68 protein-coding genes (1 of these 68 only partly in view) are annotated in these 54,363 nt (G+C 54.3%); 59 read left to right on the forward strand and 9 right to left on the reverse strand.

Annotated features, from left to right (window positions below):
* Window positions 1-128: 128 nt before the first annotated feature.
* The 35 genes from B3C1_RS19610 to B3C1_RS00140 all read left to right on the forward strand — a co-directional run bounded on the left by B3C1_RS19610 (window position 129) and on the right by B3C1_RS00140 (window position 26,603).
* Window positions 129-815: a S1 family peptidase gene (locus B3C1_RS19610; RefSeq protein WP_083858214.1), complete on the forward strand. Its 687-nt coding sequence runs from the start codon at window positions 129-131 to the stop codon at window positions 813-815.
* Window positions 816-1,318: 503 nt separating this feature from the next.
* The gene (locus tag B3C1_RS20025) at window positions 1,319-1,741 is read left to right on the forward strand and encodes a hypothetical protein (RefSeq protein WP_156804400.1); all 423 of its coding nucleotides are present in this window, start codon (window positions 1,319-1,321) and stop codon (window positions 1,739-1,741) included.
* A 101-nt stretch (window positions 1,742-1,842) separates the two neighbouring features.
* Entirely contained in the window at window positions 1,843-2,262 is a 420-nt protein-coding gene (locus B3C1_RS20030) for a hypothetical protein (RefSeq protein ID WP_156804401.1), read from the forward strand.
* The gene (locus tag B3C1_RS00005; protein ID WP_156804402.1) at window positions 2,243-2,659 is read left to right on the forward strand and encodes a hypothetical protein; all 417 of its coding nucleotides are present in this window, start codon (window positions 2,243-2,245) and stop codon (window positions 2,657-2,659) included. Before B3C1_RS20030 ends, B3C1_RS00005 begins: the two co-directional genes overlap by 20 nt.
* Window positions 2,660-2,729: 70 nt before the next feature.
* Window positions 2,730-3,155 (forward strand): DUF4274 domain-containing protein, encoded by a 426-nt coding sequence (locus tag B3C1_RS00010; protein WP_008482050.1) that lies wholly within the window; start codon window positions 2,730-2,732, stop codon window positions 3,153-3,155.
* Window positions 3,156-3,239: 84 nt separating this feature from the next.
* Window positions 3,240-3,455 carry a hypothetical protein gene (locus B3C1_RS00015; RefSeq protein ID WP_008482051.1) on the forward strand — a complete coding sequence of 72 codons (216 nt, stop codon included), beginning with the start codon at window positions 3,240-3,242 and terminating at the stop codon, window positions 3,453-3,455.
* A gap of 22 nt (window positions 3,456-3,477) precedes the next feature.
* Entirely contained in the window at window positions 3,478-3,957 is a 480-nt protein-coding gene (locus B3C1_RS19615; protein WP_237750920.1) for a hypothetical protein, read from the forward strand.
* A 458-nt stretch (window positions 3,958-4,415) separates the two neighbouring features.
* Window positions 4,416-4,934, forward strand: coding sequence for a DUF4303 domain-containing protein (locus B3C1_RS19620; protein WP_083858215.1), 519 nt, complete (start codon window positions 4,416-4,418; stop codon window positions 4,932-4,934).
* A 530-nt stretch (window positions 4,935-5,464) separates the two neighbouring features.
* Window positions 5,465-5,971: a hypothetical protein gene (locus B3C1_RS00025; protein ID WP_008482052.1), complete on the forward strand. Its 507-nt coding sequence runs from the start codon at window positions 5,465-5,467 to the stop codon at window positions 5,969-5,971.
* Between the two features lie 573 nt (window positions 5,972-6,544).
* The gene (locus B3C1_RS19625) at window positions 6,545-7,579 is read left to right on the forward strand and encodes a hypothetical protein (protein ID WP_237750925.1); all 1,035 of its coding nucleotides are present in this window, start codon (window positions 6,545-6,547) and stop codon (window positions 7,577-7,579) included.
* A gap of 112 nt (window positions 7,580-7,691) precedes the next feature.
* Window positions 7,692-8,171 (forward strand): DUF6882 domain-containing protein, encoded by a 480-nt coding sequence (locus B3C1_RS00030; protein WP_008482054.1) that lies wholly within the window; start codon window positions 7,692-7,694, stop codon window positions 8,169-8,171.
* 455 nt (window positions 8,172-8,626) lie between these two features.
* Entirely contained in the window at window positions 8,627-9,055 is a 429-nt protein-coding gene (locus B3C1_RS00035) for a DMP19 family protein (RefSeq protein WP_008482056.1), read from the forward strand.
* A gap of 216 nt (window positions 9,056-9,271) precedes the next feature.
* Window positions 9,272-9,613 carry a DUF5713 family protein gene (locus B3C1_RS00040; RefSeq protein WP_035480628.1) on the forward strand — a complete coding sequence of 114 codons (342 nt, stop codon included), beginning with the start codon at window positions 9,272-9,274 and terminating at the stop codon, window positions 9,611-9,613.
* A 571-nt stretch (window positions 9,614-10,184) separates the two neighbouring features.
* Window positions 10,185-11,000 carry a hypothetical protein gene (locus B3C1_RS00045; RefSeq protein ID WP_008482059.1) on the forward strand — a complete coding sequence of 272 codons (816 nt, stop codon included), beginning with the start codon at window positions 10,185-10,187 and terminating at the stop codon, window positions 10,998-11,000.
* Between the two features lie 472 nt (window positions 11,001-11,472).
* On the forward strand, window positions 11,473-11,886 hold the full coding sequence (locus tag B3C1_RS00050; RefSeq protein WP_008482060.1) for a hypothetical protein: 414 nt from the start codon (window positions 11,473-11,475) through the stop codon (window positions 11,884-11,886).
* A 104-nt stretch (window positions 11,887-11,990) separates the two neighbouring features.
* Entirely contained in the window at window positions 11,991-12,512 is a 522-nt protein-coding gene (locus B3C1_RS19630) for a cysteine hydrolase family protein (RefSeq protein WP_008482061.1), read from the forward strand.
* A 518-nt stretch (window positions 12,513-13,030) separates the two neighbouring features.
* Window positions 13,031-13,402 (forward strand): hypothetical protein, encoded by a 372-nt coding sequence (locus tag B3C1_RS20035; protein ID WP_156804403.1) that lies wholly within the window; start codon window positions 13,031-13,033, stop codon window positions 13,400-13,402.
* A 568-nt stretch (window positions 13,403-13,970) separates the two neighbouring features.
* Window positions 13,971-14,297 carry a ribonuclease E inhibitor RraB gene (locus tag B3C1_RS00055; protein WP_008482062.1) on the forward strand — a complete coding sequence of 109 codons (327 nt, stop codon included), beginning with the start codon at window positions 13,971-13,973 and terminating at the stop codon, window positions 14,295-14,297.
* A gap of 515 nt (window positions 14,298-14,812) precedes the next feature.
* Entirely contained in the window at window positions 14,813-15,166 is a 354-nt protein-coding gene (locus B3C1_RS20040; protein ID WP_156804404.1) for a hypothetical protein, read from the forward strand.
* A 15-nt stretch (window positions 15,167-15,181) separates the two neighbouring features.
* Window positions 15,182-16,033 (forward strand): MBL fold metallo-hydrolase, encoded by an 852-nt coding sequence (locus B3C1_RS00060; RefSeq protein ID WP_008482063.1) that lies wholly within the window; start codon window positions 15,182-15,184, stop codon window positions 16,031-16,033.
* A 198-nt stretch (window positions 16,034-16,231) separates the two neighbouring features.
* Entirely contained in the window at window positions 16,232-16,699 is a 468-nt protein-coding gene (locus B3C1_RS00065) for a hypothetical protein (protein WP_008482065.1), read from the forward strand.
* Window positions 16,700-16,833: 134 nt separating this feature from the next.
* On the forward strand, window positions 16,834-17,412 hold the full coding sequence (locus tag B3C1_RS00070) for a hypothetical protein (RefSeq protein ID WP_008482066.1): 579 nt from the start codon (window positions 16,834-16,836) through the stop codon (window positions 17,410-17,412).
* A gap of 84 nt (window positions 17,413-17,496) precedes the next feature.
* The gene (locus B3C1_RS00075) at window positions 17,497-17,805 is read left to right on the forward strand and encodes a hypothetical protein (protein WP_008482067.1); all 309 of its coding nucleotides are present in this window, start codon (window positions 17,497-17,499) and stop codon (window positions 17,803-17,805) included.
* A gap of 80 nt (window positions 17,806-17,885) precedes the next feature.
* The gene (locus B3C1_RS00080) at window positions 17,886-18,671 is read left to right on the forward strand and encodes a DUF4261 domain-containing protein (RefSeq protein WP_008482068.1); all 786 of its coding nucleotides are present in this window, start codon (window positions 17,886-17,888) and stop codon (window positions 18,669-18,671) included.
* Window positions 18,672-19,445: 774 nt separating this feature from the next.
* Window positions 19,446-20,069, forward strand: a complete 624-nt coding sequence (locus B3C1_RS00090) for a LysE family translocator (protein ID WP_008482069.1) — start codon at window positions 19,446-19,448, stop codon at window positions 20,067-20,069.
* A 70-nt stretch (window positions 20,070-20,139) separates the two neighbouring features.
* Complete coding sequence (locus B3C1_RS00095; RefSeq protein WP_008482070.1) at window positions 20,140-20,691, forward strand: sugar O-acetyltransferase; 552 nt, start codon at window positions 20,140-20,142, stop codon at window positions 20,689-20,691.
* Between the two features lie 377 nt (window positions 20,692-21,068).
* Entirely contained in the window at window positions 21,069-21,878 is an 810-nt protein-coding gene (locus B3C1_RS00100; protein WP_051012855.1) for an alpha/beta fold hydrolase, read from the forward strand.
* 177 nt (window positions 21,879-22,055) lie between these two features.
* A complete protein-coding gene (locus tag B3C1_RS00105; RefSeq protein ID WP_008482073.1) occupies window positions 22,056-22,652 on the forward strand; it encodes a glutathione S-transferase family protein in 597 nt (198 codons plus the stop codon).
* Window positions 22,653-22,807: 155 nt separating this feature from the next.
* Window positions 22,808-23,320, forward strand: a complete 513-nt coding sequence (locus B3C1_RS00110; protein ID WP_008482075.1) for a DUF1993 family protein — start codon at window positions 22,808-22,810, stop codon at window positions 23,318-23,320.
* 47 nt (window positions 23,321-23,367) lie between these two features.
* Window positions 23,368-23,733, forward strand: a complete 366-nt coding sequence (locus B3C1_RS00115; protein ID WP_008482076.1) for a hypothetical protein — start codon at window positions 23,368-23,370, stop codon at window positions 23,731-23,733.
* Window positions 23,734-23,788: 55 nt separating this feature from the next.
* Window positions 23,789-24,310: a hypothetical protein gene (locus B3C1_RS00120; RefSeq protein WP_008482078.1), complete on the forward strand. Its 522-nt coding sequence runs from the start codon at window positions 23,789-23,791 to the stop codon at window positions 24,308-24,310.
* A 93-nt stretch (window positions 24,311-24,403) separates the two neighbouring features.
* Window positions 24,404-24,985: an NAD(P)H-dependent oxidoreductase gene (locus B3C1_RS00125; RefSeq protein WP_008482079.1), complete on the forward strand. Its 582-nt coding sequence runs from the start codon at window positions 24,404-24,406 to the stop codon at window positions 24,983-24,985.
* A gap of 102 nt (window positions 24,986-25,087) precedes the next feature.
* The gene (locus tag B3C1_RS00130) at window positions 25,088-25,555 is read left to right on the forward strand and encodes a DUF3291 domain-containing protein (protein WP_008482080.1); all 468 of its coding nucleotides are present in this window, start codon (window positions 25,088-25,090) and stop codon (window positions 25,553-25,555) included.
* Between the two features lie 66 nt (window positions 25,556-25,621).
* Entirely contained in the window at window positions 25,622-26,005 is a 384-nt protein-coding gene (locus B3C1_RS19185) for a DUF5071 domain-containing protein (RefSeq protein ID WP_008482081.1), read from the forward strand.
* Window positions 26,006-26,057: 52 nt separating this feature from the next.
* Window positions 26,058-26,603 (forward strand): GNAT family N-acetyltransferase, encoded by a 546-nt coding sequence (locus tag B3C1_RS00140; RefSeq protein WP_008482082.1) that lies wholly within the window; start codon window positions 26,058-26,060, stop codon window positions 26,601-26,603.
* A 56-nt stretch (window positions 26,604-26,659) separates the two neighbouring features.
* Here the strand turns inward: B3C1_RS00140 and B3C1_RS00145 are convergent, their stop codons facing one another.
* The 5 genes from B3C1_RS00145 to B3C1_RS00165 are packed head-to-tail and all read right to left on the reverse strand — an operon-like array spanning window position 26,660 to window position 34,149.
* Entirely contained in the window at window positions 26,660-27,865 is a 1,206-nt protein-coding gene (locus tag B3C1_RS00145; protein WP_008482083.1) for a VWA domain-containing protein, read from the reverse strand.
* On the reverse strand, window positions 27,841-30,162 hold the full coding sequence (locus B3C1_RS00150; RefSeq protein ID WP_035480672.1) for a DUF5682 family protein: 2,322 nt from the start codon (window positions 30,160-30,162) through the stop codon (window positions 27,841-27,843). The genes B3C1_RS00145 and B3C1_RS00150 overlap by 25 nt, the downstream gene beginning before the upstream one ends.
* A gap of 8 nt (window positions 30,163-30,170) precedes the next feature.
* Entirely contained in the window at window positions 30,171-31,247 is a 1,077-nt protein-coding gene (locus B3C1_RS00155; protein ID WP_008482086.1) for an ATP-binding protein, read from the reverse strand.
* A gap of 2 nt (window positions 31,248-31,249) precedes the next feature.
* On the reverse strand, window positions 31,250-32,773 hold the full coding sequence (locus B3C1_RS00160; RefSeq protein WP_008482089.1) for a DUF5691 domain-containing protein: 1,524 nt from the start codon (window positions 32,771-32,773) through the stop codon (window positions 31,250-31,252).
* Window positions 32,767-34,149: an SWIM zinc finger family protein gene (locus tag B3C1_RS00165; protein ID WP_035480634.1), complete on the reverse strand. Its 1,383-nt coding sequence runs from the start codon at window positions 34,147-34,149 to the stop codon at window positions 32,767-32,769. The genes B3C1_RS00160 and B3C1_RS00165 overlap by 7 nt, the downstream gene beginning before the upstream one ends.
* A 142-nt stretch (window positions 34,150-34,291) precedes the next feature.
* Here B3C1_RS00165 and B3C1_RS00170 point away from each other — a divergent pair, with 142 nt between their 5' ends.
* The 14 genes from B3C1_RS00170 to B3C1_RS00240 all read left to right on the forward strand — a co-directional run bounded on the left by B3C1_RS00170 (window position 34,292) and on the right by B3C1_RS00240 (window position 43,007).
* Entirely contained in the window at window positions 34,292-34,705 is a 414-nt protein-coding gene (locus B3C1_RS00170) for a GNAT family N-acetyltransferase (protein WP_008482091.1), read from the forward strand.
* Window positions 34,706-34,802: 97 nt separating this feature from the next.
* Window positions 34,803-35,681: a prohibitin family protein gene (locus tag B3C1_RS00175; RefSeq protein WP_008482092.1), complete on the forward strand. Its 879-nt coding sequence runs from the start codon at window positions 34,803-34,805 to the stop codon at window positions 35,679-35,681.
* A gap of 51 nt (window positions 35,682-35,732) precedes the next feature.
* Window positions 35,733-36,719 carry an alpha/beta hydrolase gene (locus tag B3C1_RS00180; protein ID WP_008482094.1) on the forward strand — a complete coding sequence of 329 codons (987 nt, stop codon included), beginning with the start codon at window positions 35,733-35,735 and terminating at the stop codon, window positions 36,717-36,719.
* Window positions 36,720-36,792: 73 nt separating this feature from the next.
* A complete protein-coding gene (locus B3C1_RS00185; RefSeq protein ID WP_008482095.1) occupies window positions 36,793-37,419 on the forward strand; it encodes a hypothetical protein in 627 nt (208 codons plus the stop codon).
* A 45-nt stretch (window positions 37,420-37,464) separates the two neighbouring features.
* Window positions 37,465-38,154 (forward strand): Sir2 family NAD-dependent protein deacetylase, encoded by a 690-nt coding sequence (locus tag B3C1_RS00190; RefSeq protein WP_008482096.1) that lies wholly within the window; start codon window positions 37,465-37,467, stop codon window positions 38,152-38,154.
* A gap of 191 nt (window positions 38,155-38,345) precedes the next feature.
* The gene (locus B3C1_RS00195) at window positions 38,346-38,909 is read left to right on the forward strand and encodes an NADAR family protein (protein WP_008482098.1); all 564 of its coding nucleotides are present in this window, start codon (window positions 38,346-38,348) and stop codon (window positions 38,907-38,909) included.
* A complete protein-coding gene (locus tag B3C1_RS00200) occupies window positions 38,909-39,193 on the forward strand; it encodes a hypothetical protein (protein WP_008482100.1) in 285 nt (94 codons plus the stop codon). The genes B3C1_RS00195 and B3C1_RS00200 overlap by 1 nt, the downstream gene beginning before the upstream one ends.
* A 30-nt stretch (window positions 39,194-39,223) precedes the next feature.
* Window positions 39,224-39,526: a hypothetical protein gene (locus tag B3C1_RS00205; protein WP_008482102.1), complete on the forward strand. Its 303-nt coding sequence runs from the start codon at window positions 39,224-39,226 to the stop codon at window positions 39,524-39,526.
* Complete coding sequence (locus B3C1_RS00210) at window positions 39,526-40,005, forward strand: GNAT family N-acetyltransferase (protein ID WP_008482103.1); 480 nt, start codon at window positions 39,526-39,528, stop codon at window positions 40,003-40,005. Before B3C1_RS00205 ends, B3C1_RS00210 begins: the two co-directional genes overlap by 1 nt.
* The gene (locus tag B3C1_RS00215; protein ID WP_008482104.1) at window positions 40,005-40,436 is read left to right on the forward strand and encodes a hypothetical protein; all 432 of its coding nucleotides are present in this window, start codon (window positions 40,005-40,007) and stop codon (window positions 40,434-40,436) included. The genes B3C1_RS00210 and B3C1_RS00215 overlap by 1 nt, the downstream gene beginning before the upstream one ends.
* 56 nt (window positions 40,437-40,492) lie before the next feature.
* Window positions 40,493-40,723, forward strand: coding sequence for a hypothetical protein (locus B3C1_RS00220; RefSeq protein WP_008482105.1), 231 nt, complete (start codon window positions 40,493-40,495; stop codon window positions 40,721-40,723).
* Window positions 40,724-40,823: 100 nt separating this feature from the next.
* On the forward strand, window positions 40,824-41,366 hold the full coding sequence (locus tag B3C1_RS00225; RefSeq protein ID WP_008482106.1) for an HdeD family acid-resistance protein: 543 nt from the start codon (window positions 40,824-40,826) through the stop codon (window positions 41,364-41,366).
* Window positions 41,367-41,823: 457 nt separating this feature from the next.
* Window positions 41,824-42,417, forward strand: coding sequence for an HvfX family Cu-binding RiPP maturation protein (locus B3C1_RS00235; protein ID WP_008482109.1), 594 nt, complete (start codon window positions 41,824-41,826; stop codon window positions 42,415-42,417).
* Between the two features lie 35 nt (window positions 42,418-42,452).
* Window positions 42,453-43,007 (forward strand): NAD(P)H nitroreductase, encoded by a 555-nt coding sequence (locus tag B3C1_RS00240; RefSeq protein ID WP_008482111.1) that lies wholly within the window; start codon window positions 42,453-42,455, stop codon window positions 43,005-43,007.
* Here B3C1_RS00240 and B3C1_RS00245 read toward each other — a convergent pair.
* Window positions 43,004-43,357: a DMT family protein gene (locus B3C1_RS00245; RefSeq protein WP_008482112.1), complete on the reverse strand. Its 354-nt coding sequence runs from the start codon at window positions 43,355-43,357 to the stop codon at window positions 43,004-43,006. The genes B3C1_RS00240 and B3C1_RS00245 overlap by 4 nt on opposite strands.
* 150 nt (window positions 43,358-43,507) lie before the next feature.
* Between B3C1_RS00245 and B3C1_RS00250 the strand changes: the two genes are divergently transcribed.
* The 6 genes from B3C1_RS00250 (at window position 43,508) to B3C1_RS00275 (ending at window position 49,242) form a co-directional block, all read left to right on the forward strand.
* The gene (locus tag B3C1_RS00250) at window positions 43,508-44,644 is read left to right on the forward strand and encodes an MFS transporter (RefSeq protein ID WP_008482113.1); all 1,137 of its coding nucleotides are present in this window, start codon (window positions 43,508-43,510) and stop codon (window positions 44,642-44,644) included.
* A 51-nt stretch (window positions 44,645-44,695) separates the two neighbouring features.
* A complete protein-coding gene (locus B3C1_RS00255; RefSeq protein ID WP_008482114.1) occupies window positions 44,696-45,046 on the forward strand; it encodes an antitoxin Xre-like helix-turn-helix domain-containing protein in 351 nt (116 codons plus the stop codon).
* 17 nt (window positions 45,047-45,063) lie between these two features.
* Window positions 45,064-45,750: an RES family NAD+ phosphorylase gene (locus tag B3C1_RS00260; RefSeq protein WP_237750926.1), complete on the forward strand. Its 687-nt coding sequence runs from the start codon at window positions 45,064-45,066 to the stop codon at window positions 45,748-45,750.
* Between the two features lie 198 nt (window positions 45,751-45,948).
* Complete coding sequence (katE1, locus tag B3C1_RS00265) at window positions 45,949-47,460, forward strand: catalase KatE1 (RefSeq protein WP_008482116.1); 1,512 nt, start codon at window positions 45,949-45,951, stop codon at window positions 47,458-47,460.
* Between the two features lie 43 nt (window positions 47,461-47,503).
* Complete coding sequence (locus B3C1_RS00270; protein WP_008482117.1) at window positions 47,504-47,956, forward strand: ankyrin repeat domain-containing protein; 453 nt, start codon at window positions 47,504-47,506, stop codon at window positions 47,954-47,956.
* Window positions 47,957-48,054: 98 nt separating this feature from the next.
* Window positions 48,055-49,242: an MFS transporter gene (locus B3C1_RS00275; RefSeq protein WP_008482118.1), complete on the forward strand. Its 1,188-nt coding sequence runs from the start codon at window positions 48,055-48,057 to the stop codon at window positions 49,240-49,242.
* On the opposite strand, the gene B3C1_RS00280 is transcribed toward B3C1_RS00275, so the two are convergent.
* A complete protein-coding gene (locus B3C1_RS00280) occupies window positions 49,219-49,698 on the reverse strand; it encodes a putative 4-hydroxy-4-methyl-2-oxoglutarate aldolase (protein ID WP_008482120.1) in 480 nt (159 codons plus the stop codon). The two genes, B3C1_RS00275 and B3C1_RS00280, sit on opposite strands and share 24 nt — an antisense overlap.
* 62 nt (window positions 49,699-49,760) lie before the next feature.
* On the opposite strand from B3C1_RS00280, the gene B3C1_RS00285 reads away from it, so the two are divergent.
* Together B3C1_RS00285 and B3C1_RS00290 are read left to right on the forward strand one after the other, a co-directional pair.
* On the forward strand, window positions 49,761-50,645 hold the full coding sequence (locus B3C1_RS00285) for a radical SAM protein (RefSeq protein ID WP_008482121.1): 885 nt from the start codon (window positions 49,761-49,763) through the stop codon (window positions 50,643-50,645).
* Between the two features lie 70 nt (window positions 50,646-50,715).
* Complete coding sequence (locus tag B3C1_RS00290) at window positions 50,716-51,537, forward strand: DNA ligase (RefSeq protein WP_008482122.1); 822 nt, start codon at window positions 50,716-50,718, stop codon at window positions 51,535-51,537.
* Window positions 51,538-51,588: 51 nt separating this feature from the next.
* On the opposite strand, the gene B3C1_RS00295 is transcribed toward B3C1_RS00290, so the two are convergent.
* Entirely contained in the window at window positions 51,589-51,798 is a 210-nt protein-coding gene (locus tag B3C1_RS00295) for a cold-shock protein (RefSeq protein WP_008482123.1), read from the reverse strand.
* A 249-nt stretch (window positions 51,799-52,047) separates the two neighbouring features.
* On the opposite strand from B3C1_RS00295, the gene B3C1_RS00300 reads away from it, so the two are divergent.
* Window positions 52,048-52,752: a DUF3581 family protein gene (locus tag B3C1_RS00300; protein WP_008482124.1), complete on the forward strand. Its 705-nt coding sequence runs from the start codon at window positions 52,048-52,050 to the stop codon at window positions 52,750-52,752.
* A gap of 37 nt (window positions 52,753-52,789) precedes the next feature.
* Here the strand turns inward: B3C1_RS00300 and B3C1_RS00305 are convergent, their stop codons facing one another.
* The gene (locus B3C1_RS00305) at window positions 52,790-53,140 is read right to left on the reverse strand and encodes a putative quinol monooxygenase (protein ID WP_008482125.1); all 351 of its coding nucleotides are present in this window, start codon (window positions 53,138-53,140) and stop codon (window positions 52,790-52,792) included.
* Between the two features lie 175 nt (window positions 53,141-53,315).
* Here B3C1_RS00305 and B3C1_RS00310 point away from each other — a divergent pair, with 175 nt between their 5' ends.
* On the forward strand, window positions 53,316-54,363 hold the 5' portion of the coding sequence (locus B3C1_RS00310; protein ID WP_008482126.1) for a lytic polysaccharide monooxygenase. The gene runs 386 nt beyond the window's last position; only the first 1,048 of its 1,434 coding nucleotides appear in the window; the start codon lies at window positions 53,316-53,318; the stop codon falls past the right edge of the window.

Genomic DNA, 54,363 nt, shown 5'->3' on the forward strand with positions numbered 1-54,363 from the left:
AAATCGAGCAGAATCAACCATACAAGTCAAAGCACTCGGACTTGGCAAAGCTGTCACCTTTTTTGTTCCAAAAAAGCCGCCAACTTCACCAAGCCGGTGTTTGAGGCGTTAGGCAAAGAGGAAAATGAATGCCACTTACAAACCAGTATAAGAAAGTTCGAGATTGCGTTGTTCAGGTTGTAGCGCTAAATGGTCAGAACATTGTAGGCTCAGGATCGGGATCTGTTATTGGTGCTGGGAATCACGTACTGACATGTGATCATTGCATAGTCGATGGTGCTCAGATGGCAATAATCGACCCTGCCAACTCGACAAATGGAATTCACGGGAACGTTATATTTCGTGACAGTAATTCTGATATAGCGATTTTAGAATTTACTAATGTTGTTGGAAAGCCTGTTGTTTTCTCGGATAGCTCTAATTGTGAGGTAGGAAACGGGGCTTTTGTTGTGGGATATCCGATGAATATTATGGAGCAGGTACTACTTTCGGCACATATTGCGAGCATCACGACGAGCTTAATCAGAATAGATTCATCAGTAAATCATGGTAATAGTGGCGGACCACTTTTTAACTTGGCAGGTGAGCAAATTGGTGTAGTAAATGCAAAGCATGGTTCGCTTTCTAACTACCTTAACCAATTGATGAATGCAAAGCCAACAATGTCAATGCAGGTAGGTGGTATTGATCCAGTTCAGAGCATACAAGTATTGATTGGAGAGATGCAAAAGAATCTCAACTTAGGAATCGGTTATGCTGTTCCCAGTAAAGTTATTAAACAATTGCATCCAATGCTTACTAAATTGATACCGTAGTCTTGTGCCTAACAGTGCTCCAGCCGACGCCAAAATCGGCGCGGCTGAGCTTAAACGTTATGCCTCATATAAAATATCGAGAGATCGACGAACCCAAAGCCGTCTCGTATGACTGTCCGGCGGAGTCCATGGCAGTGGCGATCACGTGCCTGTGGTATCTAGACACTGAGCAAGGAGCGGAAGGCCTGCTTAGCCCAATGTGCAGCAAGGTTGTGTGCTCGTGCGCTGGAACTTGCCAGTCCTGGGCTGGTGGTTCTTGCCCGCTCACGGTTGGGTATGGTGATGTCCTAAACCGAATGGCGGTTCACGTGATGCAAAATGAACCTCCATATTCGCTAAGTGAAGTTGGAGGCCAGGTTGTTCCGTTCGGTAAGCCGCTACCAGATATGGTTTGGCCGCACGAGGGTGTATTCCTCAATACGTGATGCTGAGGCATAACCATTCGCTGCAGGCGCGACGGCCCTGATGGGCTGCGGCCTGAGCTCAAACGTTAGGTGAAAAAAGTGAGAATCGAAGCTCGACAAATGTTCCGTTCAAATGGACTAATTGATGATCTGGTTTTGTATGCAGAGCCAGAGGAATATCATCAATTTGCAGATTTTGTTGGTAAAGCTATTAGCTCTAATACTCCAACGTTGATGCTGTCTGAATCTGGTATATCAATTGAGATCATTCGAGACGAGGCAGAAGAAGAGCTTTTTACATCTCTCCAAAATAAGACGAATGAATACTTCTCAATGGATGATTGGAACAATAGAGATATCTTAAGAATCTATGGCAGCAAAAGTGTTCTAACTGACCTGAAAGAGTTTCTAAATGATCTTGCGGGGTGGGGAGAAGGCTATAGCTATATAAGTGAATATTCAGAAGCGAGCGGCTACTCGAGCAATTCTCCAGAATGGAGGCTGCATGTTGAAATCACTTAACAAATCAATCAACTACGCGCCTTCGGCGCCGGAAAGCCTACATTGCGCTTCGCTTCATTTCGGCTGCCGGTTATTGAGGCGTTAGCATTACAAGAGGTGTCATGAGGAATTTTTCAATTTTCGCTATTTTGATAGCCGAACTTTTTATTTCAGGCTGTGATACCTTAAACCATCGTCAATATTTATTGGTTCCTGTTGTTTCAAATAGTCAACTTGAAGAATTGCGAACTGAATTGGGAAAGGTACTGGCGCCAGTCGTCTCAAAGTATCAGCTAGTAGATTCTCGTAGTGATGCCAATGCTTCTGATGTGGTTCTCTATTTCAAGACAAGAAGTGATTTTCCAATCCAAGTGGGCGCCAAAAATACAAGCACTGGGTTAGTGGTAGATATAATTCAATTCCACCCAGGAATTGGAGAAGATGAAGAGTATTCAAGGATTATAGTTGATATCAGGCAGGCGCTAGGTAACCTAAAAACAGTTGGAGTGTTAGAGTTGGATAATGGGCATCAAACCAAATAATGCTAACAAGGCGCTGTTATCACCACTATCGTGGCTGGGACGGCTTACGCTGCTCTCCAACCGCCCCCAAAGCTTTGCGTTAAAACTATTGAGGTTATTAGGAATGAAGGTGCTTGCCGAGATAGTATTCGACCACCTCTGGCTGTTGCTGTTTGAGGGAGAGGAGATTATTGATCTGGACTACTCCGTTAAGATGCAAGAAAGCCTTTCAGAGTACTTTTCTGCTATGTCGCAAGAGGAGAAAGGTGCGCTTTCTGACGTCGCTCGCGAGATTCAGGAAAAACTCCTTGCTGAGCCAGATGATCACGGCTATACCCCGCGTTCACTTATAACGGATGAACAGAAAGAATTTATGGAAGCTCTAGCTACTGGGGAGCTGTTTGAGCAATGGGTGTAAACGTTTTAACAAGGGCCTCCAGGCCGACCTTCGGCGGCTGAGGCGGGCGTTAGGCAGAAGAGAAAGTTCAATGATTAAGTGGCAGCGAGTGCACGAAATTGATGATTTGATGGGTAGCGAAGATATCTCTTGGATTGAAGTATGCAGACGCCTTAAAAATAGCGAAGAGCTACATTATGCTATGACGGTATTCAACTGGGATGATGGAGTAGACTTTCCGGTACTCATACTAAAGCGTCCTGAATGTGATCTTGGCACAATTATGTATATGTTCGAGATGATTGACGAAGAGCCCGAGGTTCAAAAAATCGATTATTATGACTTTGAAGAAGACATGAAAATGCTTTCTATCAAACTAAGAGAGAAATGGGCAAGCAACGATTACCCCTCCAATATCTCCCATGACGGCTCTCCTGGTGAAAAGCTAGTTGCAGAATGGAAAAGTAGACATTCGCACTATGAAATTTATCCAGATGAGCAGCCAAGTGATGCCTAATAAGGCTCCGCTGTCGGCTAAATTTTCCGTTGCACTATAAATTAGCCGCAGAGCGCGACATTATGCATCAAAAGAGAGCTTCGCATGGATCAAGTGATTTCCGTACCGGATGATGAATGGGTTACTTACATTGCAAAGAAGTGGCTGCTTGGAAGCCAGATATCTAAAGATATGACTGGTCAAGAAATGGATGGTTCTATAGACGATTTGCTTCGATTGCAAGCGATAATAGATTCTGGTCAAGTACCACTAGAAAACACCCAAGAGTTCATGGGATGGGTGTCAATTTTACTCAGATGATTAGCATAACCGGAAGAGAACAGTGAAATCGATACTTTTTTTAACAGTTTTACTAGCTACTTGCCTTCCAGCTTCGGGAAAGTCCCTCTGTAATTCAGAAGACAAGATGCTCTTCTCTTGTGAAATTGGGAATAAAAATGTTTCGGCATGCCTGACTCCAAGCACAACTATTAAATATCTATATGGAAATAAAGATAAAGTTGAGCTGAGTTTGAACTCTCCATTTTTCAGCAGCACAGTGTGCCCCGGTGGTGGAATAAGCAGGTTAAGATTTCAAAATGGCAATTATAGTTACATTGTTTACGACGTTATGTGCAACGCAAGTAGCATTGGTGATGGTCAGTGGAGCAAATCAGATTTCGCTGGGCTGATAGTGTTGAACCGAGATAAAGTAGTTGTTAATGCTGATTGTACAGACTTTGAAGATCATGTGCTTGGTGTCAACTCGAGTCTTTTGCCTGGTAATGTTGAACGTGAAGAGTTTAATTACGAGATACCGTAATGCTAGCAAACTAGTGACTCGTAACACGTGCCATTCCACTGCGCCGGATAGCAATTCGAAACATTAGAAGATATAAGGAAGAAACTAGCTTCGGACTCAGCTTTTTATGAATGGAAAGGCATGACATGGTGTTCAAGCTAGGACAAAAATGCAACGCATTTTTAGCAGCTTAAAGGATTGGATATGGTGAACCATTTCTAGTCGTGTTTGGAAAGCGTCCTGGCAGCCGGACTTTTAGCTAGGATCCAGGTTGTAAACTCGCCAAGTATTTAGGTTATTTAAATCAATATTCAGGTGACGAAGTTCATCGACTGAATGATCAATCTTAGAGGTAGTTTATAGTCCTCCATAAAAACGGTTGTAGATTTTTCGCCTGAAAAGTGCTGTCGTGGTAGCTTATACTGATGCTTCTGTCGCGCCGCAATCGAATATTCTTCAGGAAATACAATTAATAGCGTATGAAAGTCATAGATAAAAATGAATTAGTTAATTCACTTTACGAGTCGGCTATCCCTTGTCTAGAAAGGTTCTTTAAAGAACATAAAGAAGAAACGTTTTTTGGGTTTGCGGTCGAGATTCTTGCCGAAGAGGGTTACTTTCATATAGGGGCAAGTTCACTTGAATCATTCCAGACTATAGTTGATTCATATTCCCAAGCTGGAGAGTCAATGGAAGAAATTCTTGGCGAAGGTATAAAATGGAACAACCAAGAATGGGAATATTTTAATTTAAATTATGGCAGCGAAGTTTGGGACAATTCATGGCGTCCAATGCTAACTAAGATTGATGATTATAAGAAATACATAGGATCTTTGGATGATAAACGCCGGGGGAAAGCACTAGAAGATTTCTCTGATGCATTTGAGGCTGCAGCAAGGGAAGCCTTTCAGAGGATAGTATCTTCGGGTATTCTAGAGAAAATCAAGAAAACGTCAGATTTCAGAGCCTTTGTGTTCGAACATCATGAAGTTTTTTAGAATTAGACCTGACAAGCGCAGGTAATCTGATGTTCCCAGGAAGTATCGTGCTTTTATGAGCATGAGCATGAGCATGAGCATGAGCATGAGAAGTGAAGATTGAACTCTGATTGAGGAAGGCAGAGATCACTCGATTAGCAAGTGAGTTTATATTGCTGAAGTGAGGAATTGAGTTTTTTAGATTGCTAACATTGCTCAAGTTCAAGAATACTTGAAATAGGTTTGGAAAATGACCAAGTACTGGAAAGCACTTGAAAAATACTGACTATGTGGGGCTGCTAGCCAAAAAATGCAGGTGATGGACCTTCGACTATTGCCGCACTCTATGTGTTTCATCGCATAAAGACCGCCAATCGTCTCAGGCCGCTGCTGCCGGGTCAGGTTACTTATGGAAGCATTCCATATCTATGGCAAATAGCGTTCCTTATTACTAGTTTCTGAACGGGAACGATTTGTTAGAATAGCACGCCAGTTTTTTAACTGAGCAGACTTTAAGCGTTAGAGGCATCGCTACAGGAACCACGAGCCTTATGAATACTAAACGGGTGATGTTAATTTTATTCTGGTTGCTAATGATAGCGGGATGCAATAGTCAAGGTGTTGAGGAATACATGAAATCGGATATGCTAATTGATGAACACTTTTGGGGGGAGTTGAAAAAGAACTTTCCTAACGAGGATCTGTCTGACGAAGCTATACTAAAAATGGCTGAGGATTCTCTGCTTGCCAGTGCCCAAATAGGGTGGACATTTATCGAGTCAGATCTTGCTGAACTGGCAGGTGGCCAAGTTTTAATATCTATCAATGATGATAAATCAAGACCGATATTATCCATATCATCGAGCGGCATGCCCTATGAAATAGGTATTCTATTGCCATTAGAAAAAGAAAACGCCATCTACACAAGGAAAGTCAATGAGCCTGATTTTAAAATGGCAGCCTTGAGCGACGTTAACATTGAGGTTCCCAAGGCAATTCTCACTCAGCTAGCCGGTGAGGTATTCGCTGCGCACCTCAAAGAAAGTGGTGAGCTGTGAAGTATTGAGCAGTGACTCAAGCCGTTCGTTACGTTCACTGCTGCCTCTTAACCAAAGGTTAGGTGTTCCGTGAATGCCTTTTCTTCTCGCAGACGTCGTTTGTAAGTCCCGTTGTCTTACCGAGGCAACAGGATTTGAGGTGCTCCACAACTGATTGCCCCTTAGCCCTGGCATTTCATTAACAAAAATAACTGCCTAGTTATGAGGCATAGGCTTACGAGTTCGAGGCCACCAAACGTATCAATACCTAGCAATATTTCCATAGGTTACTGGGGCGAGAAAACATAGGGCTCACGGATGATGAAATTTCATACTATTTCCAGCTAATACAATACGAACCGAGCAGAATGCTGAAACCCTTGGCTATTGGTTTCATCGTTGAATGTGAGTCTTTAACATTGGATCAAATGAAAAAGTTTGGTAAGAAGCCGGTAGTCAGTAATGCAGAAGAAACATTTACTTTTCTTGAAACGTAATGTTGCAGATGAAAATCTATTGCAAATACATAAGAATGGCTCCATCCCGTTCCACTGGACCTCCCCGACGTTCGGCCTTGGATCTGGGTGTTAAGATGTGAGAATAAAAGGTGAAAAATTACAGATTATGGAAGATAAAATTGTTTCAGCGGTGAGAGCGCTTGCTGACTCGATAAACTCAGGTAGCAACGTCGCTGTTGATATGTCAGCGCTAATTGAAGTGACATCAGAGTTACCGCTATCAAGTTTTGACTACTGGGAACGTTTTATTCGTTCAGAGTTTTACTCGGCTAGAATGGAAGCTAGTCCCCTGAAGTGGGAAGTATGTTCAAGGACAAAGGAATTAGTCACTTGGCTTGACCTAATTAGCTTTAATGGTTACAAACGTGAAGAAGCGTTGCAGGCGCTATCTGGCGCTGCGCCGAATACTTTCTTTTTTTCTCTAGCGACTCGCAGGCTGAACGATTGGGTACCTCAAGTTCGTAAAGCAGCAAGGGAAAAGCTCCCTGATATAGCGAGATCGACTGATCCGAAGTACGTAGTAGACGCACTATGCGTTGTGCTTTCCAATTGGAACTCGTGGGGGAGGATAGAAAAAGAAGAGAAAGAGGTACTCCTAAACGTTATCTGCGAAAAGGAAATTGCCAAATGCCTTCGAGCTAGGCTGGTCTCTTCAGCTTCTGGGCCCATGGCGTCACTCTTTTCTCAGCTTGGGCGAACCCCGATACTTGATGGACAGATTGAAGAAATAGCTAGATCCGCTATTCAGCCTTCAGTGCGAGCCAAGGCATACCGCAGTTTATTTGAAGGGCGAATTGTTTGGGTCGAAGGTCGAAGGTGGGTGTGGACGGATATAAGGTACTGTGAAGGCAGGCTGAAACCTATCGTTGGTGAACGCGTACAGGAGGTTAAAACTTCACTCCTCGATTTACTAGAACGAGCATCAGAAGATCGTTCATCCATCGTTAGGCGCGTTTCAGCAGAAATTTTGATACGAGAGTTAGATAATCTAGGTTCAAAAGCCAGAGTTTTTGCTGAGCGTTTTGCTTCAGATAGTTCGCACTCTGTATCTGAAAGGGGGGATTTTGCCCTAAAGAAATTGGATGAATTGGAGCGTGCCAATGTCTCCTAAGAAGTACAGTCGGTCAGATTGGTCTTGTGCCGCTCTATAAACCAACCACAAATGCAGGTAGTATGTCGTTGAATCATGAAAATCTTTATAGGCGCAATACAAAGTGTCACTTATGACTGAAACACTAGCCGAAGAAAAGTGGATAGCACAGGTAACTGAGTCTCATAATTACCTTACTGATCGCCAAGATGAACTTGTGGCTCAGTATAAGCTTGGAGAGCACAAGCGATTTGACTGGGACCAGGATACTGGTTCTCTGGTATTTTCAAATGACGGTGTGGTCGCTGTCATCGCTAAAGTGCAGTTCGTTGGGTCGGTATCAACGACATCAAATACCTGGCTTTGGTCATGGGCCAACTCAACTGTCCGAGATAATGTTAAAGATCAAATGCACATCGTTCGCGATTTTGGGGAAAGGTCTGGTTTCGCTGCACTCACGACCGATAAGTGGGAGGCCGACGAAGTAGATGGTTGGGAAATGACATCAATCACAGCTTGGCTACTGAATGCCAAAGGGGCGTATAGAACACCATCCGAAAATGGTTTTACCTATATGGTAATTACGGAAATTCAGTGGGCCAATAACGAGTAGACATAACAACGGCAAGCGCAATCGCGCGTAGCGAGAGTATGTATACCAGACCTTGCTACCATCCGCCTGTATTGATGGCGTTGTGGATAGAGATAGTGGCATCGAAGAAGAAGCGCAAGGCCGCATTGGTCGGAGCATGGTTCTGACAAAATAAGTTATCGAAAACATGCCTTTTCGCTGGCAGTGCTCATCAAGCTACTCAATCACCTAGATGAAGGCCTTGATGAAGGAGGCTCGCAGGGACGGTCTCATGCCAGATCTAGTGCTTACCTGGCTCGAAGAGAGGGAAGGCTAGTGTGACTGCGAGATATTGGCTAGCGTAGTGGATAGTCGGGAAAGTGAGATTAACAATACAGAATGACAAGCTGTTCGAGTTTTTCTGGTCGCAAACGGCCGCCATGAGACAAACAGCTTTGCTGTTCGTCCATTAGCAAGATATTTAGCTGGAAGTTAGTATGGAAGACGCCAACAGTAAATGGTTCGATTTTTCGTTAAAAGCGGTCGATAGACTAAACTCGATGGATGGGGATTGGCAAAGGCTATCTGGCGTTGAACAAGAGCTCGCTGCTTTGTGGAAACTAGAAGCGGATATGAATAATGGCGGTTTTGTTCAGTTTTTCTGTAACTGGGGTTTTGATTGTTACCAGTTTTCTAGAAGAGCCCTAAATAATATTCAAGCTTATGATGCTTTAAAAATAATTGAAAAAGAGTTTGCCATCATTGATGCTGTTTTCGCTAGGTATAAAAATGAACTGAAAGAGTATTGGGATATCCCAAGATATCTTGAAGAGGGCGAGATAGAGGAATTGAATAGGTTGGATGAAGAGTTTTGGGGGTATCCTGATGATATTAGCCAACTGGGGCTTGGGTTTTATAAAGCATGATAGGGTAATGAATTATAGAAACTGTTGGAATGACCTTTAGTCAACGTCTAGCCAATTTTGTCCTGTAATTCTTCATGACTCGTCAGTTAGGACTGCTACTTTCGGTGTTGGTGTAAATTTATAGCATCAAGACTAATAAAACATAGCAGTGGTACCGGTTCACTATTGGGTCCAGAAGCTGTGCTCAGCGATAACTTTCTTTTTTAAGGGGTTAATGTGCCAATAACAAACAGTAAAATTAAAAGCTATGATTTTCTTTCTGGAATGTACCGAGATAGCTACTTCCCAGATTTTTTAGTCGATAAAATCAGAGGGGTCCTTATTGATCTATGTGAGAAGATTGAAGCCCAGCTACCTGAAACACCAGAAGCCCTGTTCCTACTGACTCATTCTGCAACAGAGAGCATAAATGATTTAGGGGAAGAGTTTGAGGAAAATGGTAGCGAATTGGAGACAGAAGCTAGAGAAGTCATGGCCGAAAACTTTGACTTCATAGTAAAGGCTTATGGTTTCCCAGATGTAGACATTGAAGATGTAATTGCACCCAGGGAATGGTAGTGGTATCTGAAAACCATTTGCATTGGCTAAGCTGCATTATATCTACGGAGCTAGGTCTTGCTGCTTCTGACGTGATGTTTCACCAAACTATTTAGTGAATCTATTTTAGCTTTATAGCAGAAATGGGTAAGAGTCCTATGGGCGAGGAGATATTCTGTAAATGGTGACTTCCCTACGGCGACCAGGATTGCTGGACCCATACACAATCTGCTTTCAATGTGGCTTGGCCTCCAAATGATGAACCTTCTTCATGTGAGCGCCTCCCGGTCGCCGGCAAGTGCTGTCACCATCCCTTAAGCGAAAGTGAGACCATCAGGCCAGTGCTTGCTGCGTATGAGCGTCTCGGATCGTCTAATACAGTATTGAGTATTCGTACGCCGAGAGTGACACCCCGTCAGGGTCTGTATATGAACTGATGGCAAGGGGGCACTCCAGGGAGCGGAAATTTATCCCTGCTGGGTGCTAATTATTCATACAGGCTCAACCTGCTTCACGGCTCGGTTCAAGTCAGGCATTATCTTTCAACCTGGCACCAACTTCAGAGGTTTACATGGGATTAAGGTCTCTACGTTTGAAAAGAAGCAATATTTTTTATCCCACAAGTGGCAATAGCCGCGACCTCGTAGGACTCCTTTTTAACCTAACATTAGACGATGAAAAACTAGAGGATATTATAGAGCTTGAGGAGGAGTCTCATAGAAAAAATGAGCAGGGTGTCGATGCAGAAGCATTGGAGCTCTTGATAAAAAAGGCAAAAAAAGAGTTAAAAATAAATCCGGAAGATGTAGAGAGAATTTATATTCAAATACTTCGTGGCGGTAGTGTTCCAAGAAAAATCAGCGCAGCCGAATACCCGTTGCTGGTTTCTTCTTTTCAGCGATTGATACCCGAGCTTAGAGAAAATGTCAGTTTCACTAGGGCTCATTTTGATACCTATAAAGCGTTAGTTTTGTTTGGTGAGAGCTCTCATTACAGTATCAGCAATCAATCGTCTCAGAGCTTTGCTTCCTATAGCGTCTATCTTAAAGCTTGGTCGCAGATAAATAAGTATAGTCACATGAGAGGCATGGCTGCCAAACTTGATAAGTTCAGGCCGTTCTCTGAAGATGTAGCTGTAGTTAACAGGTTTCAGGAAGTTCTTGATTGTACGAATTATCAACACATGCGGGTAATTAGATCGGAGTATTATAGCGTATCCACATTATACTTTTGGGGCATGCTGCTTACTTTACTTTTGAACAAAGATGTTCGTTTTTCGGTTCTCGACAAATTCTTCTCTTTGTCAAACTCGATACCGCTCTTCGATGAGCATATAGAAAACTTAGACTTTTTTGTTGAAGCTGTTGGTGATGCAGAGCTATCAGCTTACTACAGTAGTAAAAAATAGCTGCTGTATATTGGTAAAAGGCGTGCGGCGGGTGGAGACTATTGAAATGTGTCTCATTGAATCATGAGGTCTAGCGCCGCGTCGTATATCAACCGTTTAAATCGTATGCTAGGGGACGCTGGGACACTCATAGGCAGGTGCATTTACTATTGTCACCATTTTACTTTGGTAAAGGCAATGCGTCTGGAGAACTGAAAGCATTCTTCATCCCTGACGAATTATGGGAAGGCGTAATGGTGTCTATTGACAATGGGAATTCTCCCCGGGATGCCTCTAGAGTCTTGAAAAGACAAATGTTGCAATGCTATGAGTGCTCAAGGATTTATATTCAAGACAAAGGTGGGGAGTATTTTTCGTTCAAGCCTGAGTAAAGCTGTGACTTTGGAAATCTTAGCAGTACATGATGGTCAATCAACTCCGCGCCTATGGCGTCGGACGTACTACAGTGTGCCAGTTGTGCTAGGGAGCACCCATGAGCTTTGACGTGTGTGTACAGTGGTTTCGCAGGGGAGAGGCGGATTGGGTTGCTACCGACCTTGTTCTTGAGGCGTTCGGTAGCGCTCTCATTGCCGAGGACGACTTCGGTTGGCGATTATCATTCGGCCAGGAGGCCATGTCAGACATCTATCTGTCATTTGACGGCGATGACACTTCACGTGTGTGCGCCGTCACCGTTAATCGGCCAAGTACCGCCGATGCGATGTGGGTGGCGCTATTCGGCCTGCTGGGGATCGGCAATTCGGTGTTCTTCTTTCCAGAAGGCGGGTTATTCGTCCGCTCGTCTAATGTGCGTGAGCATTTGCCTATCGACCTGATCGAAGCGCTAGGTGAACCGCAGCCAATTGTCCAGTCACAGGATCTCGTTCGTGCTATCCAGTCTTCCTAGCAAGCCGCGCCTGTGGGTGCAGATCCATCGGGCGCTGCTATTTAATGTGATCTGTTTGCTAGTGCAGCGGTCCATGTAGTCATTACTTTTATGTAGGAGTAAATATGAAAGCAGCCCTTTTGGTTGTTGATGTACAGAATGGGGTCTTCGGTCCGAGCAACCCACCACATTTATCTGAAGAAGTCATCGTCAACATTAATCAGTTACTGGATTACGCTATTTCATCTGAAATTAAAATAGTGTTTATACAGCATCAAATTCCAGGTGTACTGGAGCCAGAGAATGATTCATGGCAATTGTTTTCAGGTTTAACAGTCACTGATTCAAGCTCAAAAATTCGCAAAGCTTCTCCAGATGCATTCTATGGTACCGATCTGAAAGAAGTTTTAGATGCAAGTGGAATAGAGCATGTCATCATTTGCGGATATTCAACAGACTTTTGTATAGACAGAACGGCGTTTAGTGCGGCAAGCAAGGGTTACAAAGTTACTCTGATAGAGGATGCCCATACAACACATAACAAGCCTCATTTGGATGCTACAGCAATTATTGCTCACCATAACTTTACGCTTTCTAAGCATCCCAATATCGCATTGGTAGCTACGGTATCACTAACTTCGGGTTAGCCAATATATCAGCTGGGATTTTTTATTATGGAAGCATCGGTAGCTTAATTGATAAAGTTAGCGACAGTGGATGCAACATGGCTGTCGAAAGATGCGCTCCATTTCTATGCAGGATCATTGGATGTTGCGAAGATCAGGAAGGATAGACAATTTACGGATACAAGGGTTCACTTTCAGAATCTAGATAGCGAATAAATAATTAATTATTATCCAAGTGCCTTGGAGTGGCGCTCTATTATTGTGTTATTAAGTTAGCCAGGAACTTATAAGGGTTCCAGTGCCTACTATGGTGCCGAATGGTTCGAGGCTGGCTGCATTTAATGGGGCATGTAGAGTGTCTCGACAGCCACCCATCAGAGAGAGTACGCCGGCAGGAGATGGCATCCGCTAGCGCTTCCTTATCGAAAAATGGTGGTTTTTAAATCGTATGAATTAATAAAGGATTGCTCAAGAGTAATAACTTGCTTAAGGCATCTATGTGCTTACTTAAGAGCTTCGCATACTAAAATCGAGGGAATATGAACACTATCCGTACGCTTTTATTACTGGTAACGGCAATAAGCCCTGCGCTGCATGCAGAAACCTGTTCGGTATCAGAGAAAGATATTCTAGGCGCTTGGGGTAAAGATGGGGAACAGGGATATTTCGATGAGTTTTCACTTGACACAGATTCCGATACTCACGTATTCAATTCATGGATTGATCATAGACCAGAAATTTCCGGTGCTGGTTGGGAAATAAAAGATTGTCAGCTGCTGATATCAGGTCGCTACAATGAGTTCCCGCCATTCCAGCTAAAGATTATTGGCCTAAAAGAAGAGCGGCTTCGTCTCTATGACGAAGAAGACAGCTTAGAATGGGTGTACAAGCGTATTTCGAAGCGCCCTTAGGACTGGAGAGTGGGCGTATTAGGTCGATATTGATCTTAATGAATTTTACAGATGCATGCGGTCGTCTAACAAGCCAAGATGGCCTTTTGGCTGGTCCGGTTTAGGGAATGCACAGTAATGAAATCCAGTATCTCAATACTCTTTTCGCCTGAGCCGGCCCAATGGGGCTTGAGGGGGGACCCATACCTTTGGCGAGAAATGGCGGAGCAGTGCCAAAGCGTTCCGCTTCCAGAGTCGGTGTGTGAACTGGCTGCTCTGGTTGAGGAAGTCTTCTTAAGACTCACTGGCTACCCCGTATCCTATGCACAGCATTTTAAAGTGGAGCGGCATGCTCATGGCGGCATGTCTTCAGGTCGGATTGCGACGGAGTTTTGGCGTGAACGAGGTATTCCTCTATTGTTGTCAAGATTCATAGCCCAACAAAGTCTGCAAGTCGACGACTCCGAAGATTAGTTAGGGTTGGCTGGAGTATTGTCCGTGGTAATGATAAAGCAACTTATCCGATCATCCCAGCTTCAACCGTGCCGTGATTTTGCTAAATCCAAACCTTCTATGTGTAATAAGTGAAATGGAATCAAGTATAGATGGTATCCAAAAAGTCTACTCTCAAATGGAAGACAATGGTTGGGATCCAACTGCGCCACTAAAATGGGGGTTCTTTTTCTACAGCCGAAAAGAAATCGACCTGAAAGGAGTGTTTTCTGAATTAGAGGGTCATGAGTATAAAATGGAGGGGCTTCGGAATATAGATGATGAGCAATGGCTACTTCATGTAAGCAAGAGGGATGTATTGACACCGGACAAGCTATACCGCCGAAATGTTGCATTCAATGAATTAGCCGAGGCTTATCATTCATACTATGACGGCTGGGATGTTGCTAAAGACGTCGAATAGGAAGTAATGTAGGTCACATAATCTTCGGTAATGAATTCATTAAGCATCAGTCACAGGGAAGTTTCCAAAGAAACAAGGGCTTGATGACAAGGAAGGTGTTACTTGCACTCGCAATTTTCACTGTTATCGGTGACTGCAAAGATGAAGTGGGCAACTTTTTTGGTACCTGGAGTTGCTCTGAACAGATTTCAAAAAACCAAAACATGACCGAAATTATAGTAGTGGTAAAGACGAGTGATTGAAATACCGAGCCAGAGACGTGGGGCGAAATAAAGTTTGCGCTTACCCCAGATTCTGATTTAGTTCTCTTTTATAGTAGAACAAAAAAAGGCTTGAATTTTCCGGGGAGAATAAGATTACAAGCTACCTTAGGAACCAGCCAATAGAGTTAACCAGGGTACCCAACTGACGAATCATTTAAATCAGCGAGTAGTCTAAATCGTTTGATCTGTAAACTGAATGCTTACCGGCTAGTGGGCGTCCTTGCCTTGATGTTATCAAATAGAGGAGATTCTGTGAGCCCAGAAGAAGGGGGAAGCTGGTTTTTTCTTTCTATAGAGTTATCGGCTGAGAAAGGATTGATCCTTGACAAAGAGGCTGCTTCAGCATTAGAAGCTGAAGGCATTTTAGAGAAACTCAGTGCTGATGGCGTCAGTGTTATAAAGAATGAAGTCGGGGCTTGGCAAGCCTTCGCTTTTTCAGAGGATTTCATGCCATATTCGATTCCACCATCAATTCGTTTAATTGCTCCCTATACTAAAATTGGTACGGTGATAACTTTAGATAATGGTTGTATGCCAAGTGTGGAATGGCGGTTTAAAGAGAAAGGGATTGAGGTTTTTGATTCATATGGCTTTACTTCGAAGTAAGATAGCGTAATTCCCATGAAGTATCTTGCAGATCTGCTGTTGTTGCTTTCACTCAATTCTTTTTCTTCAGAGGAAATCGAAGTTATTCCAGAAAGGACAGATAAAAATGGGTATGTCGAGCCATTTAAGATGTTCGATGACTTGTACTACGTTGGAGATAAATGGGTATCGTCATACCTGGTAAAAACATCGGCTGGTCTTGTCTTGATTGATTCATTGGAAAGTCCCTATGGACATTGGATCCCAGAAAGCATCGAGAAGCTTGGGTTAGATCCAAAGGAGATAAAATACATACTGATTACTCATGGTCATTCAGATCATGTAGGTTCTGCCGAATACCTACAGAGTAAATACAATGCTAAGGTTATCATGTCTTATGAGGATTTTATCCTTGCAAGATCGCAATCTGCAAAATATTCCGAAGAAAGTCATTTTCTGCTGCCAAGCATTGATAGCTTTGCCAAAGATAATGATGAGTTAGTTGTTGGGGAGAAGACCTTTAAGTTTTATTTAACGCCTGGGCATACAAGAGGATGTCTTTCAATAGAGTTCTATGTCCAAGATAATGGCGTTGAGCATAGGGCATTTGTTGTTGGTGGACATGGTACCAACTTTATTGGTCTGGACTTGGCTGAGAAGTATATCAGGACTATAGAAAGAATTAAGCGTGTATCGCAAACACCGCCGGTAGTAGAAGTCAACCTTGCTAACCATCCCCAATGGGCTCAACTTTTCGAGAGAAGAGAGAAGCGTTCCGAGGCTAGAAATCCGTTCATTGATTCAGACGGTTTTAAAAAGTTCATAGCGGTTTTAGAGTCTCGTGGGAGCAAGAAGTTGCAGGAAGAAAAAAGCAAAGCCTCGGAGTAGAGCAACTATGCTAAATCAACTGCTGCTAAGGCATAATTGGATATGCTGGATAGGGCATTTACGCTTATCTTCGACATGGTAATGCAAGGACCGGTTTTCATATCTCTTCTTTGATTTTTATAAGTTCGAAAGGTTCTAATGATTGCCTTTTCAGGACAGCGTTTTTATCAGTCGTCCCCCTGGTTTTGGTAGAAAAGTATGAAATTAATCCCTTACGATAAATTCAAGATAAAGACTGCGCTATCTCCAACGGAGGTGGCACAACGAGTTAGAAGTTGTACAGGCGAAAAGAAGGTCTTCAGCTTCGATCCATCACATGAATTTGGCGGCTATGTTCATGAAAAAGGATTCGAAATAACGAAGAATATTTCTTACCGTAACTCATTTCTGCCGGTGATCGAGGGGAGAATTGAGCAAGCAAGAAAAGGTTCACTGGTAACGATTGCCATGCGTCTGCATTTTTTGACGATGCTTATCATGGTCATGTTGTTCTCCTGTGTGGGTCTTGTAGGTATTGCCATGCTTACAAACATGGATGATTTTTCTCTACCGGTGTTGATACCGTTTGGGGTCCTTCTTTTCCTGGTGGTGTTGGTGCTGGCAGGCTTCTGGTCAGAAGCCCCCAAGCAAAAGCGCAGGCTCATAGCGCTACTCAAGGATAAATAGCCATGGCAATAGGTTTTCAAGGCGTTGTAACACTGGGGGTAAAAATAAAGGCGTGGAGCGATTCGGCTTATGGCAGATAGCCAGTGTGGTGTAAGTGACCCTGTTTGCTATCCGCAAGCAGACGGGGCTGCGCAATGATGTATACAGATGAGCAGCTCCTGTACTTCGAGCAATTGCTGATAGGCAAAGCGGAGCTCAGCTGGCGAGCTTGGTGGGCCCAGAATGAAGAGTTGCTGAAGCAGCAGTTGCCCAGGTCTGAATACCTTCGCATCAAGTTTGGGCTGGTGAGGTATGCCCACCAAGTGCTCAGTGATGCAGGCTATACGGTACAGTGGGGGCCTGCCGCATCTCGCGAAGCGTTCTTTGCCAATCTTCACGAGTCGGTGCTGGATGGAAAGGGTAAGCCTTCCAAAACACACCGGCTCACAATGTATGATGGCGCGTTGGCTTCTCTAGAAGCCGGTAATGTCCAAGAGGCTGTTGGCAAGGTCCGAAAGATCATCCAGAGGGCTTTGATAGGCCGTGAAGAGCACCAAATTGAGGAGATATGCTCAATGCAGTTTGATGCCGAAATGATGCTAACAGGTGGTGTTGATTTCGATTTCGGATTAATCATAGCCAATGAGATTGCATCTATTGGCGACGATGATGATATCCTTGGAACGCCAATTCGGTACGCCAGGGAGTTAGTATTGCGTCATACAGACCACTAACAATGGCTCCCTAATGGAAGTGTCATAGCACGCCGTTTACCTTTAGTGGCTTTTGCTGAACGGAATTTAAAGAAGGGACGCATTATGCTTGACGGTATTATCAAGTCTTCACCTGCGACAGTGCAGGACGGCGTGGCCAAAGCGGATGGAAAGCTGTCATTGACAGATTCCGAAGTCGCTTTCTTTCCATTTAATGATCAGTTTGGGTTGGGTCCGTATAGGTTCCAGCGCAGTGAAATAGCATCTGTCGTTAAGTGCTTAGGTAAAGGGGGAGGCATCATACCCATTACCACTGATGCTATCCGAATAACGCTTTTAAATGAATTGCGTTATGAGTTTATAGTGGCTGAAGCCGAGGAGTGGATAGCCGCGCTTGAAGAAAAAGTTAATTAGCAAAACATTGGTTCTGGTTTACAGAGCCAGTGCTATTTTGGTTTTCCGGCGTAAGCCAACAAAGAGATAAGGATGACATTTTGGCTTTACAGATATCGATGCCCCTGTGCAAGGGAATGCCAGTAATCTCTTTAGATAGTCTTAAAGAATACTTCAGTTCGGTGTGGAATAAAGACATCATATTTGATGAGGATGTCAAAGATAATGTCTTTTCCTTTAATGTTGGAGATTCGTTCGTGGCTATTGGGACCATGGGCGCTCCTTTTCCTTGGAGTGACCTGGAAGGGCCTTGTGCAACCAGTATTCTTTGGCCGTCTGCTACTGAAGATGTCCAATCGCATGATCACCATTTGATTATTACTGTTATTGACGACAATCTTTCAGAGGTCAATACCTCTATCTTGCTAACAAAAGTAACGGCCGCTCTACTGTCTGTCTGTAAAGAAGCGATAGGTGTTTTATGGAGCAACGCGTCCATGGTTGTTCCCAAGGACATGTTTATCAAGTTCGCAGAGGAAGTGCTTCCTCATGGGCCTCCGGTGCATATTTGGGTTGATTTTCGGGTGGGGGATGGTGATGCAAACCTCTCATCAGGATTTACCTCCGGACTCGACGCTCTGGGGCTAATGGATATAGTGGCTACGGAGACGCCTGAGTCAGTCGCAGGTTTAAGAGAGCGGCTGACAGGTTTGGCCGGCTACCTTATTTCTAACGGTCTGGTCATCAATGATGGCGATACTATTGGCCATGATGAAGATGAGTTGATAAGGGTTGTTTATGGCGATTCTGAATTTGGCCATGAAAAACAAGTGATGCTTCTCAAGTACGGAAATGAGGAAAAGAAGTCCAAGTTTAAGTTCTGGTGAGGAAGGTTCGTACCTTACAGAGGGGCAATTTTAGCCCCTCTGTATTTTCTTGGAACTTATTGGGATGCAGGGGCATTACCCAAACGGATATCAATGCGAGATGGTGTAGCAATATCGAAGAAAGCTGATAATCCAAATGAAAAGGTTAATGTGACTGTGGATTGATGCGACCCGAAGGCGCGAGAGGTTTAATGGCTGAGGGTTCTAACGATGTTTGCGCGATGATAGGCTGTATAGTGGAAAATAAAGGGTGTTACTTATAATGAAGATGGCAATCATCAAGCGAAGTTTGTGCTTGGGGCTGTTACTAGGATGCGTGGTTGGCTCTTTTTGTACCTATGCGGCTTGGAGCCATAACCCACAAATGCGCTTTCACTCATCGGATTTTATAAACTACAGTGAGCTGACCCTTATTTGGCTATCAGGTTTTTTATCGGGAACGCTCGTTGTCAGTGTGACGACTTTTGCGTTACATTCAATCGCTGCCAAGCTGCTGACCAAGCGTAACTGATAGCGTTTTTTCTTTAAGGCCAGTCTGGACCCCTCCCTGATTGATGAGGGAAAAGGGGTATGCTCTTTGGTTGGATATAAAGGTCCCCTTTAACTTAAGTTGGCTGGCTCAACAAAGGACTATGCAAGTCTTCTGCTATGAGGTTTATCTTCTTATCAACGGTTTTTTCTCTTTCTCCGTAATGTGGAAAGGGCGTCTGGCCCGTCTTTTTCTGGCGGCTTAGGCTGCGAGCACAGGATAGTTTTAACTCTGTAGAGGTGTTTATGCATGAGTATGTTTTTATCCTTCCTATTATGTTGTTCTTGCTGTTAGGGGTGATGAGCCCAGGGCCCAGTTTTCTTTTGGTGGCGCAAACTGCGATGTCGAGGTCCCGTACTGAGGCCATGGGGGTGGCGATTGGAATGGGGCTAGGGGCGACGTTGTTCGCGGTGGTCGCCTGTTATGGGCTGTTTGCCTTGATTGCCATGGTGCCTTGGTTATATGCCCTACTTAAAGTGATCGGCGGTGTCTACTTGTGCTTTCTGGCAATAAAGATGTGGAAATCCGCCGGGCAAGATACCCCAGGCCGCACAGCCCTAAGTTCCAGGGCTGGGTTTTTGAAGATGCTGTTTGCTGGGTTCATTACTCAAGTCAGTAATCCTAAAACAGCACTGGTATTTGGTAGCGCTTTTGCGGCTTTTTTGCCCAAAGAGGTACCGGATTATTCGGTCTTGATTGTCAGCGTATCGGCTTTGCTGATTGACTCGGGCTGGTACATTATCGTAGCTATGCTGTTGTCCACCCCTGGTGCCCAGGCGGCTTATGGGAAATTCAAGAAGCATCTTTGCCGGCTTGCCGGCGGCTTTATGGCTGCCATGGGTGTAAAGCTCTTTTTAACCCAGCCGTGACCTTGAACTGTTCCTGCTGTGGGCTGCTATGGCAGCCTTGCTGCCCGAATTGTGATCTGGATTAGATAAGATGACCGAACAAGAAAAGATGCTTTCAGGGGAATATTATGACCCCAGTGATGCAGAGCTTGTTGCATTGCGCCTCAAAGCCCGGCTACTGACGGAAAAGCTAAATCAGACCAGCGTTAGCGAAGCCGACGAGAGAGCCGCGATTATCAAGACGCTGTTTGGTGCGACCGGGAGTCGTATCCAGGTTGAGTCAACCTTCCAATGTGACTATGGCAAAAACATCTTTGTTGGCGACAATTTTTTCGCCAATTTTGGCTGCGTCATTCTCGATGTAGCTGCGGTGCGGATAGGTGACAACTGCTTTATCGCACCGCAAGTAGGGATTTATACCGCGTCACACCCCATCGACCCCGTTGAACGAGTCAGCGGTTTGGAGTTCGGCAAGCCGGTCACCATAGGGCATAACTGTTGGATTGGTGGGCATGCCACCATTAACCCAGGGGTCACTCTAGGCGACAATGTCGTGGTCGCTTCGGGGGCTGTTGTTACCAAGAGCTTTGGTGACAACCTGGTCATAGGTGGCAACCCCGCTACCGTACTCAAGAAAATATAGGGCTGCGGCTGCCCAAGCCCTATAGGCCCGGAGCGGGCTGCTATGGCGCTTTTGCAAAGGCCTTATCGAATACTTTCGCAAGGGGGCCTAAGAGCTGCCCATGAAATCGGCTGCTGTTCCCTATGGCACGGTTTTTATTTACCTGTTTACCTTGGGCTACTCGATGTTTTTTGCCTACAGGGTGACAGGGAATGCATTGGGGAAGGTGCGGATAATCCAATTGGAAGCCTATGGCGGTATCAGGCTGTCCCATCTTCGAAACCTTGAGTTGTGGCGCCTAGTGGCGTCGCAGCCGATACCTGCCAAGGTGCTTCACAGATTGTACAACATCATGGTCTTTGCCTTGAGCGATACCTGGGTGCCATTTAGTAGGAATAATGCAATTGAATCAGATAAGAAAAGGCAGCGGAAACTACCTGGTATTAGTGCATGGCGCACTGACGGATGGTGCCATGTGGCTGCCCCATATGGCGTACTTGGCTGCCCACTTCGAGGTTGTGTCCATAAGCTTGCGCCATTTCGAACGGCCCGAAGAGGGAAGTTTTGGCTTAAACAGCCATGCCGACGACCTTGGCAAGGTTATAAGTGCGCTGCTTGAGGAGAAGCCGGTCAGCGTAGTGGCTTGGTCCTATGGTGCTGATGTGGTGCTCAACATGCTGGCAAAGCAGGCCATGCCCCTGGCAAAGGTGTTTCTTTATGAACCCGGCTATCCTGGCTGCGTCAAGGAAGAGGCAATGGGGGCCTGGCTGGAGGATGCCAATGCCATCTTTGGCGCTGTCTTCGAGCACTTTGGGCATGGACACCTGGAGCAGGCTGTCGAAGCCCTGATCGACGGCACAGGAAACAGGCCGGGGTATTTTCAAGCCCAGCCTGACGATGTCAAAGCTTTGCAACTGTCAAAGGCCTTTACCTTGGCCCAGCAACTGCACCAGCAGGAACAGCCACAACTTGACCCTCAACGGGTTGCCCAGATCGAGACTCCCATCATCTTGGGGCATGGCAGTGCCACCAGGGACATGTTCAAGTTGGTGACAAGGCATACTGCGGCAACATCAGAGCGGTTCCAGCTGCTCGAGGCGGCAGGGCAGGGGCATATGCTCCCCCAGGCAGACCCTGAGGCTTTTTCCCGTATGGTGGTTGAGGCGCTTGCGGCCCCCGCCCAAGAAGGCTGCAAGGCCCCAATCTAGGCCGGTGCCGGTGAAGAGGCCAAGGCGCCCCCTGACAGGGAACGCGCCGTTTCTCATCAAACCGGCTTCGGCGATGGGCACCGGGGGAGGAATACCTTAACCTGTGGGCTGCTGCCAGGCGTGTTGCCTGCTGCGCACCGATGATTTTTCCAATCGATAAGGCGGCCAAGGGCGACCATGAAGATATACGGCGATATACAGTCTGGGAATTGCTACAAGGTGAAGTTGCTTTGCGCCTTGTTGGGGATTGAGCACCAGTGGGTGCCTGTCGATATCCTGGCCGGCGACACGGCGGCCGCTGAATTTTTGAGCAAGAACCCCAACGGTAAAATTCCGTTGCTCGAGTTGGACGACGGCCGCTGTCTTTCGGAGTCCAACGCCATCCTAAACTATCTGGCTTACGGCAGTGAGCTGCTGCCCACAGACCCGTTCTTGCTGGCAAAGGTGCAGCAATGGCAGTTCTTCGAACAATACAGCCACGAACCCTTTATTGCCGTTGCGCGTTTTATTGCCAAGTACCTTGGCTTGCCAGAGGAACGCCGCGCTGATTTCGAATCCAAGCAGCAGGGTGGGCATAAGGCCTTGACGGTGATGGAGACGCAGCTTGGGAAAACCCCTTACTTAACCGGGGACAAGCTGACCACGGCTGATATCGCCCTGTATGGCTACACCCATGTCGCCCATGAGGGTGGATTCGATCTCTCCCACTATCCTGCCATTCAGTCCTGGCTTGGCAGCATCGCTGGCCACCCCGGATATATCGCCATGGCATGAAAGGGCGGCAGGACGGTGGCAGGATAACGGCTGCACCCTGAACCTTGGAAAGGTAGAAACAAGGTGCCGCCTACTGTTTTTGCAAAATCATCGTCCTGTGGTCTTAGTTTTGGCCGGCCCTGCCAGATCCTTTTTTAAACACTTCAGGAGATGTTATGTCAGCAGTAAAGATGCAATCCTACCGAGACCTCTTCCTTTCGAGGCTGGATGTGTTGTCAGCCGTTTTGGATATGGCTGCCGGTCACTTTAAAGAGGAACAGGACAATATCCTTGGTTATCGGTTGATCGAGGATATGCTGCCTTTCGGTACCCAAATCGCTTATACCTGCAACCAGCCCAGGAATTTCGCTCTATGGTGCCAGGGCAAGGGGATGGACAATTTATCTCCCGAGGTCGGTACCGTGGCGCAGGCCAGAGACATCATCAACGAGACCAAGGGGCTGTTGGTGAAAGCCGAACTGGATGACAGCAAACTGCAAGAGATAAAGCGAGTTGATTTGGCCGATGGTCAATATTTGGCCTTGTCTGGCCCGGAGTACGTGGAAGACTTCCTGCTACCCAACCTGTACTTTCACCTGGTTGCTGCCTACAGCATCATGAGGATGAAGGGAGTCCCCCTGAGCAAAGTGAATTACATGCAGTATTTGGTCCCTAAACTGCAAGCCTGATAAGACAGTGATGCAACGAGGCTAGGGATATCCAGGAGCCGTTAAGGATGATGATCACCGGCACAGCCAGGGACACTGAGCTTGCCAAGCTTGGGCTGACAGAAGCGCTAGTAAAGCTGACCCAAGGTGAGTTTGTTCATGAGGACCTGGCGTTCAGATGCAGGGCGCTTCGTTACTCCCTTGAACCGGAGGACTTTTCACCGCCAGGGGTGGATGTGATCCCGCTGTGGGAGGGCGAGTCGTCCATTACCGGCTTTTATCTGGCCGATGCCAAGGCGCACTTTATCACCTATGACATAGAGGATATCGATATCCCTGAAAGTATCGGGGATTCTATTGCAGACCTTATCCATTACCTGGCAGCCGAGTATGGCGAGGATGAAGGGCAGCTCAAGGCCGTCTTGTGGCGCTAGGGGCACCTTGGCAAAGCGCCATGACCCCAGTAACTGAAAGGGAAATATAGACAGCATGGACGAGTGTGGATTAATGACGTTCGGGCATAAAGACAGTTTTGCCATAGAGATCGGTGAAAGCATCGCTGGCAGCCAGGGGCTTTTCGCACTGAACATATGGTTGCTGGGGCATCATGTGACCAGGGTGGATAATGTTGCCTACCTGGAAACCGTGCTGGCCCAAGCGCAAAAAGACCTTGTAGAAAATAGAAACCTCGAGCGCTTTTCCCGCTATTTCACTGGCCGGTCAGTGGTTGAGGCACATCTTTTTATACAGAGCACCAGAGATGAAGAGTCCTGCCATTTCGATATTGAAGACGACATTTACGCGCAGCAACAAATCTTAAACTGGGGCCCCAATACAGATAATGTTGCCTGCTTCCTTATTCCCATCGCCGGTACACTTTATGCCACTGTCCAGTTCTATGACAGCGAAGGAGAAGAAGGCATCTTCTACGGAAAAATGGATGCGGCGTATTTTCACAGTGTCGTCCAGGGGTTCATTGACGGCGGTAAAAAGCGGCTCTCAATGGGGTAAAAAATGCCTATCACGGGCATGAGCTGGGCTGTCACTTAAAGGCGCCACGCCTGGCAGAAGGCTCTGGCTTGGGCCTCTTTACAAGGAAGGGTTATGAAGTGCTTGGTTGTTGTATGCCACCCGTTGCAGGGCAGTCTTTGCCATTATCTGGCGAACCAGACCGTGGCGCATCTGGCTGCCAAAGGCTACCAGGTCGAGGTGTTGGATCTCTATGAGAAGGGGTTTGACCCCAGGCTGACCCAGCAGGAGAGGCAGAGCTACTATCAGGGCCAGTTTGATGGCCGTGCCTTGGCAGAGGAGCTTGACCAACTAACCCAGGCCCAGAGCCTGGTGCTGATCTTCCCCACCTGGTGGTTTGGCTTTCCGGCCATGCTCAAAGGCTGGTTTGACCGGGTTTGGGCGCCTGGCCATGCCTACCACCATGCCGCAGATTTAGGTGCCATCCAGCCGGGCCTTGGCAACCTCAAGGAGGTCAAGGTGGTGACTACCCTGGGATCTCCTTGGTGGGTGGACACCTTTGTACTGTGGCGGCCGGTAAAAAGGGTGCTCAAACTTGCCCTGCTGGGAGCCTGTGCCAAGGGCTGCAAGCTGGACATGCTGTCGTTTTACAAGAGTGAAAGCGCTGCCCCGGCCCGGGTCGAGCGATTTGTCCAAAAAATCAAACAGCGCTTTTAACCTAAACAAGGTCGCCGGGCAGTTGGTTGCTGGGCGCCGTTGCCTAGGCATGTTGTTATGCTGGTGACCGATACAGGGACGATTAAAAATAAAGGAGAACTGATGCACCTTGCACAGCTGAACATCGCCAAGGCCCGTTACAGCTTGGACGCCCCCGAGATTGCCGATTTCGTAGACAATCTGGCCCCCATCAATGCCCTGGCCGAAGCCAGTGACGGCTTTATTTGGCGTTTGAAAGATGACAGCGGCGACGCCACCGCCATAGAGGTGATGGGCGACCCGGACATCCTGGTCAACATGTCGGTCTGGGACAGCGTCGATGCCTTGAAAAATTTCATGTTCCGGACCCACCACCGGGATTTTCTGAGGCGAAAAAGCGAGTGGTTCCACCCGTCGGCGCAAGACACCTACGTGCTTTGGTGGGTGCCGGTGGGTCATATTCCCACTGTGGAAGAAGCCATGGCGAGGCTTGAGCACCTGCGGGACAAGGGGGACACCGCTTACGCCTTTACCTTTAAGAGTAATTTCCAGCCGGGCGACTTGGTCTTGGCTCAGCATCAGGCGGGTTAGGGAGTGGCGGTAATGCCAGCCCGGTTTGGCCAATCCTTGCCTAAGGCAACAGGCTAGGGCGTGGCCATGCAGATAGTGCCAAGGCACAAGGGCGACGACCAAGCCTGCAATAACCTCAGGGCCGCGCCGGACGAGGAGGTCATCTTGCACCTCGATGCGCTGCTCGAGTGCCTGCAAGACATCAACTGGCCTATTGCCGGCCCGGTGTCGGAGCGGCTGGCCTGCCTGGGCGTCGAGTTGGTGGAACCGGTTTTTCGGATCCTCAAAGGCGACGACGAGGTGTGGAAGTACTGGATAGTGTCGCACTTTTTGTACCAGGTGAAGTTCGAGGTGCTGGCCCGGCTCAGGTTCCTGCTGCATTCGATGCGTGCCCACCCCAGTCGCGCCGAGGTTGAAGAAGAAGTGCACGATGTTGTCTGCGCCCTGTTGCAGAACCGGCGCCATGGCTAGTGCCCGTGGCGGCCTTCAATGGTTGTCGCGGTAAAGGCGAAGCAGGAGGGGTATGAAGGCGGTATTGCAAGGCGAACGGGTGTACCTGCGGTCCATGACCAAGGCCGATGCGGCGGCGCTGTTCGCCATTTATGGCAGCGAAGCCACCATGGCTTTTGCCTCAGATCCGGCCTTTAGCTCCCTGGGTATGGTCTACCAGATGCTTGAGAGCGTAGCCCGGCTGGAAAGCAGCGGTGAGTCTTTGGAGTGGGCTATTGTCGAGAAGGCCAGGGGCAAGCTCATTGGGACCTGCGGCCTGCACAGCTTTACCCCGTCCCGGGCCGAGTGTGAGGTCGGCTGCCTGCTGAACCAGGCCTATTGGGGCCAGGGCTTGATGTCCGAGGCCTTAAGATTGTTGTTTGGCCATGCCAAGACCCTGGGCGTCTGCCGGCTGTTGGCCGATATCGACGCGCCCAACCACAATTCCATCCGGCTGTTCAAAGGCCTTGGCTTTGAGCAAGCAGGCCCTCTTTATCGCCTGGTGTTGATTGATGAGTCCCTGGCGGCCGGGCAGGCGCTCCCCGGCGGCAAGGCGGGGGCTGAGGGCGCCGGGAGTTGAGCTTGGTGAACGCCTTTGACAGGGCCTTGGGGCAGGGCATCTGCGCACAGCTGCCCTTAGCCCTTGAGGGCGTCGGGGTCGGCCCTGACGGTTTTAATGTCCTGCGCCGCCGCCCAGGCCTGCACGTCTTCGCGACGCAGGGCCGTTGCCATCAAGTCTGGAAATTGGTCCGGGGTGCAGGCAAAGACGGGTGAGCCCATGGCGGCAAAATCGGCGGCCAGTTGGCTGTCGTAGGCGGGGCGGCCGTCGTCGCTCAGGGCCAGCAGGGTGATGACGTTGACATCGTTACCGATAAGCCGGGCCACCCGGGCTTTGAGCTCCTCCTCATTGCCGCCCTCGAAGAGGTCGGTTATCAGGATGAGGTGGGTTTTAGCGGGGCGCTCTATCTTGGCCTGGCAGTAAGCCACCGCCTGGTTGATGTCGGTGCCGCCCCCCAATTGCACCCCGAACAGCACGCTGACCGGGTCGGCCAGATCGTCGGTCATATCGACGATAGCGGTGTCAAAACACACCAACTGGGTGCGCACCCCCGGCAAAGAGGCCATCACGGCGGCAAAAATGGCGCTGTAGACCACTGAGGTGGCCATGGAGCCGGATTGGTCCACACAGAGGATGACCTCATCCAGGTCCACCACCCGCCGGTTCTGGCGCATAAACCCCACCAGCTTTTCCGGGATCACCGTCTGGTACTGCTGCTGATAGTGGCGCAGGTTGGCACTGATGGTGCGGCCCCAATCGATGTCATTGAAGCGGGGCCTGAAGGTGCGCTTGGACTTGTTGATGGCGCCCCGCACCGACTCGGCGGTCTTGCGTTCCAGTTTCTCCATCAGCTGGGCCACCACCTTGGCGATAACCTGGCGGGCCGTGTCCAGGGTCTGTTCCGGCATGGCCGAACGCAGGCTGACAAGGTCCGCCACCAGGTGCACGTCGGCTTCCATGGCGGCCAGAAATTCCGGCTCCAGCAGCATTTGCTTGAGGCCCAAGCGTTCAAAGGCGTCGCGCTGCATCACCTGCACCACGCTGGTGGGGAAGAACTCGCGAATATCCCCCAGCCAGCGGGACACCTTGGGGGCAGAGCGGCCTAGGGACCCCCGGCCTTTGCCGCCGCCGCTGCCGTCACCGTCGTACAGGGCGTTGAGGGCCTGCATCAAACGTTGGTCCTGAGCCGCCAGGGCCGACTGGGGTTCGTCGGTGCCCAGCACCAGTCGCCAGCGGCGCTCGTTCTCGGCGCTGTCATTCAGGGGTGAGGGGTTTGCGTCCATGTCTTGTCTCTTTGAATGAGTTTACCCAGGCGTTGCAGGTGGCCTTGCCACTGCTCGCCAAGGGCGCTGTTGACCGTCAAGGTCAGTCCCTGTTGGCGGCCGTGCAGGACAGTGTCCATCAGCCGGCGGCGTTCCATGGCGTCAAGGCCGGAAAATACCCGGCGCAGCAAGGGCACATGGGCGATAAAGGCCTCTTCGTCCATGGCGCTGAGCCAATGGGTGACGGTTTCAAGGAGGCTAGGGTCATAAAGCAGCTGCTGGGTGGCGCCGGTAAAAAAGCCCTCGAAGAAGCGGGCGGCTTCGGCGGTGGCGATGGCCGGCGACAAGGCCACTTGCAAGGCGGCCTGGACCGAGGCGGCGTCTTTGATGTCGGCAAAATACAACAAGCGGTTGGCAAGGCCGGCCAGGGCCGGGCTGCTGTGGCCGTGCTCCGCTACCTGTCCAAGGGCCTCGAACCAGCCGCTGTTGATGGCGTCGTCCAACTGGGCCAGTTGGATGGCGTCATGGCTTTTCTCAATGAGGCGGCCAAGGGCGCCGGCCTCTTCGTCGTTGAGGTTACGGCAGGCGTAGGGCAGGGACACCGAGGCTTGCACCACCAGGCGCTGCAACAGGGCGTCAAGGTGGCTGGCCGACAACTGCCGGGCGGTGCCGTAGCGCTGAATTTGCACCAAAGACGGCACGGCGGCCAGCAGCTCGCTGCAATCGTCGGTGTGGGCGGCGCGGCTGTCGAGGAGCTTAAGGCCCTGGGCGGTGGCCTCCAGCAGGTCCGCCTCCAAGCCCAGTTGCACCAGTTCGGTGAGGCCGGCCAGGGTACTTTGGCCTTGCATCTTCTCGGCCAGGCAAGCGTTGGCGGCCTGGGCTATGGTGCTGCCATAGACCAGGTTTTCCACCAGCCGCACGCTAAATTCGGGCTGCCAGCACAGCAGCCAGCGCTCCCGGAAAGTGCCACGGCTGCCGCCAGCATTGGTCTGCAAGCCCCAGGGTACATCCAAGAGGGTCAGGCGGTGCAGCAAAATGGACTTGAGCAGGCCTGGCTCGGTGCGCAGATCCAGCGACAACTCCCGGCTGCTGGCCTCGGCTTTAAGGCGCAGGGCCTTCTTTTGTTTTTCCAGATCTTCCAGCAGCGGCAGCAAAGGCGAGTCGGGCGGCACGGCGCCCACCTGGCTGCCCAGCAGCAGCTCGTCTTCAATGCCCTGCCATTGCAGGGGTTCGCCAAAGCACAGGCAGGCAATGGCCGCTTCGCGCATTTCTTCAAAACCGGCGGCCGGGCGCTGGCGCACCGCGGCCAGGGTGCGGCTGAGGCGCACCGCTTCGATAACCGAGGCAGTAGACACCACCTGCCCTTGTTGGCGAAGGGCGGCGGCGGTTTTGGTGAGCCAGCTCTCCAGCACCCGGCCCGAGCTGCGGTGCTGCCAGAGGTGCTGGTACCACTGGGGCGCATCGACACCGGCGCCGTAGCCAGAGCGGCTGGCCAGGCGTGGGCTGGTCCAGGGCACCCAGGTGGCCCGCACCTTGGTGGCGGCGAGCTTCTTAGGCAGGGCTTTGAGCAGCGCCTTGTCGGCACTGATTTTGTGTTTTTCGTTAAGGGCCGGTACGTGCCAGGCGCCGCACACCACGGCTATGGGACCGTCGCTTGCCTTGGCGGCCTGGGCTATTTCCAGGCGCATATGGGCTTCGCGCTGCAGGTCGCGCGGGCGGACCCCGGCGCTGTCGCGCAAGGCGGCCATGGCCGAGGCGACGCTGTCAAAAATGGCGGCGTCGTCATCGGCATTTTGTTCGATAAGGTCGTTCCACCAGGCTTCGCCGTCCTGGTAGCCCGATAACCGGGCCAGTTCGGCGATGGGGTCCTGGCTGAGGGGGGTCTCTTGTTCGGCCTCGCTAACGGGGTTCTTGTCGGCGGCAGGCGGGCTTTGGGCCTCTTGCTCGCCGCCCTCTGGGCCGTCTTCGCTGTCTTGTTCACGGGCGGCCAGGGCCATGGCCAATTGCTGGCTGACCGGCAGGTCGATAAAACGCAGTTCGGCGCCGTTGGCCACGGCCCACAGGCAGGCCTGGTACTCGGGGGAGAACTCGGCAAAGGGCCAGTAGCTGGCCGTGGCCGGGTCGTCCTGGCAGTAAGCCAGCAGCGCCACCGGCAGCTGCATCTCGGCCCTGGCCAGCTGCCCGAGGATGTCGGTGCAGTCGGCCGGCCCTTCGATGAGCACGCAGGCCGGCTGTAGGGCGTTGAGGGCGTCAAGGAGCCTGGCGGCCGACCCCGGGCCATGGTGGCGAATGCCAAAATAGCGAACAGTGGCGCTCATATCCTGGCTCACAAAACCTCGTTGAGCGCGTGGTAGTAGGGGGCGAAGTCCGGGCGTTTTTTCAGCACCGTTTCCAGGTACTCTTCCAGCACCGCCTTGTCTTGCACCGGATCTTTGACGATGGCCCCCAGCAGGTTGTGGCTGACGTCTTCTGCTTGCAGCTGGCCGTCGCTGAACCAGTTGGCCTGGCTGAGGCTGCCCACCATCACGGCGATGGCTTCGGCGGTGGAAAGATTACCGCTGGGGGTTTTTAGGGCCATGTTGCCGTCCAGGGTCTGGCCGCTCCTGAGTTCGCGGAACATGGTGACCACTTTTTCGATCTCGGCCTTGGCGTTGGCCGGTACCGGCAGCTCCAGGCTGTTGCCCATCTCGGCCACCCGGCGCTCGACGATGGCGATTTCTTCGTCCATGTCGTCCGGCAGGGGCAATACCACCACGTTAAAGCGCCGCTTCAGGGCCGAAGACAGCTCGTTAACCCCTTTGTCGCGGTTGTTGGCGGTGGCGATGACGTTAAAGCCGCGAGTGGCGTAGACGACGTCGTCCAGCTCCGGTACCGGCAGCATTTTTTCAGACAGGACGGTGATAAGGGTGTCCTGAACGTCTGACCCCATGCGGGTCAGCTCTTCCAGGCGGCAAAGGGTGCCTTGCTCCATGGCCCGAAACAGCGGCGTGGGGACCAGGGCCTCGCGAGACGGCCCCTTGGCCAGCAGCTGGGCGTAGTTCCAGCCGTAGCGAATTTGGTTTTCGTCGGTGCCGGCTGTGCACTGGATCACCGCCGAGCTGCTGCCGGAGATGGCGGCGGCCAGGTGCTCGGAAACCCAGGACTTGGCGGTGCCCGGCACCCCCAGCAACAGCAGGGCCCGGTCGGTAGCCAGGGTGGCCACGGCGGTTTCTATAAGGCGGCGGTTGCCGATGTATTTGGCGCTGATCTCGGTGCCGTCGGCGGCTTGACCACCCATCAGGTAGGTCACCACCGCCTTGGGGGTCAGTTGCCAGTTTTCGGGCTTGGGCCCTTGGTCGGCTTTGAGTGCGTCCAGCTCTGCCTGGTAGGTGATCTCTACCGGTGTCCTTAATACCTTGCTCATAACTAACCCTGTTTGCAGTTATCCATGTCAGCGGTACCGGCTTGAGCCAGTGCCACATTGAATTTGAGGTGGTTTAGCAGCGGATCGGAATAGGACAGTCCCAGCCCGGTCAGTTGCTCGATGATGGCGGTGGCCGTGTTCCTGGGCAGCCAAAGCCCCAGGGCAGCCAGATCCAGACAGGTCCCTTGCACCTTGGAGGCCTCTTCTTCCCTGATGGCCTGGCCCAGTTCCTGGCAAAAGCGGCGCCAGCGGGGCAGCGCTAAAAAGTCTTCCTTGCCAAGGGGCAGGCTGTCCAGGCGCAGGTTGATGCCGATGTCTTCAAAATCCAGGTCGTCTTCCCACTCCTGGCTGGCCAGTAACCTCAGGGCCAATTGCTGGCGCTGCGGGCTGTCCATGGCCTCGGTAAGGGGCCTTAGCAGCCGCAGGTGCTGATAGGTCAGGCCATGGCCGTCGATATCCGCAAACAGCCGGTCCAGCAGGAGGCCAAGGAGGCTGTGGTCCAGGCTGTGGCGCAGCTGCTCGACCAACACCAGGTTGTCGTCGTCACTGTTGGCCTGGAAAGACCAGGCCGTGACCAATTCGGCCAGGGTCAGTTGCAGGGCCTCGGCCAGGGCTCTGGGGCTGGTGGTTGCCAGCAACTGGGTACGGTCGGCCGCCTTTCGGGAGGATTTGAGTTTTTGCGGTATCAGCTCTTTGCTGCGCCGCAAAAGCCCGGTGCTTTTGACCTCAAAGCCAGCGGCCAGCTCCAGGGCCTGTGCTTGTTGCTGTGCTTGCTGGTCCTTTGGCAGGCAGTCGAGGCGAAGCAGCATGCGCTGGGCAAACAGGCGGATGCCTTCGGCGCGGTCACCGAGCAGCTCGGTCAGGTAGGGCGCGTCGGCGCTGCTGAGGTTGTCAGCAAGGCATTCGAGCAGCCGTTGGCGGTTGGCCGCCTTTTCCTTGGCGGCGCAGGCCATTAACAGCACCCTGGCCTGGGCCGGGTCTTGGCGGCGCAGGGCCTGGCACTGGGCAAGGCGCTGCTGGGGCGGCCAGGCATCCCAGTTGTCCTGGCTCAAGGTGTCCTCGGGGGGTGCCTTGTTGTCCCTGGTCTCGTCTCGCCACTGGTACCAGGGCTGAACCGACGCAAGTTGCACTTGGTCCCCTTGCTCTACAAACCAGTCGGCCGGATGGGGGGCGTAGCCCCGGCGCTCCAGCAGAGCCAGGGTTGCCTGGACGTAGCCTTGTGGCTGCCCCAGGCAGCGGCGAAACAAGGGGCGCAGCGGCGTCGGCAACAAGGGCAGGGCAGGCAGGGGTATGGCGGCGCTGACCTTGAGCTGGGCCGGGGGGCTGATAGCGAGCATGGCCGCTTGCACCTGGCTGAGCAGGGCCAGGGCGGCGCTGGCCTGCTGCGGGGCAGGCAGGTCTTGTAGCAGCGCCAGCCAATGGGGGGGCAAGTCGGCCTCGGGCAAGCCGTTGTGGCCCATAGCCCAGCGCATCAGCAGTTTTTCGGTCTGTTGGTCCAAAGAGCCCAAGGTGTCTTGATTCAGCATGTCAGGGTACCCCAGTGGCGGCTGCGAACACTGACAAGGTCCCCCTGGATGCCGTTCCACAGCACGAAGGCGCCGGTCAGCTCTGAGCCTGTGACCAGCACCGGCAGGTGGGGGTTGCTAAGGGGCAGGGTGTCAGTGGCCCCTTGCCACCAATAGTGGCCATCGGCATCTTGGGCGATGCGACCTGGGCCCAACAGCCAAGGCATGGACTCGGCCCAGGGCTGCAGGGACAGGCGTTCAAGCCAGGCCGCTTTCAGGGATTGGTCGCTTTGGGGCCAGTCTGGCTCGGTATCGGCGCCAGAGGCCTGGTAGTCGAGGAGAAAAGCCCGCTCGGCGCAGCGCCCCGGGTAGTAGGCCAGGGCGCCGGTCAGCTCGGTGCCGGGGCCAGGGCCTGTGGCGCGGCGCCCGGCCGAGGCCGGGTAATAATCCAGCAACAGGGCAAAACGGGGGCTGGGGGATTGGCAGTCGAGCAGCCAGGATTCATGGCTGACCAAGCCGCTGCGGCGGCTGACGATGCGCTCACCCAGGTTGTGCCACCTGGACTGCACCTTGTGCAGATCCGGCCTTTCCAGCAGTTGGGCACGGGACTCGGTGGCCAGCAAGGCCTGGCGCGCGTCTTCGTCTTCGGGGTCGGCAAACCAGGCCTGCATCAGGGCCGACAGTTGCCCCAGAAACTGGGTCAGGCCGTAAAGGCGCAGCGGCTGCGGCAGGGATTTGACCCGGGCTGGCAGCTCATCCAGGCGGCTGGCAAGGCCTTCGAGCTTGGCGTCCACCATGCGTGCCGACACGGCGCGGCAACGGGTGCCAAGGTCTCCCAGCAGATCGTTAAGGCCGGTGCGCAGCTGGTCGTCCAGCCACTGCTGGAAATCTTCAAGGCCTTTGGTGGCGGCAGCCTGGGTGCGGGCGCGGGTCTTTTGTGCCCGCTGGCGCTGCTCCTGGGCCTTTTGTTCAAGCTCTTGCTCGGTAAGCTCGGATACCGGCTCGGCGGCCGTTGCCGCCAGGCTCTTACCTTGCCCAGAGGCAGGGGCGGCGGTGGTGGTCTTGCGCTTGCGCCTGCCTAACCAGTCGCTGACCCAGTCCGGCTGGTCGCCGTCGCTAAAGCCGTCCGGCGCCTCGGCAAATTGCCACATCAAGGCCAGCACATGCTTACAGGGGAATTTACGGGAAGGGCAGGAGCACTTATAGCCATGGTCGGCGGCGTCGGCTACCACCAGGTAAGGGTTGGCACCCGAGCCCTGGCAATGGCCCCAAATCAGGGCGTCCGGCTCGGACTTGTGCAACAAGGGCCACTTGGCGGGTTTGAGCAGCTTTTTGGCCGCATTCAGGGACGACTGGTCTGGGGCGAGGTTTTCCACAACCTGCAATGCTATTTCCATATATGCCAACTACAGCAGACGAGGCTGGCCGCATCATTCCAGCTAAAGGCTGACAATTCAAGCCTGTCTGCCGCCTGGCCCATTCCCCAAGGCCAGATCTGGGCATAGACTGGCGGCCACTTGCCCTTTGTAAGAGCTGCGTATGGAAATCGACGTCGTAGAAAACCCCACCCAGGATGAAATCGCCTTTTTTGACGAGCAGATTCGCCTTTTCAATGCCGAGCATTGGGAAGTAAAGGAAAAGCGGCCGCTGGTGGTGCAGATAAAAGATGAGGACGGCCAGGTGGTGGCCGGGGCCGGTGCCCGCACCTTCGGCGACTGGTTGCTGCTAGACAGCCTCTGGGTGTCGGCGCCCTTAAGGGGCCAGGGGGCGGGCAGCGCCCTTCTTACCCAGTTGGAAGCGGCGGCGCGGCAGAGGGGCTGCAAGCAGTGCCTGCTCAACACCCTGGATTTTCAGGCCATGCCCTTTTACCAAAAGCACGGCTACCAGGTGCAGTGGATACAGCCCGGTTATCCGAAAACCGGCTGCAAGTATTTTATGACCAAGGCCCTTTAAGACATTGAAACCGGCTTTACCGCCGGGGCCATGGCGCCGCTCTTGAGGATAAGATAATGTTCGGTTTCGGATATTAAAAAAAACACAGGACGTAGCTATGGCAACACAATTTAAAAGCCCCTCCCTTGGCCTTGGCAAGGTCATCCCGGTGCTGGTGGTACTGGCGCTGGTGATAGTGGTATACGGCAGCTGGTTTACCGTCGACCAGGGGGAGCGCGGCGTGCATCTTCGCAACGGTAAGATCATCGGTACCGCCGAGCCCGGCATGGGCTTTAAGATGCCGCTGTTCGACAAAATCGTGAAGATCTCCACCCAGACCCACACCGTCAGCTACGAGCACCTGCAGGCCTACAGCCGCGACCAGCAGCCGGCCACCATCAAGGTCTCTGTCACCTTCCGGGTGCCGGAAGCCCAAGTGGCCGAGGTCTATGCCCATTTCAAAAACATCGACTCCATGGTCAACCGCCTGGTAGACAGGGCCGTGCCTACCCAGGTGGAAAACACCTTTGGCCGTTACACCGCCATTTCGGCGGTGCAGGAGCGGGTGCAGTTCGTGATGGACGTGACCCAGGCCATCAAGGACGCCGTGCAAGGCCCCATAGAGATAAGCTCGGTGCAGGTTGAAAACATCGACTTTTCCAACGCTTACGAGAAGTCTGTGGAAGACAGGATGCGCGCCGAAGTGGAAGTGCAGACCCAGAAGCAGAACCTGGAAAAGGAAAGGGTCAGCGCCCAGATCGCCGTGACCAAGGCCCAGGCCGAGGCAGACTCGCAACTGGCCCGGGCCAAGGCCGAAGCCGAAGCCATCCGCATCAAGGGTGAGGCAGAAGCCGCCGCTATCAAGAGCCGCGCCGAAGCCCTGGCCCAGAACAAGAACCTGATTGAGCTGACCAAGGCCGAGAAGTGGAACGGCAAACTGCCCGACACCATGCTGCCCAACAGCACCTTGCCTTTCTTCGACACCACCCACAAGTAAGGTAAAAGCCGGGCCCTGTGCCCGGCTTTTTGCTACCTGCAAGGACGCCTCGTGACTCGCTGCAAATCCCCTTCGCTTTTCTTCTGGGCCTGGTGCCTGCTTTGCCCCTTGCTGCTGGGCCAGGCCAAGGCCCAGGACCGGCTGGTGGACGACAGCTACAGCCCCGCCGAGCGCCTGGCCCGTTACCAAGGGGCTAACCCCGAGCTGCGCCTGCCGGTGCTGCGCTTTAGCCAAGGCCAGCAGGTGCTTTTTGAGCGCCCCTACCGGCAGCTGGGCCAGCGCCAGCTGCGCCTGGACTTGTTCAAGGCGGTGTCCGCCAAGGCCGCCAACCCCGGCATAGTGCTGGTGCACGGCGGCGGCTGGCGCGCCGGCGACAAGTCTCATTTTTATGCCCTGGCCAACCTCCTGGCCCAGCGCGGCTATGTGGTGCTGCTGCCCCAATACCGCCTGTCCATCGAGGCGCCGTATCCGGCCGGCCTTGAAGACGTCAACCAGGCCATCCTCTGGGCCAAGGCTCACGCCAAGGACATCGGGCTGGACCCGTCGCGCTTGGCCCTGGGGGGCGGCTCGTCCGGGGGGCAGATGGCGGCGCTTTTGGCCAATACCGCCCACCTGCCGCTCTTTAAGCCCCAGGGGCAGGGAGACACCCAGGTCATGGCCCTGGTGGACCTGGACGGGGTGCTGGATTTCACCAGCCCCTTGGCCCTGGCCCACGAGAATAAAAACGGCAGCCGTTCGGCGGCTGCTCTGTGGCTGGGGGGCAGTTTTGAGGCGGTGCCCCAGCGCTGGCGCCAGGCGTCGGCGGTCAGTCACCTGTCGGCCCAGTCGCCGCCGGCCCTGGTGATAAGTTCCGGCCAGGGCCGTTTTACCGCCGGCAAAGAGGCCTTTTTTAACGGCCTTGACCGTTTTGGGGTGGCACACCGTTACCTGGAACTGGATACGGTCCACCCCTTTTGGCTGTTTGATCCTTATCTGGACCAGGTGGCCAAGGCCGTGGACGATTTTCTTCGCCAGCAGGGTCAAGGAGAGGCAAATTAGGTGGAAAAGGCGAGCTGAAAGTCAGCTAACTTACTGATATAATTGCCAACCATCTGCGATACAGGACTCTGCATTGACCCGTCCCTCATTGCTGCACCGCTACACGGATCTGGCGGCCCTCTTGGATATCCTTAGCCAAAAACGCCTGGTGCTCCTGGATCCTGGCCACTGGAGTGACAAGAACGACGTGCACTTCATGGCCATCTACAAGCAAAAACGCCGCCTTGGCACCCTGCTGGCCCTGTGCTTTACCAGTAAATTCGAGACCTACCACCATTGGAGCGTCTTTGCCCCCGGCAACAGCGGCGTGTGCATTCGCTTTAAGCGCCATGTGCTGGAGCGCCACCTTGGCGCCGTGCCAGGGGTGCGCTTTGGGGACGTGGAATACAAGGAACTCCAAGCCTTCGATTGCGCCCAGGTGTCCTTGGAGGACATTCCCTTTTTAAAACGCTTCCCCTACCGGGACGAGAAGGAATTTCGGGCCATTTTCACCGCCGAGGACAGCCAGGCCGTCAAAGCGGTGCCTTTTGACTTGGATGCCATCGACCGCATCGTGCTGAGCCCCTGGCTGCCGGCGCCCCTGGTGGCCACCATCAAGACCGTCATCCGCAGCATTGACGGCTGCCAAGATCTGAAGGTCTACCAGACCACCCTGTTGTCCAATGACAGCTGGCGCAGTAAGGTCGAGGAGATCCTCTAAGGGGCCGGCAGTGAGGCTGGCTCTGGCAACAAATCGGACGGTGGCATGGACGGCAGTAAACGAAAAGTGGTGGTGTTTTCCGGGGCCGGCCTCAGTGCCGACAGCGGCCTGGACACCTTCAGGGACCAGGGCGGACTCTGGCATCAGGTGCCGGTGGCGCTGGTCGCTACCCCAGAAGGCTGGCAACAGGACCCGGCCTTTGTCACCGCTTTTTACAACGACAGGCGCCGAGACATCGCCAAGGCCCAACCCAATGCCGCCCACCTGGCCATTGCCCGTCTGGAGCAGCGCTTTGAGGTGACGGTGATAACCCAGAACCTTGACGATCTCCATGAAAGGGCTGGTTCAAGCCGGGTACTGCACTTGCACGGGGAGATCACCAAGGCCAGAAGCCTGGCAGCGCCGGGGCAGCTTTATGAGATCGGCTACAGGGACCTTGGCGCCGAGGAAAGGGACGCCGCCGGCGGGTTACTGCGGCCCCATGTGGTCTGGTTCGGCGAAGCGCCCCTGGCCATGGACGAGGCCCTGGCCGCCATCAAGGTAGCGGACAAGGTATTGGTGGTGGGGACCTCGTTGATAGTGCAACCGGCTGCCTCCTTGCTGAAAAAGGCCCGCTACCAGGCCGATAAACGTATCGTTGCCTTGGATATCAATAGCAAACCCTTCGGCTACCGCTTTATCCGGGGTAGGGCGGCCAATGTGGTGCCGGCTATCGCTTGTGATTGGCTGGCCTGAGGGCTTTTAAGTTTGGGGCGCCGGTGGGCGCCTTAATTTATGGGTATTCAAGTATTTACCTACTGGCCTTTTAGGCAGTAGCCTGGATATCTTGCGCTGGGAGGCGCTGATGCCGGGGACAAGTACTGCCCGGCCGGCAGTGCGGCTTCCTGGTATGCCAACACCAAGACCCCCGTACTCAAGGAGGCCCCGTGGACACTGCCCCGCTCGCCAATCGCGACGCCTTGCTCGCACAACTGCAAAATGGCCAACCGGCCGATTACCTTTTTTTCTGGGGGCACCAGGAAGGTGATCGCCTCACCAAAGGCTGCCTCAGCCAATGGTACCCGTCACCCTTCAGTGCTGAAGGCCTGGCATTCACCAGTGCCGAACACTACATGATGTACCACAAGGCCATGCTGTTTTCAGACAAGAAGGCCGCTGAACGGGCCCTGGCGGCCCTGACCCCGGCCGAAGTCAAGGCGGTAGGCCGTACCGTGCTGGGATTCAACGAACTGACCTGGCGCGAGCACCGCTTTGCCATAGTGGTGAAGGGTAACCTGGCCAAATTTGCCGCCCACCCCGAACTAAAGACCTTCCTTTTGAACACGGGAGACAAGGTGCTGGTGGAAGCCAGCCCGGTAGACAAGATCTGGGGTATAGGCCTGGCCCAGGACCACCCCGACGCCGCCGACCCGGCCAGGTGGCGGGGCGACAACCTGCTGGGCTTTGCCCTGATGGCGGTGCGAGCGCAACTGGCCAAGGAGGGCGCTTGATGAAAGCCATGCTGTTGGCCCTGGCCCTGATGGCCACCAGTGGTGAGGTGCCCAGGGTGGACGACTTTGTCGGTGCCCCTTACAGCAAGCTCAAGGCGGCCTTCCTGGCTGCCGGTTGGCAGTTGCAATTGGACGGCGACGGTATCAATGCCGACTACCCGGAGATCAGCTGCGGCTCGGGTTACGACGCCCTGTGTTCGGTCGGCTTTAGTAAAGGCCAGGCCTACCAGGCGGTGACCTTGGAGCACGGCAGCAATGGCTGGGTGGTGACGGGCGAATACTGAGCGCCGCCCCCACGATTGAAGGATCCCAAGGTGTTGAGACCGCTGTTTGTGTCGCTGCTTTGCCTGCCACTGCTGGGTTGTGTGGTGGTGCCAAAGGCCAAGCCCCCGTCCTTTGAGGAGCGGGTCAGGTGCAATATCAGCACCCCCCAGTGGCAGTTGGAACAGTACCGGTACGACATCGACTGGTGCAATTCTGGGGTATCGGACTACGACGGCATTTGCGTTGGGGTCAGTGCCCTGGTGGTGCCGGCAACGACTCTGGTAGTGTCGGGGACCTGGACCCTGTTGGGTAACGCCGTCCACTGGCTTGAAGAACAGATGAGGTGCAGTTGATGACGGCCCATGCTTTAACATGCCAGCCCTGGCCAGTCGAAGACTTGCCTTTGGCGCTGTTGTTGCTGGCAGACCCTTGCCAGGACCGGGTGCACCAATACCTGCCGCATTGCCAGGCCCTGGCCTTGGTTGATGACGGGCAGGTGCTGGGGGCGGTTTTGTTGCTGGCCCTTGAGCCTGACCGCGTTGAATTGATCAACCTGGCCGTGGCCGAGGAATACCAGCAGCAGGGCCTGGGGACCTGCCTACTGAAAGGGGCCATTGCCTGGGTCAGGGAGCAGGGTGCTCAGTGGCTGGAACTGGGGACAGGCGCCTTTGGCCACCAATTGGCCTTTTACCAGCGCCAGGGATTCAGGGTAACCGGGATCCTCAAGGATCACTTTATCGACCACTACCCGGAGCCGATTTATGAGCTGGGGATCCAGCACAAAGACATGCTGCGCCTGAGTTTGCAGCTCAGGTCGCCAGGAGACCATTGATGCAGTGTTACCACCACCAACAACAGCAGGCCCACGCCCTTTGCAAGCATTGTCACAAGGGGCTCTGTGCAAGTTGCACCCTGGACAGCGGCTGGGGCCTGGCCTGTTCCGAGCCTTGCCGGGACGAGCTGCTGGCGCAGCAGGCGGCCTGGCGCAAGAACAGCCAGATGCTGGCGGCCAGCAAGACCGCTACCCAGCTGTTGACCGCCCACCTTGTCCAACGTCGCCGGCATACGGGCATGCTGCTTGGCAGCATGGTGATGTTGCTGCTCTTTTGCCTGGCCATAGGCCTGGACAGGGGCAACAAGGACTATGTACTGACCATAGGCGCCCTGTTGGTGGTCTGTATTGTCTCTTCGTTGCTGCGTCTGAGGGCCAATAGCCGCGCCTTGGCGCAATTGGCCGGCCAGGGCGACAATGAAACGGGTTAAGGGTGCTTCAGGGCAGGTGCTAGAAGGCCAAGACCTTAAACAGAGGGACTTTGACCATGACCGATATGGCTAGCTGCCCGCTTAAATGGGCCTACCCTTGTCCGCTTCGCTGGCAGGATCTGCCCGAAGGCACTCAGCCGGGGGTGCGCCATTGCCCTCAATGCCGCCAGGACGTTTTCCTGGTGCACAGCCAGGCCGAATTGGAGGCCAACAGCAGCCGGTCCCGCTGCGTTGCCCTGGATCCCGGCCCTAAGAGCAACATCATCATGGGGCGCTTCAAGGACTGAGGGACAGCCTGAATGGCCTGCCGGATAGTGTTTGATAAACAGCAGCTTGGCGGCCATAGTCAGGACATCATCCGCCCATCTCGCCGCCAAGGAGGCCCTGATGTTACCCATGACGCCTTTCTTCCAGCAATTGCAGCTCAGCTGGCGCTGGTTGCTTGGCCTTGGCCTGGTATTCATGGTGCTGGGCGCCATAGGCCTGGGCATGGCCAATTTCCTGACCTTGACCAGCATGATCTACTTCGGGGTGCTGTTGCTGATAGGGGGCCTTTTACAAACGGTGCAGGCCCTGCGCAGCAGGCCCATGAGCGGCCTTGTGGCAGGGGTTGGGGTGCTTTATGGCCTGCTGGGGTTTTACCTGATCGTATCGCCCATGGCGGCCGCCTCGGCCCTGACCCTGCTGATCGCCTTCGGTATCGGTTTTGTGGCGCTGCTGCGGCTTTGGCTGGCCTTTCACCTACGCCAGTTCAGCCAGTATATCTGGCCCTTTGTCAGCGGCCTGCTGGGGCTGGTACTGGCCATCCTTATCATCGGCGGTTGGCCCGAGTCGGGGCTCTGGGTAATAGGCACCTTCATCGCCATAGAGCTGCTGCTTAACGGCCTGGCCCTGGTCAGCATTGCCCTTGCCGTCAAAGAGCGCAGCTAAGGCCCTTCAATAGCCAAGTTCAGGACCCCTGGTGCCTTTTGGGGTAAAGGCTCATCAGCCCCTGGGCTTGGCTACCCTGAATAGAAAACCTTCGCCGCTCCGGCTGGGCGCCTGCTCGCGACCCTGCGCATCCTGTTGACCCTGGCCTGCGGCTACCTGGCCTGCGGCTACCTGGCCGCACCTGCCTATCCAGACCACAATACAGGCCAACTGCGTCTGTCCCAGCAACACGGCGGCCATTACCGACCTTTTCTGCCAATCCAGTCTGACGTTTTTGAGGGCCAGTGCCCGAAAGAGCAGCTATAAAAGCTGGGGCCAAAGGCGAAGGCCGCTATCTGGTGGTGACAGCGGGCCTCAATACAGAAAGGCTGCTCTGGGCGGGCCGCCTTCGAATATGGTTGAAAGAAGCCAGCCCCGGGGCGGGTCTTTGAGTCCATGGACATCTTGGAGAATCGCGATGAAGGCGCTTTTATGCCGGGCCCAGCAGGCCCTGGACAGCACCCGCAAGTTGGACTTTCTGGCTCCTTTGGCCCTGCGCCTCTATCTGGTGCCGGTGTTTTGGATGGCCGGTGCCAATAAGTTCCTGGGCTTTGAAGACACGGTGCAATGGTTCGGCAATGCCGAGTGGGGCCTGGGGCTGCCACTGCCTTGGTTGATGGCCTTTTTAGCCACCGCTGCCGAGTTGGGCGGCGCCGTCCTGCTGCTGCTGGGGCTGGGGGTGCGTTGGGTGGCACTGCCTTTGATGGTGACCATGCTGGTGGCCATATTTGCGGTGCACTGGCCCAATGGCTGGCAGGCCATTGCCGATCCGGGCGCCCCTTTTGCCAATGCCCAGGTCATGGCCTCGGCCGAAAAGCTGGCCAAGGCCAGGGAGCTGCTGCAAGCGCACGGCAACTACGATTGGCTGACCGCCTCCGGCCCTTTTGTGGTGCTTAATAACGGTATCGAATTCGCCGTGACCTACCTGGTGATGCTGGCCAGCCTGTTCTTTACCGGGGCCGGCAATTATCTGTCTGTCGACTACTGGCTGCGCCGCCGCTACGGCCAGTGATACCCTTGGGGCAGGTTATTTTTGTTGAGAGCCTCATGGACGCACTGGATCTGTTACTGAACCGCACCTCCGAACCGAAACTGGTGGCCCCGGCCCCTCAGGGCGAAGCCTTGGAAACCCTGTTCCAGGCGGCGCTGCGGGTGCCGGACCACGGCGCCTTGCATCCCTACCGCTTTGTACTGATTGAAGGGGAAGGGCGGCAGCGCCTGGGCCAGGTATGTCAAGCGGCGCTGTTGGAGAGCGACCCGGGTGCCGACGATAAGGCCAGGGACAAGGCCCTGCACCTGCTGGAAAGGGCGCCGCTGGTGGTGGCGGTGATCTCCTGCATCCAAGACCACCCCAAGGTGCCGGCCTTCGAGCAGCAACTGACCGCCGGCCTGGCGGCCCACGCCATGCAGATGGCCGCCGTGGCCCAGGGCTTTGGCGGTATCTGGCGTACCGGCAGCTACGCCGTGCACCCCAAGGTCAGGGCGGCGTTAGGGGTAAGCGGGGAAGACGAGATTGTCGGTTTTCTCTACCTTGGCACCCCGGTTAAGACCAAGTTCAAAGTGCCAAGGCCGGACAGCAACGGTTTTGTCAGCCGTTTTTAAGCCAGTAGCTTGTCGCGGAAAATGAAAAAGACCGCTCCCAGCAGGCAGAGCCCGGCCCAGAGGTAGTCCCACTTTAGGGGCTCTTTGAGGTAGAAGAGGGCAAAGGGCACGAAGATAACCAGGGTGATGCACTCTTGAAGGATCTTCAGCTGGGCAGCGCTGGCCACCTGGTAGCCGATACGGTTGGCCGGCACCTGCAACAGGTATTCGAACAAGGCAATGCCCCAGCTCAGCAGGGCGGCTATCACCCAGGGTTTGGCCGACAGGTTCTTAAGGTGCCCGTACCAGGCGAAGGTCATAAAGACGTTGGACAGGGCAAGCAGCAATACTGTGGTGGCTAAGGGCGGCATGGCAGGCTCCAAAGGGGGGCGGTTATTGTGCTCCCGGGCCGGGCCTACCTTTCATTAAATTTTCTTGTCTTGACGATAACCAAGTCAGATTGAGCCTGGGGCGCCAGGCGCGCAAAATCGCGCCACCTTGACTTCCCTGCTGGCATTTTCATGTTTTCCCGCCCCGTGTTGCTGCTGCTCTTGGGCCTGCTGCTGCTGACCATTTCCATCGCCGTACAAAATACCCTGGTGCCCCTTTGGCTGACCAAGGCCCAGGTCTCTACTGCCGGTATCGGCACCGTCACCTCCCTGTATTTCGTCGGCAACCTGGTGGGCACTTTGCTTGCCGGGCGGCTTATCAGCCGCCTGGGTTTTGCCTTGAGTTACCAGTTGGTGTGCCTGGTGTTTGTGCTGGCGGTGTCCGGTCTTTGGCTGACCCAGAGCCTGTGGGGCTGGCTGGGGTGGCGTTTTTTGGCGGGTGTGGCCTGCGCCTGTATCTGGGTGGTGGTGGAGTCCTGGCTGATGCTTAAGGGCGACGCCACCCAGCGCAGCCAATTGCTGGCCGCCTATATGGTGGTCTACTACCTGGGCACCGTGGTGGGCCAAATGCTGCTGTCGGTGACCAACACCGAGATGACGGCGGTGCTGGTCTGGGTGGGGGCCCTTATCGGTGTGGCCATGGTGCCGGTGGCCCTGGCTGGCAGCCAAGGGGCCAAGCCGCTTCATAATCCCAGCCCACTGCTGGCCATGCTCAGGCTCAAGTCGGCCCGCAGCGGCGTGATTGGCTGCGTGCTGGCCGGGGTGGTGCTGGGGTCCTTGTATGGCCTGTTGCCGGTGTTTTTGGCCCGCCAGCATTTTGATGACGCCCAGGTGGGGCGCTGGATGGCGGTGCTGGTGGCAGCCGGTATCATGGGCCAATGGCCCACCGGGCGCCTGGCCGACCGCTTTGGCCGCCGCCCGGTGCTGCTGGGACAGATGGCGGTGATGACCCTGGCGGCCCTGTGGCTGTCGGTGATGGGCTCCAGGCACGGTTTTGCCCTGTCCCTGGTAGGGCTGGGAGTGGTGGCCTTTACCCTTTATCCGGTGGCCATGGCCTGGGCCTGCGAGCAAGTGTCCAGTGACCAACTGGTGGCCATGAACCAGGCCCTGCTGCTGTCCTATTGCCTGGGTAGCCTGGCCGGGCCGGCTCTGGCGGCGGTGCTGATGGACAACCTCAGCGACAGCGGCCTCTTCATGTTGATTGCCGCCACCACTTCCCTGGTCGGGTTCTGGTGTTGGCGACAAAGGCCCTTGCTGACTGCGCTGTAGCTTTTGCTGCAATTTGCTATACAATGTCTCTAAAGGATAGAGGAGGCAGTCATGCAAGCCCTAGCCCAGCTAGACCCCAAAACCGTATTGAGCAAGGCGTTACTCAACGCCGGCAAGGACTTGGGGTTGACCCAGGCCGAAGTCGGCGCCGTCATAGGCCGTAACCGCACCCGCCTGCGTGACGGCATAGATCCGGCTAGCAAGGAAGGGGAGTTGGCGCTGCTGCTGATCCGCCTGCACCGCAGCCTCTTTGCCCTGACCGGTGGCCAGGGCCCCGACATGAAGCACTTTATGGCCACCCCCAACCACCTCAGCCTGGGTGTGCCCAAGGAACAAATAGGTTCGGTACAGGGCCTGGTGAAGATGGTGAACCTGCTAGACGGCCTGAGGGGCAAGATCTGATGCAGGCCATCCAGGGAATGGGATGGCGACTGGTCGAATCCCAAGAACAGGTGGCTACCTCTCATCTGGTGGACAGCCTTGCCGAACAGCAGCTCCTCGAAGACTTGCTGGACTACTCCAAGCCGCCCCGGTTGCCGGGCACCGAAAACCTCCACTACCTGCTGGCAACCCCTTTTCGCTACCCGCCGCTGTTGTGGGGATCGCGCTTTGGTCGCACCCATGAACCCAGCCTGTTTTATGGCGGCAAGTCCATCAATGTCACCCTCACCGAAGGGGCTTACTACCGCCTGGTGTTCTGGCACTCCATGGCTACCCCGCCCCCCAGCGGCCTGCTGCGTACCCAGCACAGTCTGTTTGCCTTCCACTACCGCACCGACAGGGGCGAAAAGCTCCAAGATTGGCCGGAACAGGCCAAGTTGACCGATCCGGTCCATTACGGCTATTGCCAGGATCTGGGTGGCCGGCTACGGGAGCGGGGGGTGGAAGCCTTCGAATACCGCTCGGCCCGCTGCTTGGAAGGAGAGCTGAACCTGGCCCTCTTTACCCCCAGGGCGCTGCTCAGCAAAAGGCCCCGGCGCCAAAGCCGCTGGCTTTGTGAAGTGGGGCCGGACGGGGTAAGTTTTTTGGGCGGGGAGGGCAACGATCTCTACCTTTTCCCCATCGACCTGTTCTGGGTGGACGGCAAACTGCCGATGCCGGCCTGAATCTATCGCGATAACAGAGTGGCTTATCGCGATAATCTTTAAATACAATGACTTAGCAAGTTGTTGTTAGCAAAGCTTAATTAACTTGTAATTGGCAAAAGCGATTTTTCGAATCGCTTTTGATTGTTAGAACCTATCAAAACTCCCTCTCTACACTCTGCGGGCAACTTGACATAACAACTGCCCACGGAGGAAAGAATGCGCTCAATCAAGTTTGCTGCGTCTACCCTGCTGGTATTGAGCCTGGGTGTCCAGGCCGAGACCATGACCCGCGACAACGGGGCCCCCATAGGGGACAACCAGAATTCCACCACTGCCGGTGCCAATGGCTCTGTGCTGCTGCAAGACGTGCACCTGGTGCAGAAACTGCAGCGTTTTGCCCGAGAGCGGATCCCGGAGCGGGTGGTGCATGCCCGTGGTACCGGCGCCTTCGGTAACTTCGTTGCCAGCGGCGACTTTTCCGCCCTGACCATGGCTACGCCTTTTGCCGAGGCCGGTAAACAGACGCCGGTGTTTGTGCGTTTCTCAACGGTGATCCACCCCAAAGGGTCCCCCGAGACCCTGCGCGACCCTAGAGGTTTTGCCACCAAGTTCTATACCGATCAGGGCAATTGGGATCTGGTCGGCAACAACCTGCCAATCTTCTTTATCCGCGACGCCATGAAGTTCCCGGACATGGTGCACAGCCTCAAGCCGTCTCCTGTGACCAATGTCCAGGATCCCAACCGCTTTTTCGACTTTTTCTCCCATGAACCGGGCGCTACCAACATGCTGACCTGGGTCTATTCCGACCTGGGGATCCCGGCTTCCTACCGGCAGATGGACGGTAACGGCGTGCATGCCTACAAGTGGATCAATGCCCAAGGCCAGGTGCATTACGTCAAGTTCAACTGGCGTAGCCAGCAAGGGGTCAAGGGGCTGAGCCCCAGCGAGGCGGCCAAGGTCCAGGGGAATGATTTCAATCACCTCACCAACGACCTTTACCAGGCCATCAACCAGGGCCAGTACCCCAAGTGGGACCTTTACGTACAGCTGCTCAAACCCGAACAACTGAACGACTTCAGCTTCAATCCCCTGGACGCCACCAAGGAATGGCCGGGTGTGAAAGCCATCAAGGTGGGCACCATGACCCTGAACAAGGTGCCGGACAATTTCTTTGCCGCCACCGAGCAGGCCGCCTTTGCCCCGTCCAACCTGATCCCCGGCATAGAGCCCTCTGAAGACCGCCTGCTGCAGGGACGTATCTTCAGCTACGCCGACACCCAGCTCTATCGTCTGGGGGCCAACAACAGCCAGTTGCCCATCAACCAGGCCAGGGTCAAGGTGCTGAATCACAACCAGGAAGGGGCCATGAACATGGCCACCGGTGCCGGCGACGTCAACTACCAGCCCAGCCGCCGCCTGCCTTATGCCGAAGACGGCCGCTACAAGGCGGTGCAGACGGCCCTGGCCGGTACAGTGCAGCAGCTGGCCATCAAGAAACAGGACAACTTCAGCCAGGCCGGTGCCTTCTACCGCAGCCTGAGCAAGGTCCGTCAAGGTTACCTGGTTGAGGCCCTGGCCGGGGATCTGGCGAAGGTTAAAGACGCTGGCACCCAGCATGTCATGCTGAGCTACTTCTACAAGGCCGACGCCGACTACGGCAGCCGCCTGACCCAAGCCGTCAAGGGCGACCTGGCCAAGGTCAAGACCCTGGCCGCCAGCCTGTAATGATCCAAAGCCGGGGCCAGCCCCGGCTTTTTAAGGAGACGCCATGCGTGTGTTAATAGCCAGCCTGTGCCTGCTGGCAAGCTTCGGTGCTGCCGCCCAAAGCGAAGGGGAAAGCCTGGCCCAGTATTACTTCGCCGCTGCTCGCAGCAACCAGGTGGCGGTATTGGAGGAATTTCTTGAGGCCGGCTTTCCGGTGGACCTGCGTGACCCCCAAAGCTACACGGCGCTGATGATTGCAGCCTACAACGGCAACAGCGAGGCGGTGGCCAGCCTGCTGGCTCATCAGGCCGATGCCTGCCTTCGCGACAAAAGGGGCAACACGGCGCTGATGGGCGCCATGGTCAAGGGGGAGTGGGGCATTGCCAAGCGCCTCTACCGACAGGCCTGTGAGGACAAACCCAACAAGGCCGGCCTGAGCCTGGACGCCTTTGCCGAACTTTTTGGCCAGTCGGAACAACTCAGAGCCCTGCGCCAGCAGCTTGAGCAACCCCGTTAAGGTAGAGGACCTGGGGTTTTGTGCTTTTTGTTCACGGCTGCGGTCTGTTGGGCGTCATCAAGAGTCCGTACAATGCGCTGCGTTGTTGAGGAGTCGCTATGAACCGCAGTGCCGCTACCGCCGTTATCTTTATCGGCTTTTTCTTGTTGGGGATGGTGTTCATCCTCTGGGGCATTTTGTTGCCCGACCTGGCCCAGACCCTGGCCATGAATGAAGTGGTCAGCGGGGCCTTTTTCACCCTGATCTCCCTCGGCATGATTGTCGGCGCCTTTGTGGGCGGCAAATACGTGCAGAAATTCGACTTTTTGTCACTGTTTTCCGGCTTGTCGGTGGTGGTAACGCTGCTGTTGCTGGCGTTGTCCATGGTGCAAAGCTGGCCCTGGCTGTTGGCCGGGGCCTTTGCCATCGGCATTGTCAGCTCCAGCCTTTTCACCATAGGCCACACCCTGATAGCGCGGCTGCATGTGGCCCGGCGCTCGGCGATGATGGGCTTGATGGACTTTATGTTCAGCCTGGGCACCCTGGCCGCGCCCTTTTATATCTCCGCCTTGTACCTTTGGGAGCACGACTGGCGCTGGCCGCTGCGGCTGTTGGCCCTGGGCTTGTTGCTGCTGGCCGGTTATGCCTGGCATACCGCCCGCCGGGGCAAAAAACTGGCTCCCCTGGCCGAACCCCAGCTTAAAAAAAGCCTGTCTTATGGCGAAGTGATCAAGCAGCCGGTATTCCTGTTCCTGGCCCTGGCAGGTTTGGGCTACGGGGCCGTGGAGTTTGGCAACGGCAACTGGTTTATCAGCTATGCCCAAAATGGCCGGGGCTTTGACGGTGACCAGGCCCGAATCATATTTGCCTTCTTTACCGCCGGCATGGTGCTCAGCCGCCTGGGTTTTGCCCTGTTGCTGCACTGGTTCAGCCCGCACCGGCTGATGGTGATACTGGCCAGCATCATGGTGGTGGGGGCCTTTACCATCAAACTGACAGCCCACCCCCAGTGGATGTCCCTGGGTAATTTGCTGGTGGGATTGGGGCTGGGAGGCCTGTTCCCCCTGATGCTGTCGTCGGCCATGGATATCGACAGCGACAAGGGCCCGGTATTGTCGGGCTTGTGCGTTATCGGTTCATCCATAGGGGTGCAGTTGGCGTCTTTCGGTACTGGCCTTTGGGCCAACTATGCGCCCCTGACGGTGGCCTTTTGGACCATTCCCATCGGCGCCGCCTGGCTATGGGCCATGGCCTGGCGCTATAGCCGCGAGCTGAAAAAGCGCTCAGTGCAGCCGAGCGTCGCTTAGTACCACGCCGTTTTTGTCGGCATAGAGCCATTGGCCGGGGCGGATATGGACGCCACCACATTTCAGCGCTACCTCGGCCAGCCCCTGGCCCTTGCGGTCGGTCTTAAAGGGGGTGCAGCCCAGGGCCTTAACCCCCAGGGGCATCTGGGCTATGGCGCCGGCGTCACGGATGGCGCCGAAGATAACCACCCCGGCCCAGCCGTTGTCCACGGCGCTTTGGGCAATCAAGTCCCCCATCAGCGCCTTGGCAAGGGAGGCCCCGCCATCCACCACCAGCACCCGGCCCTGGCCTGGGGTGGCCAGCAACTCCTTGACCCTGGAGTTGTCCTCAAAGCATTTGACGGTCACCACCTGGCCGAAAAAAATGGCGGTGCCCCCCAGATCCAGCAGCGGCGCTTCCACCAGTTCCAGCTGGTCGCCATGGTGATCGCAAAGGTCCGGTAACAGGTCCAGCATCTGGCCTCCTTGTCGCAATTATGGGAAGGTATCCTTAACTCATAAGACCAGTTAAGTACGCAATGTTCAACCTGCCCTATATCCAGCCGGTGTTCCGGCCTCCCTCCGAATGGCAATCGCTGATCCTGCAGGTCACCAACGGCTGTAGCTACAACCAGTGCACTTTCTGCGACATGTACACGGCGCCCCAGAAGAAGTTTCGTGCCAGAAAGCTCGAGGAGCTGGAAGCAGAAATCAAGGCGGTGGCCGCCACCGGGGTGAGCGTGACCAAGGTGTTCCTGGCCGACGGTGACGCCATGACCCTGCCCATGCGTCGCCTGGAGGCCATTTGCCGGCTGATCCGCGAGCACCTGCCCGGGGTGCGCCGCATCAGCAGTTACTGCCTGCCCCGTAACCTGAAAAACAAAAGCGTCGAGGAACTGCGCCTGCTGGCCGAGCTGGGGCTGACCCTGGTCTATGTGGGCTGCGAAAGCGGAGACGATGAGGTACTGGCGGGGATCAATAAGGGCGAGACTTTCGAGAGCTCCAAAGCAGCCCTGCTCAAACTGGGGCAGGCCGGTATCAAGCGCTCGGTGATGATTTTAAACGGCATGGGCGGTAAGGAGCGCTCCCAGCAGCACGCCCTGAACTCGGCGCGGCTGATGAACGCCACCCAGCCGGAATATCTGTCCACCCTGGTGGTGTCCTTTCCCCTGGGTATGGACAGGGTGGTGGCCGGTTTTGACGGCCGTTTTACCCCCTTGGCGGTGGAGGATCTCATCGCCGAGCAGGGCTGGCTGCTGGGGGAGCTGGACCTTAACAGCACCATTTTCCGCTCCGACCATGCCTCCAACTACCTGGTGCTAAAGGGCACCCTGGGCCGTGACAAGGCAGCGTTGTTGGCGCAGATTGCCAGCGCCAGGGACGGCCTGGTGCCGCTTAGGGCCGAGTGGCAAAGGGGCCTTTGAGCCAGGGCAACTTGCCTTAGCCCGGGCCTTGGTCTGTAGTTAGGTACTCCCCGGGACCAAGGACTGGACCATGAAAACCTGGCTGCTCGCATTGCTGCTGTTCGCCTCGCCCCTTGGGGCCAAGGCGCCTTTATTGGCCACCCCTTACCAGGGGGGCCTTGATCTCAAGGCCTATTGGGTCAGCGAAAAACTGGACGGCATCCGTGGCCGCTGGGACGGCAAGGCGCTGTTGAGTAAAAGCGGCAAACCCCTGGCGGCCCCGGCCTGGTTTACCCGGGCATTGCCGCCCCAGCCTTTGGACGGTGAGCTGTGGCTGGGGCGAGGCCATTTCCAGGCCCTTAGCGCCATAGTGCTGGACACCCAGCCAGACGACGCAGCCTGGCAGCAAGTCCGTTACATGCTCTTTGACCTGCCCGGTCACCCCGGCCCTTTTGACGACAGGCTCAAGGCCATGGAACAGCTGGTGGCCAAGCAGCACCTGCCTTGGCTGGCGGTCATCCCCCAATTCAAGGTGGCCAGCGAAGAGGCCCTTTTTGCCCGCCTGGACCAGGTGATAGCCCAAGGTGGGGAAGGGCTGATGCTGCACCGGGGCGATGCCCTCTACCAAAGCGGACGTTCACCAAGCCTTATCAAGCTGAAAAAAGCCCAGGACATGGAAGGGACAGTGCTGGCGATATTACCCGGCAAGGGCAAGTACCAGGGCATGATGGGGGCGCTGTTGTTGGAGCTGGACAATGGCGTGCGCTTTAAACTGGGCAGCGGCTTTAGCGACGACGAGCGGCGCTCCCCGCCCAAGGTGGGGGCCAGGGTGACCTTTGCCTACCAGGATTTGAGCCTTGCCGGTAAGCCACGCTTTGCCCGTTTTATACGGGTGCGGCCGGATGGGGCCTGAAACAATACCGGCGCCCTTGGGCGCCGGAAGATACAAGCGTCAGGCTGGCCCTTAAACAGGGGTCACGTTTTCCGCTTGTGGGCCTTTCTGACCCTGGGTTACCACCATGGTCACTTGCTGGCCTTCACTCAGGGTGCGACGACCATTACCGTTAATGGCACTGAAGTGTACGAATACGTCTTTACCGCCTTCTTGCTCAATGAACCCGAAACCCTTCTCGTCATTGAACCACTTAACGGTACCTTTCACTTGATTTGACATGACTCTCTTTCCAATTGAGGCCGGCAAGCCGGCTTAACACTTTTCCAGCCCACAGGCTGAAGCTGAGTTTGGTCCTTTCCAGACTCAATCACCATCATGTCTTCATCACAGATGAAAGTAAACTAGCCATCTGGCTAATGGATAAGGCTAAGATGTTCAGTGGTCTTACCTTCCAGCTGGCTGGACCATCTTTGCCAGACTTAAGGGGTAGACTAGCGCCATTCCTGTAAGAGGTTTTGACATAAGCATATGTTTTTGAAAGATTATCACCAAGATAAGCCGGATGGTTTCGCCTTTAGCCGGGCCCAGGCCAGCCGCTTTGCCAAGGGGGTTGCCGCCGACTTCAACCCCATTCACGACGAAGACGCCAAGCGTTTTTGCGTGCCCGGTGATCTCCTTTTCGCCATGCTGGTCAGTCGCATCGGCCTGCACCAGCGCATGTGCTGCACCTTTTCTGGCATGGTGGGCAGCGACCTGACCCTGCACCTAGAGAGCCAGGACGGCCATGGCCGCATCCTGGATGCCGCCGGTAAGGAATACCTGGATATGGCCTATGCCGGGGACAAGAACCATGACATGGCCCTTATCGAACACCTGGTGCGCCGTTACGTGCATTTTTCCGGCCAGAACTTCCCGCCGATCCTGGTGCCGCTGATGAAGGAAAAAGCGGTGATGGTGAACCCGGCCCGGCCCCTGGTGATGTACCAGAGCATGACGGTGGATCTGAAAACCGTTGACCTTAAGGCCCCCGATATCGTCTTTTCCGGCGCCAGCCTGGACGTGGACGGCAAAAGGGGTACAGCCCATCTGCGCTTTGATTTTGTAGAAGAAGGCAAGGTGGTGGGCTGCGGCGAGAAGATCATGTTGCTGTCAGGGCTGGTACCTTACGACCAGACCGAGATGGACAAGATGGTGGCTTTTTACTTCGAACGCAAAAACGCCTTCGCCGCCTGATAAAAAGCGCCGCAAATGCGGCGTTTTTTATTGGGCCTTAGCCCAGCACGGGGGCGTCGAAGTCTTCCGGTTCATCGCTGTAGATACAGACGTTATGCTCGGCCACCAGGCCGTCTTCGGCCAGGCAATGGGCCTCGAAGAAGGCGGCGATGGCGCTGCGCTGGCAGTGGGCTTCGAAGCTGGCCATATCGGCCCAGATCTCGTTAAACACCAAGGGAAAGCTCTGGCCACCGGCAAAGGGGCTGGGGATATGGCGGGTCACCTTGTATTGAATGCAGCCGTCTTCACGCAGGGTGTCGGCTTCCAAGGCTTGCAGCACCCGGAACAGTTCCTTTTCCTTGCCGGTTTTGGGCTTGAAACTGGCAATGCAATAGACTTTCTTGGACATTATCTGGCTCCTTTGTGCAAGGCCGCCATCATAGCAACGGCGTTCTGCTGCCGCACCCCCTCAAATCGGCCTGACTATTGGCGGCATTTTGTTCAGTAGTGTGACATCTGCCCTGGCAAGGAATGACAGCGCTGTCTACATCTTTGGTATCTATCCGTCACACAAGGACAGTTCCATGAAGCGCCTTCTTTCCCTGGCACTGCTGTGCCTGTTACCGGCCTTGGCCCAGGGCCACGGCTGGGTCAGCTACCCCAAGGCCCGCCAGGCCATCTGCCATGACGACGGGGGCTATTGGTCGCCACCGGACGGCTCGGCCATTCCCAATGCCGCCTGCCGTGCCGCCTTCGTGCAAAGCGGCGCCTATCCCTTTACCCAACTCAACGAACTGTCCGCCAATGTGGCCCAGTACTGGGACCTGGCCGCCGTTCAGGCGGTGGTCAAGGACGGTAGCCTGTGCAGCGCCGGCGACAGTGCCAAAGCCGGCTTGGATCTGCCGTCTGGCCATTGGCAAAAAACGTCCCTGGCTGCGGGCCAGGCTTTTGACTATCTGTTCCGGGCCACCGCCACCCATAATCCCAGCTATTGGCAGTTCTACCTCAGTAAGCCTGGCTTCAACGCCGCCCAGCAGCCGTTGACCTGGGCCGATCTGGAGCTTATCGGTGAGGCGGATAACCTAAGTCCCGTCACCTTGGGCGGCGAGAAATACTATCGCCTCAGCCTGACCCTGCCTGCCGGTCGCAGTGGCGGCGCCGTGCTCTACACCCGCTGGCAACGGGACGATGCAGCCGGTGAGGGGTTTTACAACTGCTCGGATATCCAGATCCTGGGAGAGGACAACCCGGTGACTTGGACCGACGGCGGCTATCTTCTGGCCCAAGACCCAGCCCCAGGCCCGGGGGACGTCATCTGGTTTCGGCTCTTTGACCACGACGGGGCAGAGCTGGTCTTTGAGAAACTGGCCATCACCCAGGCCAACCAGGCCCTTGCCAGTTGGACGGCGGAGCTGGCCCAGCGCCTTAACGGCGGCTTTGGGCAATGGCTTAAGCTGGGGGTCAAGGAAGGGGAGGATATCCGCTTCGACAGTGCTCAGCCCCTGGCCAACAAGGTATGGCTCAGTGACGGTGCCTTCAGCCATGCCCTGGATCTGAAAAAGGCGCCGGCATCGGTGACGCTGAGCGGTTTGGCCAGCCAGTATCAGCAAGGGGACAACCTGGCGCTGACCC

This window comes from Gallaecimonas xiamenensis 3-C-1 (assembly GCF_000299915.1).
Taxonomy (GTDB): Bacteria; Pseudomonadota; Gammaproteobacteria; order Enterobacterales; family Gallaecimonadaceae; genus Gallaecimonas; species Gallaecimonas xiamenensis.

Bases quoted from the DNA above. Each gene is read 5' to 3' on its own strand.
- B3C1_RS19610 (WP_083858214.1), top strand. From the start codon at position 129: ATGCCACTTACAAACCAGTATAAGAAAGTTCGAGATTGCGTTGTTCAG.
- B3C1_RS20030 (WP_156804401.1), top strand. From the start codon at position 1,843: ATGAGGAATTTTTCAATTTTCGCTATTTTGATAGCCGAACTTTTTATT.
- B3C1_RS00005 (WP_156804402.1), top strand. From the start codon at position 2,243: ATGGGCATCAAACCAAATAATGCTAACAAGGCGCTGTTATCACCACTA.
- B3C1_RS00010 (WP_008482050.1), top strand. From the start codon at position 2,730: ATGATTAAGTGGCAGCGAGTGCACGAAATTGATGATTTGATGGGTAGC.
- B3C1_RS00015 (WP_008482051.1), top strand. From the start codon at position 3,240: ATGGATCAAGTGATTTCCGTACCGGATGATGAATGGGTTACTTACATT.
- B3C1_RS19620 (WP_083858215.1), top strand. From the start codon at position 4,416: ATGAAAGTCATAGATAAAAATGAATTAGTTAATTCACTTTACGAGTCG.
- B3C1_RS00025 (WP_008482052.1), top strand. From the start codon at position 5,465: ATGAATACTAAACGGGTGATGTTAATTTTATTCTGGTTGCTAATGATA.
- B3C1_RS00030 (WP_008482054.1), top strand. From the start codon at position 7,692: ATGACTGAAACACTAGCCGAAGAAAAGTGGATAGCACAGGTAACTGAG.
- B3C1_RS00035 (WP_008482056.1), top strand. From the start codon at position 8,627: ATGGAAGACGCCAACAGTAAATGGTTCGATTTTTCGTTAAAAGCGGTC.
- B3C1_RS00050 (WP_008482060.1), top strand. From the start codon at position 11,473: ATGAGCTTTGACGTGTGTGTACAGTGGTTTCGCAGGGGAGAGGCGGAT.
- B3C1_RS19630 (WP_008482061.1), top strand. From the start codon at position 11,991: ATGAAAGCAGCCCTTTTGGTTGTTGATGTACAGAATGGGGTCTTCGGT.
- B3C1_RS20035 (WP_156804403.1), top strand. From the start codon at position 13,031: ATGAACACTATCCGTACGCTTTTATTACTGGTAACGGCAATAAGCCCT.
- B3C1_RS00055 (WP_008482062.1), top strand. From the start codon at position 13,971: ATGGAATCAAGTATAGATGGTATCCAAAAAGTCTACTCTCAAATGGAA.
- B3C1_RS00060 (WP_008482063.1), top strand. From the start codon at position 15,182: ATGAAGTATCTTGCAGATCTGCTGTTGTTGCTTTCACTCAATTCTTTT.
- B3C1_RS00065 (WP_008482065.1), top strand. From the start codon at position 16,232: ATGAAATTAATCCCTTACGATAAATTCAAGATAAAGACTGCGCTATCT.
- B3C1_RS00070 (WP_008482066.1), top strand. From the start codon at position 16,834: ATGATGTATACAGATGAGCAGCTCCTGTACTTCGAGCAATTGCTGATA.
- B3C1_RS00075 (WP_008482067.1), top strand. From the start codon at position 17,497: ATGCTTGACGGTATTATCAAGTCTTCACCTGCGACAGTGCAGGACGGC.
- B3C1_RS00090 (WP_008482069.1), top strand. From the start codon at position 19,446: ATGCATGAGTATGTTTTTATCCTTCCTATTATGTTGTTCTTGCTGTTA.
- B3C1_RS00095 (WP_008482070.1), top strand. From the start codon at position 20,140: ATGACCGAACAAGAAAAGATGCTTTCAGGGGAATATTATGACCCCAGT.
- B3C1_RS00100 (WP_051012855.1), top strand. From the start codon at position 21,069: ATGCAATTGAATCAGATAAGAAAAGGCAGCGGAAACTACCTGGTATTA.
- B3C1_RS00105 (WP_008482073.1), top strand. From the start codon at position 22,056: ATGAAGATATACGGCGATATACAGTCTGGGAATTGCTACAAGGTGAAG.
- B3C1_RS00110 (WP_008482075.1), top strand. From the start codon at position 22,808: ATGTCAGCAGTAAAGATGCAATCCTACCGAGACCTCTTCCTTTCGAGG.
- B3C1_RS00115 (WP_008482076.1), top strand. From the start codon at position 23,368: ATGATGATCACCGGCACAGCCAGGGACACTGAGCTTGCCAAGCTTGGG.
- B3C1_RS00120 (WP_008482078.1), top strand. From the start codon at position 23,789: ATGGACGAGTGTGGATTAATGACGTTCGGGCATAAAGACAGTTTTGCC.
- B3C1_RS00125 (WP_008482079.1), top strand. From the start codon at position 24,404: ATGAAGTGCTTGGTTGTTGTATGCCACCCGTTGCAGGGCAGTCTTTGC.
- B3C1_RS00130 (WP_008482080.1), top strand. From the start codon at position 25,088: ATGCACCTTGCACAGCTGAACATCGCCAAGGCCCGTTACAGCTTGGAC.
- B3C1_RS19185 (WP_008482081.1), top strand. From the start codon at position 25,622: ATGCAGATAGTGCCAAGGCACAAGGGCGACGACCAAGCCTGCAATAAC.
- B3C1_RS00140 (WP_008482082.1), top strand. From the start codon at position 26,058: ATGAAGGCGGTATTGCAAGGCGAACGGGTGTACCTGCGGTCCATGACC.
- B3C1_RS00145 (WP_008482083.1), bottom strand. From the start codon at position 27,865: ATGGACGCAAACCCCTCACCCCTGAATGACAGCGCCGAGAACGAGCGC.
- B3C1_RS00150 (WP_035480672.1), bottom strand. From the start codon at position 30,162: ATGAGCGCCACTGTTCGCTATTTTGGCATTCGCCACCATGGCCCGGGG.
- B3C1_RS00155 (WP_008482086.1), bottom strand. From the start codon at position 31,247: ATGAGCAAGGTATTAAGGACACCGGTAGAGATCACCTACCAGGCAGAG.
- B3C1_RS00160 (WP_008482089.1), bottom strand. From the start codon at position 32,773: ATGCTGAATCAAGACACCTTGGGCTCTTTGGACCAACAGACCGAAAAA.
- B3C1_RS00165 (WP_035480634.1), bottom strand. From the start codon at position 34,149: ATGGAAATAGCATTGCAGGTTGTGGAAAACCTCGCCCCAGACCAGTCG.
- B3C1_RS00170 (WP_008482091.1), top strand. From the start codon at position 34,292: ATGGAAATCGACGTCGTAGAAAACCCCACCCAGGATGAAATCGCCTTT.
- B3C1_RS00175 (WP_008482092.1), top strand. From the start codon at position 34,803: ATGGCAACACAATTTAAAAGCCCCTCCCTTGGCCTTGGCAAGGTCATC.
- B3C1_RS00190 (WP_008482096.1), top strand. From the start codon at position 37,465: ATGGACGGCAGTAAACGAAAAGTGGTGGTGTTTTCCGGGGCCGGCCTC.
- B3C1_RS00200 (WP_008482100.1), top strand. From the start codon at position 38,909: ATGAAAGCCATGCTGTTGGCCCTGGCCCTGATGGCCACCAGTGGTGAG.
- B3C1_RS00210 (WP_008482103.1), top strand. From the start codon at position 39,526: ATGACGGCCCATGCTTTAACATGCCAGCCCTGGCCAGTCGAAGACTTG.
- B3C1_RS00215 (WP_008482104.1), top strand. From the start codon at position 40,005: ATGCAGTGTTACCACCACCAACAACAGCAGGCCCACGCCCTTTGCAAG.
- B3C1_RS00220 (WP_008482105.1), top strand. From the start codon at position 40,493: ATGACCGATATGGCTAGCTGCCCGCTTAAATGGGCCTACCCTTGTCCG.
- B3C1_RS00225 (WP_008482106.1), top strand. From the start codon at position 40,824: ATGTTACCCATGACGCCTTTCTTCCAGCAATTGCAGCTCAGCTGGCGC.
- B3C1_RS00235 (WP_008482109.1), top strand. From the start codon at position 41,824: ATGAAGGCGCTTTTATGCCGGGCCCAGCAGGCCCTGGACAGCACCCGC.
- B3C1_RS00240 (WP_008482111.1), top strand. From the start codon at position 42,453: ATGGACGCACTGGATCTGTTACTGAACCGCACCTCCGAACCGAAACTG.
- B3C1_RS00245 (WP_008482112.1), bottom strand. From the start codon at position 43,357: ATGCCGCCCTTAGCCACCACAGTATTGCTGCTTGCCCTGTCCAACGTC.
- B3C1_RS00250 (WP_008482113.1), top strand. From the start codon at position 43,508: ATGTTTTCCCGCCCCGTGTTGCTGCTGCTCTTGGGCCTGCTGCTGCTG.
- B3C1_RS00255 (WP_008482114.1), top strand. From the start codon at position 44,696: ATGCAAGCCCTAGCCCAGCTAGACCCCAAAACCGTATTGAGCAAGGCG.
- B3C1_RS00260 (WP_237750926.1), top strand. From the start codon at position 45,064: ATGGGATGGCGACTGGTCGAATCCCAAGAACAGGTGGCTACCTCTCAT.
- katE1 (WP_008482116.1), top strand. From the start codon at position 45,949: ATGCGCTCAATCAAGTTTGCTGCGTCTACCCTGCTGGTATTGAGCCTG.
- B3C1_RS00270 (WP_008482117.1), top strand. From the start codon at position 47,504: ATGCGTGTGTTAATAGCCAGCCTGTGCCTGCTGGCAAGCTTCGGTGCT.
- B3C1_RS00275 (WP_008482118.1), top strand. From the start codon at position 48,055: ATGAACCGCAGTGCCGCTACCGCCGTTATCTTTATCGGCTTTTTCTTG.
- B3C1_RS00280 (WP_008482120.1), bottom strand. From the start codon at position 49,698: ATGCTGGACCTGTTACCGGACCTTTGCGATCACCATGGCGACCAGCTG.
- B3C1_RS00285 (WP_008482121.1), top strand. From the start codon at position 49,761: ATGTTCAACCTGCCCTATATCCAGCCGGTGTTCCGGCCTCCCTCCGAA.
- B3C1_RS00290 (WP_008482122.1), top strand. From the start codon at position 50,716: ATGAAAACCTGGCTGCTCGCATTGCTGCTGTTCGCCTCGCCCCTTGGG.
- B3C1_RS00295 (WP_008482123.1), bottom strand. From the start codon at position 51,798: ATGTCAAATCAAGTGAAAGGTACCGTTAAGTGGTTCAATGACGAGAAG.
- B3C1_RS00300 (WP_008482124.1), top strand. From the start codon at position 52,048: ATGTTTTTGAAAGATTATCACCAAGATAAGCCGGATGGTTTCGCCTTT.
- B3C1_RS00305 (WP_008482125.1), bottom strand. From the start codon at position 53,140: ATGTCCAAGAAAGTCTATTGCATTGCCAGTTTCAAGCCCAAAACCGGC.